56 protein-coding genes (2 of these 56 running past the window's edge) are annotated in these 57671 nt (G+C 64.1%); 41 read left to right on the top strand and 15 right to left on the bottom strand.

The genetic code is table 11. From position 1 onward, the window contains the following. The 3 genes in view from CXY72_RS14940 to csrA are tightly spaced (at most 9 nt apart) and all read left to right on the top strand, a layout consistent with a single transcriptional unit that may run on beyond the window. Positions 1 to 302, top strand: partial view of a flagellar biosynthesis protein FlhA gene (locus CXY72_RS14940; RefSeq protein WP_104128452.1) — the end only. It extends 1750 nt beyond the left edge of the window; 302 of the gene's 2052 nt are visible here — the last part of the coding sequence; the start codon falls outside the window, past its left edge; it ends in the stop codon at positions 300 to 302. Then, positions 277 to 1308 (top strand): hypothetical protein, encoded by a 1032-nt coding sequence (locus CXY72_RS14935; RefSeq protein WP_158252595.1) that lies wholly within the window; start codon positions 277 to 279, stop codon positions 1306 to 1308. The genes CXY72_RS14940 and CXY72_RS14935 overlap by 26 nt, the downstream gene beginning before the upstream one ends. Before the next feature lie 9 nt (positions 1309 to 1317). Continuing rightward, complete coding sequence (gene csrA / locus CXY72_RS14930; RefSeq protein WP_104128450.1) at positions 1318 to 1629, top strand: carbon storage regulator CsrA; 312 nt, start codon at positions 1318 to 1320, stop codon at positions 1627 to 1629. A 32-nt stretch (positions 1630 to 1661) separates the two neighbouring features. On the opposite strand, the gene CXY72_RS14925 is transcribed toward csrA, so the two are convergent. The 8 genes from CXY72_RS14925 to idi are packed head-to-tail and all read right to left on the bottom strand — an operon-like array spanning position 1662 to position 7707. Then, the gene (locus CXY72_RS14925) at positions 1662 to 2039 is read right to left on the bottom strand and encodes an RNA-binding S4 domain-containing protein (RefSeq protein WP_104128449.1); all 378 of its coding nucleotides are present in this window, start codon (positions 2037 to 2039) and stop codon (positions 1662 to 1664) included. A 36-nt stretch (positions 2040 to 2075) separates the two neighbouring features. Beyond that, positions 2076 to 2975 (bottom strand): prenyltransferase, encoded by a 900-nt coding sequence (locus tag CXY72_RS14920; RefSeq protein ID WP_233197864.1) that lies wholly within the window; start codon positions 2973 to 2975, stop codon positions 2076 to 2078. Then, positions 2968 to 3288, bottom strand: a complete 321-nt coding sequence (locus CXY72_RS14915; RefSeq protein WP_104128448.1) for a lycopene cyclase domain-containing protein — start codon at positions 3286 to 3288, stop codon at positions 2968 to 2970. Before CXY72_RS14915 ends, CXY72_RS14920 begins: the two co-directional genes overlap by 8 nt. Further along, positions 3285 to 3608, bottom strand: a complete 324-nt coding sequence (locus tag CXY72_RS14910) for a lycopene cyclase domain-containing protein (protein ID WP_104128447.1) — start codon at positions 3606 to 3608, stop codon at positions 3285 to 3287. Before CXY72_RS14910 ends, CXY72_RS14915 begins: the two co-directional genes overlap by 4 nt. Continuing rightward, positions 3605 to 5212 (bottom strand): phytoene desaturase family protein, encoded by a 1608-nt coding sequence (crtI, locus tag CXY72_RS14905; protein WP_104128446.1) that lies wholly within the window; start codon positions 5210 to 5212, stop codon positions 3605 to 3607. Before crtI ends, CXY72_RS14910 begins: the two co-directional genes overlap by 4 nt. Beyond that, positions 5209 to 6117, bottom strand: a complete 909-nt coding sequence (locus CXY72_RS14900; RefSeq protein WP_104128602.1) for a phytoene/squalene synthase family protein — start codon at positions 6115 to 6117, stop codon at positions 5209 to 5211. Before CXY72_RS14900 ends, crtI begins: the two co-directional genes overlap by 4 nt. Positions 6118 to 6128: 11 nt before the next feature. Beyond that, complete coding sequence (locus tag CXY72_RS14895; RefSeq protein ID WP_158252594.1) at positions 6129 to 7175, bottom strand: polyprenyl synthetase family protein; 1047 nt, start codon at positions 7173 to 7175, stop codon at positions 6129 to 6131. Then, positions 7168 to 7707, bottom strand: a complete 540-nt coding sequence (idi, locus tag CXY72_RS14890; RefSeq protein ID WP_233197863.1) for an isopentenyl-diphosphate Delta-isomerase — start codon at positions 7705 to 7707, stop codon at positions 7168 to 7170. Before idi ends, CXY72_RS14895 begins: the two co-directional genes overlap by 8 nt. Positions 7708 to 7944: 237 nt before the next feature. Here idi and CXY72_RS14885 point away from each other — a divergent pair, with 237 nt between their 5' ends. From CXY72_RS14885 to CXY72_RS14855, 7 genes are all read left to right on the top strand, one after another. Beyond that, on the top strand, positions 7945 to 8331 hold the full coding sequence (locus tag CXY72_RS14885; protein WP_158252593.1) for a MarR family winged helix-turn-helix transcriptional regulator: 387 nt from the start codon (positions 7945 to 7947) through the stop codon (positions 8329 to 8331). 42 nt (positions 8332 to 8373) lie between these two features. Beyond that, positions 8374 to 8928, top strand: coding sequence for an adenine phosphoribosyltransferase (locus CXY72_RS14880; RefSeq protein WP_233197862.1), 555 nt, complete (start codon positions 8374 to 8376; stop codon positions 8926 to 8928). 55 nt (positions 8929 to 8983) lie between these two features. Further along, positions 8984 to 9499, top strand: a complete 516-nt coding sequence (locus tag CXY72_RS14875; RefSeq protein ID WP_104128443.1) for an NUDIX domain-containing protein — start codon at positions 8984 to 8986, stop codon at positions 9497 to 9499. Between the two features lie 45 nt (positions 9500 to 9544). Continuing rightward, a complete protein-coding gene (locus CXY72_RS14870) occupies positions 9545 to 10144 on the top strand; it encodes a CDP-alcohol phosphatidyltransferase family protein (RefSeq protein WP_104128442.1) in 600 nt (199 codons plus the stop codon). 191 nt (positions 10145 to 10335) lie between these two features. Beyond that, positions 10336 to 10770 carry an FHA domain-containing protein gene (locus CXY72_RS14865; RefSeq protein ID WP_104128599.1) on the top strand — a complete coding sequence of 145 codons (435 nt, stop codon included), beginning with the start codon at positions 10336 to 10338 and terminating at the stop codon, positions 10768 to 10770. Positions 10771 to 10799: 29 nt separating this feature from the next. Beyond that, complete coding sequence (locus CXY72_RS14860; RefSeq protein ID WP_104128598.1) at positions 10800 to 11504, top strand: MerR family transcriptional regulator; 705 nt, start codon at positions 10800 to 10802, stop codon at positions 11502 to 11504. Between the two features lie 292 nt (positions 11505 to 11796). Continuing rightward, entirely contained in the window at positions 11797 to 12348 is a 552-nt protein-coding gene (locus tag CXY72_RS14855) for a MerR family transcriptional regulator (RefSeq protein WP_104128441.1), read from the top strand. A gap of 306 nt (positions 12349 to 12654) precedes the next feature. Here CXY72_RS14855 and CXY72_RS14850 read toward each other — a convergent pair whose 3' ends face one another. After that, positions 12655 to 13467 carry a ParA family protein gene (locus CXY72_RS14850; RefSeq protein WP_104128440.1) on the bottom strand — a complete coding sequence of 271 codons (813 nt, stop codon included), beginning with the start codon at positions 13465 to 13467 and terminating at the stop codon, positions 12655 to 12657. Positions 13468 to 13545: 78 nt separating this feature from the next. On the opposite strand from CXY72_RS14850, the gene CXY72_RS14845 reads away from it, so the two are divergent. The 3 genes from CXY72_RS14845 to CXY72_RS14835 are packed head-to-tail and all read left to right on the top strand — an operon-like array spanning position 13546 to position 18895. Further along, positions 13546 to 16950 (top strand): pyruvate carboxylase, encoded by a 3405-nt coding sequence (locus tag CXY72_RS14845; protein WP_104128439.1) that lies wholly within the window; start codon positions 13546 to 13548, stop codon positions 16948 to 16950. Between the two features lie 35 nt (positions 16951 to 16985). Continuing rightward, complete coding sequence (locus CXY72_RS14840; RefSeq protein ID WP_233197861.1) at positions 16986 to 18350, top strand: MinD/ParA family protein; 1365 nt, start codon at positions 16986 to 16988, stop codon at positions 18348 to 18350. A gap of 53 nt (positions 18351 to 18403) precedes the next feature. Next, a complete protein-coding gene (locus tag CXY72_RS14835) occupies positions 18404 to 18895 on the top strand; it encodes a peptide deformylase (RefSeq protein WP_104128438.1) in 492 nt (163 codons plus the stop codon). A 76-nt stretch (positions 18896 to 18971) separates the two neighbouring features. On the opposite strand, the gene CXY72_RS14830 is transcribed toward CXY72_RS14835, so the two are convergent. After that, positions 18972 to 20804, bottom strand: a complete 1833-nt coding sequence (locus tag CXY72_RS14830; RefSeq protein ID WP_104128437.1) for a long-chain fatty acid--CoA ligase — start codon at positions 20802 to 20804, stop codon at positions 18972 to 18974. A 174-nt stretch (positions 20805 to 20978) separates the two neighbouring features. Between CXY72_RS14830 and CXY72_RS14825 the strand changes: the two genes are divergently transcribed. The 3 genes from CXY72_RS14825 to CXY72_RS14815 all read left to right on the top strand — a co-directional run bounded on the left by CXY72_RS14825 (position 20979) and on the right by CXY72_RS14815 (position 24170). Beyond that, the gene (locus CXY72_RS14825) at positions 20979 to 21923 is read left to right on the top strand and encodes an ROK family glucokinase (RefSeq protein ID WP_104128436.1); all 945 of its coding nucleotides are present in this window, start codon (positions 20979 to 20981) and stop codon (positions 21921 to 21923) included. Between the two features lie 86 nt (positions 21924 to 22009). Beyond that, positions 22010 to 22699 carry a 1-acyl-sn-glycerol-3-phosphate acyltransferase gene (locus CXY72_RS14820; RefSeq protein ID WP_104128435.1) on the top strand — a complete coding sequence of 230 codons (690 nt, stop codon included), beginning with the start codon at positions 22010 to 22012 and terminating at the stop codon, positions 22697 to 22699. Between the two features lie 100 nt (positions 22700 to 22799). Next, positions 22800 to 24170 (top strand): class II 3-deoxy-7-phosphoheptulonate synthase, encoded by a 1371-nt coding sequence (locus CXY72_RS14815; protein WP_104128434.1) that lies wholly within the window; start codon positions 22800 to 22802, stop codon positions 24168 to 24170. A 108-nt stretch (positions 24171 to 24278) separates the two neighbouring features. Here CXY72_RS14815 and pknB read toward each other — a convergent pair whose 3' ends face one another. Both pknB and CXY72_RS14805 read right to left on the bottom strand, forming a co-directional pair. Then, positions 24279 to 26261, bottom strand: coding sequence for a Stk1 family PASTA domain-containing Ser/Thr kinase (gene pknB, locus CXY72_RS14810; RefSeq protein ID WP_104128433.1), 1983 nt, complete (start codon positions 26259 to 26261; stop codon positions 24279 to 24281). A gap of 91 nt (positions 26262 to 26352) precedes the next feature. Further along, positions 26353 to 27690 (bottom strand): LysM peptidoglycan-binding domain-containing protein, encoded by a 1338-nt coding sequence (locus CXY72_RS14805; protein ID WP_104128432.1) that lies wholly within the window; start codon positions 27688 to 27690, stop codon positions 26353 to 26355. 195 nt (positions 27691 to 27885) lie between these two features. Between CXY72_RS14805 and CXY72_RS14800 the strand changes: the two genes are divergently transcribed. Beyond that, positions 27886 to 28227: an Rv2175c family DNA-binding protein gene (locus tag CXY72_RS14800; protein ID WP_104128431.1), complete on the top strand. Its 342-nt coding sequence runs from the start codon at positions 27886 to 27888 to the stop codon at positions 28225 to 28227. Positions 28228 to 28263: 36 nt separating this feature from the next. Here the strand turns inward: CXY72_RS14800 and CXY72_RS14795 are convergent, their stop codons facing one another. After that, entirely contained in the window at positions 28264 to 29394 is a 1131-nt protein-coding gene (locus CXY72_RS14795; RefSeq protein ID WP_104128430.1) for a polyprenyl synthetase family protein, read from the bottom strand. A 105-nt stretch (positions 29395 to 29499) separates the two neighbouring features. Here CXY72_RS14795 and CXY72_RS14790 point away from each other — a divergent pair, with 105 nt between their 5' ends. The 22 genes from CXY72_RS14790 to CXY72_RS14685 all read left to right on the top strand — a co-directional run bounded on the left by CXY72_RS14790 (position 29500) and on the right by CXY72_RS14685 (position 54561). Next, the gene (locus CXY72_RS14790) at positions 29500 to 29877 is read left to right on the top strand and encodes a DUF3040 domain-containing protein (protein ID WP_104128429.1); all 378 of its coding nucleotides are present in this window, start codon (positions 29500 to 29502) and stop codon (positions 29875 to 29877) included. A gap of 278 nt (positions 29878 to 30155) precedes the next feature. Beyond that, positions 30156 to 30587: a division/cell wall cluster transcriptional repressor MraZ gene (gene mraZ / locus CXY72_RS14785; RefSeq protein ID WP_092110083.1), complete on the top strand. Its 432-nt coding sequence runs from the start codon at positions 30156 to 30158 to the stop codon at positions 30585 to 30587. A gap of 99 nt (positions 30588 to 30686) precedes the next feature. Beyond that, positions 30687 to 31643, top strand: a complete 957-nt coding sequence (rsmH, locus tag CXY72_RS14780; protein ID WP_104128428.1) for a 16S rRNA (cytosine(1402)-N(4))-methyltransferase RsmH — start codon at positions 30687 to 30689, stop codon at positions 31641 to 31643. Then, on the top strand, positions 31640 to 32203 hold the full coding sequence (locus tag CXY72_RS14775) for a hypothetical protein (RefSeq protein ID WP_104128427.1): 564 nt from the start codon (positions 31640 to 31642) through the stop codon (positions 32201 to 32203). Before rsmH ends, CXY72_RS14775 begins: the two co-directional genes overlap by 4 nt. Before the next feature lie 27 nt (positions 32204 to 32230). Next, on the top strand, positions 32231 to 34054 hold the full coding sequence (locus CXY72_RS14770) for a penicillin-binding protein 2 (RefSeq protein ID WP_104128426.1): 1824 nt from the start codon (positions 32231 to 32233) through the stop codon (positions 34052 to 34054). Between the two features lie 15 nt (positions 34055 to 34069). Beyond that, entirely contained in the window at positions 34070 to 35614 is a 1545-nt protein-coding gene (locus CXY72_RS14765) for a Mur ligase family protein (RefSeq protein WP_104128425.1), read from the top strand. Next, the gene (gene murF / locus CXY72_RS14760) at positions 35615 to 37024 is read left to right on the top strand and encodes a UDP-N-acetylmuramoyl-tripeptide--D-alanyl-D-alanine ligase (RefSeq protein WP_104128424.1); all 1410 of its coding nucleotides are present in this window, start codon (positions 35615 to 35617) and stop codon (positions 37022 to 37024) included. After that, positions 37021 to 38112: a phospho-N-acetylmuramoyl-pentapeptide-transferase gene (mraY, locus tag CXY72_RS14755; RefSeq protein WP_104128423.1), complete on the top strand. Its 1092-nt coding sequence runs from the start codon at positions 37021 to 37023 to the stop codon at positions 38110 to 38112. Before murF ends, mraY begins: the two co-directional genes overlap by 4 nt. Continuing rightward, on the top strand, positions 38112 to 39626 hold the full coding sequence (gene murD, locus CXY72_RS14750) for a UDP-N-acetylmuramoyl-L-alanine--D-glutamate ligase (RefSeq protein WP_104128422.1): 1515 nt from the start codon (positions 38112 to 38114) through the stop codon (positions 39624 to 39626). The genes mraY and murD overlap by 1 nt, the downstream gene beginning before the upstream one ends. A gap of 5 nt (positions 39627 to 39631) precedes the next feature. Next, on the top strand, positions 39632 to 40954 hold the full coding sequence (gene ftsW, locus CXY72_RS14745; RefSeq protein WP_104128421.1) for a putative lipid II flippase FtsW: 1323 nt from the start codon (positions 39632 to 39634) through the stop codon (positions 40952 to 40954). Beyond that, the gene (locus CXY72_RS14740; RefSeq protein ID WP_104128420.1) at positions 40951 to 42024 is read left to right on the top strand and encodes a glycosyltransferase; all 1074 of its coding nucleotides are present in this window, start codon (positions 40951 to 40953) and stop codon (positions 42022 to 42024) included. Before ftsW ends, CXY72_RS14740 begins: the two co-directional genes overlap by 4 nt. A gap of 74 nt (positions 42025 to 42098) precedes the next feature. Further along, positions 42099 to 43520: a UDP-N-acetylmuramate--L-alanine ligase gene (murC, locus tag CXY72_RS14735; RefSeq protein ID WP_104128419.1), complete on the top strand. Its 1422-nt coding sequence runs from the start codon at positions 42099 to 42101 to the stop codon at positions 43518 to 43520. Between the two features lie 331 nt (positions 43521 to 43851). Beyond that, a complete protein-coding gene (locus CXY72_RS14730) occupies positions 43852 to 44697 on the top strand; it encodes an FtsQ-type POTRA domain-containing protein (RefSeq protein WP_104128418.1) in 846 nt (281 codons plus the stop codon). 150 nt (positions 44698 to 44847) lie between these two features. Next, the gene (gene ftsZ, locus CXY72_RS14725; protein WP_104128417.1) at positions 44848 to 46059 is read left to right on the top strand and encodes a cell division protein FtsZ; all 1212 of its coding nucleotides are present in this window, start codon (positions 44848 to 44850) and stop codon (positions 46057 to 46059) included. Positions 46060 to 46169: 110 nt separating this feature from the next. Then, a complete protein-coding gene (locus tag CXY72_RS14720; protein WP_104128416.1) occupies positions 46170 to 46898 on the top strand; it encodes a YggS family pyridoxal phosphate-dependent enzyme in 729 nt (242 codons plus the stop codon). Between the two features lie 32 nt (positions 46899 to 46930). Next, complete coding sequence (locus CXY72_RS14715; protein ID WP_104128415.1) at positions 46931 to 47464, top strand: cell division protein SepF; 534 nt, start codon at positions 46931 to 46933, stop codon at positions 47462 to 47464. A 9-nt stretch (positions 47465 to 47473) separates the two neighbouring features. After that, positions 47474 to 47776, top strand: a complete 303-nt coding sequence (locus CXY72_RS14710) for a YggT family protein (protein ID WP_233197860.1) — start codon at positions 47474 to 47476, stop codon at positions 47774 to 47776. A gap of 148 nt (positions 47777 to 47924) precedes the next feature. Further along, complete coding sequence (locus tag CXY72_RS14705; protein WP_104128414.1) at positions 47925 to 48563, top strand: DivIVA domain-containing protein; 639 nt, start codon at positions 47925 to 47927, stop codon at positions 48561 to 48563. Next, positions 48553 to 49200, top strand: coding sequence for a signal peptidase II (gene lspA, locus CXY72_RS14700; protein ID WP_104128413.1), 648 nt, complete (start codon positions 48553 to 48555; stop codon positions 49198 to 49200). The genes CXY72_RS14705 and lspA overlap by 11 nt, the downstream gene beginning before the upstream one ends. After that, positions 49197 to 50147 (top strand): RluA family pseudouridine synthase, encoded by a 951-nt coding sequence (locus tag CXY72_RS14695; protein ID WP_104128412.1) that lies wholly within the window; start codon positions 49197 to 49199, stop codon positions 50145 to 50147. Before lspA ends, CXY72_RS14695 begins: the two co-directional genes overlap by 4 nt. Before the next feature lie 109 nt (positions 50148 to 50256). After that, positions 50257 to 53724, top strand: a complete 3468-nt coding sequence (gene dnaE / locus CXY72_RS14690) for a DNA polymerase III subunit alpha (RefSeq protein ID WP_104128595.1) — start codon at positions 50257 to 50259, stop codon at positions 53722 to 53724. Between the two features lie 54 nt (positions 53725 to 53778). After that, positions 53779 to 54561, top strand: a complete 783-nt coding sequence (locus tag CXY72_RS14685; RefSeq protein ID WP_104128411.1) for a 1-acyl-sn-glycerol-3-phosphate acyltransferase — start codon at positions 53779 to 53781, stop codon at positions 54559 to 54561. A 133-nt stretch (positions 54562 to 54694) separates the two neighbouring features. Here the strand turns inward: CXY72_RS14685 and CXY72_RS14680 are convergent, their stop codons facing one another. Further along, on the bottom strand, positions 54695 to 55543 hold the full coding sequence (locus CXY72_RS14680) for an alpha/beta fold hydrolase (RefSeq protein WP_104128410.1): 849 nt from the start codon (positions 55541 to 55543) through the stop codon (positions 54695 to 54697). Positions 55544 to 55688: 145 nt separating this feature from the next. Continuing rightward, on the bottom strand, positions 55689 to 56240 hold the full coding sequence (locus tag CXY72_RS14675) for a flavin reductase family protein (protein ID WP_104128409.1): 552 nt from the start codon (positions 56238 to 56240) through the stop codon (positions 55689 to 55691). Between the two features lie 81 nt (positions 56241 to 56321). Between CXY72_RS14675 and hisD the strand changes: the two genes are divergently transcribed. Together hisD and nrdR are read left to right on the top strand one after the other, a co-directional pair. After that, the gene (hisD, locus tag CXY72_RS14670; protein WP_104128408.1) at positions 56322 to 57635 is read left to right on the top strand and encodes a histidinol dehydrogenase; all 1314 of its coding nucleotides are present in this window, start codon (positions 56322 to 56324) and stop codon (positions 57633 to 57635) included. 12 nt (positions 57636 to 57647) lie between these two features. Next, positions 57648 to 57671: the start of a transcriptional regulator NrdR gene (nrdR, locus tag CXY72_RS14665; RefSeq protein WP_104128407.1), read on the top strand. 498 nt of this gene lie beyond the right edge of the window; 24 of the gene's 522 nt are visible here — the first part of the coding sequence; its start codon is at positions 57648 to 57650; the stop codon falls past the right edge of the window.

Below are 57671 nucleotides of genomic sequence, written 5' to 3'. Positions count from 1 at the left end.
CCACGCTCGAGCAATCCATGCTCGAGGGCCTGCGCCCCTCGGATCAGGGAACGCAGATTCTGATGGATCCGGCGCGACTGGAAAACGTACTCGCCTCGGTACGCACCTCGGTAGCCAGGGTCGAGGCGAGCGGTCAGACCGCGGTACTGGTGTGTGCACCGGCGCTTCGACCGGCTATCCGTCGCCTCATTTCGACGCAAACCGGTGGCCTGCCGGTATTGTCATACCAGGAAGTAACATCGGCGAACGTGACCATTGAGACTGTGGGTGTGGTGCGTGGAGCCGAAACGATTTCTGCTTGAGGGTCCGACTTTGCGGCAGTTGAAGGAACGCGCCGTCGCCGAGCACGGTGCCAATGTCACCATCATCGCCGCGGAGCGGGTCACCGTCGGCGGCATCCACGGATTCTTCGCGCGTCAGCACTATGAGATCACGGTCGAGGTGATGGAACCGGCAGAGCGCAAGAGATCGGCGCACAGCGGCCTCGATATTTCAGCCCGGCTGGGTATAGCGGCGCTGCTCGACGACGCCGACGAGGCTGAATCAAGGCTGCACCCCACGCAGGCGTCACCGCAGCTATCGACGGCGTCCGAGGGTTTCGCCAGGCTCATGGACGAACTCACCTTCGCCACCGGCCGCAGCGCCGGTGCGGGTTCGAAACCTGAGCCGGTCACGGGAGCACCAGCAGCTCCGAATCCGGCACTCGCTGCGGCATTCGATTCGGCACCCGTTATCACCCCAATTTTTGTATCAGCGCCGACACTCGCTCGCCCGCCGGCACCGGCCCCGCTAACGAAGCCGGGGGATCTGGTCTTGATCGTCGGGCTCGAGGACGACCCCCTCACGATTGCGCGCCTGATGCTGCGCGTGGCCGGTGCGGGCGACCTTCGCACCTCAGGTACGCTGCGGCAAGACGGCACTGAGCGGGTGGACGACCGGCGCGGCGCCATGTTGGCCAGAGCCCAGGGCGTAGAAATGGGCCACAGCACGTTTATCGCGTACGGGCTCGAACCCGCCTCGGACGCGCTTGCGCGCGCGGCAGCGCTGACTGAGATTGGTGCGGACCAGGTCTGGGTGGTCGTTGACGCGAGTCGAAAGACAGAGGACACCATCCGCTGGGTCAACATGGTGATCAGCAGCATTCAGGTGCACGCAGTCGCTGCGCTCGGCCGGCAGTTCACAACCTCGCCGGCCACTGTCGACGACCTGGGCCTGCCGGTGGAGTGGATGGACGGACGGGTGGCAGCAGCGCCGACGGGACGTCGCGTGGCCGCGCCGTTATCCCAACCGGGTGAGCGCGAACGGTAGGCTGGAAAGATGCTCGTTCTGACACGCAAACCGGGGGAAAAGATCCTCATCGGTGACGATATCGTCATCACCGTGCTCGACGCCCGCGGCGACAGCGTGCGCATCGGAATCGACGCACCACGGGGAGTGAAAATTCAGCGCGACGAGGTCGTGCGCGCGGTCAGTGAGGCCAACCTCGCGGCGACCCAGATCGACACTGCAGCGGAAGATCGAATCAAGAAGTCGCTTGACGTTCTCTCCGCGTTGCAGTCAGCCTCGTCAAGCCAGCCCCAGCCGGAAACCGCGACACCTTCGCTGCCGAACCCGTCTGCTGAGGCCTGAAACCCGATCAGCGACCGCTGTTACAGCATCCGTCATTCGTTGACGTGCCCGCGCAGCTCATCAATCTCTCGGCGTTCACGTTTGGTCGGCCGCCCGGCGCCGCGGTCGCGCATGGGCACCAGAGCTACCTCCTCGCGTGGCGGCGGCGGGGGAGTCTTATCCACGTAGCATTCGGCGGCCACAACGGCTCCCACCCGTTTCACCACGAGGCGTGACACGATCAGCACCCGGTCGAAGCCATCGAAGCGCACACGCACCTCATCGCCGATATGCAGGGCCTGGGCGGCCTTGGCCTTGTCGCCGTTCACCCGCACATGTCCGGCACGACAGGCGGTCGTGGCCATCGAGCGGGTTTTGTACAGGCGCACTCCCCAGCTCCAACTGTCGACGCGGGCAGACGTTAGCTCCATCTGTTCACTGTAATAGCAAGAGGTCGAATCAAACGCTCAGGCACCCTGCCGCGTCCAAATGATCAGCAGCAGCGTTGCGAGAAAACCGGTGAAGAAATTGAGCCACAGAAAACGTTTCCAGCCCCGGTTCGCACGCTCCGACGCTTCGTCGCTGACCGACCAAAACGGCAGCACTGCCAGAATGTAGGGAGCGGACAGCACCGCCGCGAGCGGCCCCGGCCAGGGTGTAGCGAGCATGAGAAGGCCGGCCAGGGCCCAGAACGTGATCGCGAGCCGCACGGTCGGCGAGGCGCCGAGCGCGGTGGCGATCGACGCAATCCCGGCCTGGCGGTCGGGCTCAATGTCCTGCACCGCGCCGAAGGCATGGCTGGCCATTCCCCAGAGAAAGAACGCCGCGAGCAGGGCGATCAGGCCGAAGTCGACGGTGGCTCCGGCTACCGCGAGCCCGTACACGGCGGGGCTGACGAAGTGGGTGCTGGAGGTAATCGAGTCCAGAACGGGCCGTTCCTTGAACCGCAGCCCGGAAACCGAGTAGGCCACGACGGCGAACAGGCTCACGGCGATCACGACCCAGGAGACTGGATGCGCCGCCCCCGCCAACACGACCATCGCCCCGCCCACAATCACCGACGAAACGACCCCCGCAGCAATGACCGTTCGGTGCAGCGTGGGGTGCAGCAGTGCGCCCTCAGCCCCACCCTTTCGCGGATTGCGCAAATCCGACTCGTAGTCGAAGACATCGTTGATGCCGTACATGAGCAGGTTGTAGGGAATGAGAAAGAACAGCGTGCCCACAATCAGCATCGCGTCGATGCGCCCGGTGGCCACCACGTACGCGGCGGCAAACGGGAACGCCGTGTTGACCCAGCTGAGTGGCCGCGACGACAGCACGACCTGCCGGGTCTTCCCTCGTGCCATGCCGACCTGATCAGTCATCCGTTCGTCCTAACCTGGTACCGCCCGAAATCACCCACAAAGCCGGAAGTAGAATCGCCGCGGCCAGTGGGTAAGCAAAATCTTCGATCGGGGCGAGACCGATCAACACACCCGAAATATGCTCCGGGTCGTAGCTGAACAGCCCAGCCCCAATCATCAGGTTATCGAACATGGCCGTCAGTAGCAGGGTGAGCGTGAGCGCACCAGCCACGGCTGAGAGGAAACGGACCGAGACGAGCCGGCGCTTCACTGCCACGACGGCCACCAGAGCCGCAACGACGAGAAAAACCGCATTCAACAACAGGTACGTCATTGCGCTGCCCGCCGCGCCAGTACGAGTCGGGCAGCCTGCACGAGATTCATGGTGAGGTAGCAGAGAAAGGTCAGGAAGAAGAATTCCTCGAGTGGCAGTTCCGGCGCCAGCTGCACGCCGGTCATCAGCGTGGTCTCACCTCGGTAGAAGATGCCGAGGCCAATACCGGCGAGGTCCCAGAGGAGAAAGAACAGCACTCCGATGCCGAGCACGAAGCTGGCCCGAAGGGGCGAGTACCAGAAGAAGAGGCGGAAGCGCCAATCCAGCACTGTCATGCCTCCGAGCGCAACGAACAGTACCAGCAGGTACAGAACGCTCACGACCGCCGGTGCGCGGACTCCGCTGGGGCCGCACCGGGGCCGAAGCGGCGTGCCGGCAGCGGTTCAGCGAGCGGTTCCGTCGTTGTGTCATGTCGAATCCGTTTGAGTAAGATCTCCGCGCTGATCAGGCACATCGGCAGGCCGATACCGGGGATGGTGGTGCCGCCGGCGTAGTACAGACCGGCAATCTTCTTGGACATGTTCGTGCCGCGCAAGAAAGCACTTTGCCGCAGGGTGTGTGCTGGGCCCAGGGCGCCGCCCTTCCAGCTGTTCAGGTCGTCGGCGAAGTCGGCCGGGCCGACCGTGCGTCGCACCGTGACGCGTTCGGCAAGGTCGGGTACGCCGGCCCACTGGGCAACCTGCGCGATGGCGGCGTCCGCTATGCGCTCGATCGTGGCTGAACCGGCGCCGTTGATGCCTCCAGCACCGAGCGTCACATCGGCCGGTACGGGCACCAGCATGAACAGGTTGCTGTCACCGGCAGGCGCGACCGAGGGGTCGGTCGCGCTCGGCATGCACACGTACAGCGATGCCGGGGACGGTACGGAGGTATTCTTACCGAAGATCTGCCCGAAGTTCGTGCCCCAGTCGGTCGTGAAAAACAGGGAATGGTGCTGCAGCTGGGGGAGTGGGCCGCTCACGCCGAGCATGACCAGCACGGCACCGGGACCCGACATGCGCTTGGTCCACCAACGCTCCGGATAGGTCTGCAACTCGGCGGGAACCAGTTCGGTCTCGGTATGGTGCAGGTCAGCGGACGACACCACGATGTCGGCGTCGAGGTCGTGCGGTTGTCCGGAGCTGTCGATGTAGCTGACCCCGTGCACCATCTTGTCGGCACTGACCCGAATGGCGCTCACTCGCGCTTCGGCGATGATGCGAACGCCTTCGGCGCGGGCGATCGCGGCGATGCTCTCGATCAGCGTGCTGAAGCCGCCCTGCGGGTAGAGCACCCCGTCGGCGAGGTCCAGATGGCTCATCAAGTGGTACATCGACGGTGTCAGGTTCGGTGCTGACCCCAGGAAAACGGCCGGGTACCCGAGAATCTGACGCAGTCGTGGGTCGCTCACATACCCGGCAATGAACTTGTCAAGTGGCTGTAGCAGCAGTCGAGCCAATCGCGCCAGGCGCCGCAGCACGTCGGGTACCAGAAACGGTCGGAACGACTCGAAGCTCGAATACAAAAACCGTTTCACGGCCATGTCGTAGGTTTCGGCGGCTGAGTCGAGGTAGCGATCGAGCGCCTGGCCGGCCCCTGGTTGCACCGACTCGAACAAACGGATGTTCGCGGCACGGTCGCTGCGAATGTCAACCGGCCGGGCATCGTCCTCAAAGAGCACCCGGTAGCCGGGATCCAGTTTCACGAGATCGAGCTGCTGCGCCGCGCTCGTGCCGAACAGGCGGTAGAAGTGCTCGAAAACCTCGGGCATCAGGTACCACGACGGGCCGGTGTCGAAGCGGAATCCTTCGGACTCCCAGAGTCCGGCCCGTCCACCGAGCTCTGCCCGGGATTCCAACAGCGTGACGTCGTGGCCGTCGCGGGCCAACAGGGCGGCGCTGGCCAGACCGGCGATACCGCCACCGATCACAATGGTGCGTGTCATCGCTTCCACGCTCCGGGGCCGATGCTCGAAGTCAGTGCGATCATGAGTTTCTCTCCATCTGGCACCCGCACGCGGGAGCGCAATAACTGATCGGCCTGGGTCGACCGCAACCGTCTGGACAATCGAGTGAACAGCCCCTGTGCTGCGGTCACGGCCCGCCGGCAACCGGGCGGCAGCAACGGCAAAACGGCGCTGGCAATGGCCAAATCGGCGTCAATGTCGTCGAGGATCACGGTCTTCTGCTCGTCGTTGAGGTTCAGGGGATCAATCCCCGGAAAATAGTTGCGGCCGAGCGTCTCTCGGTCACATGATAAGTCGCGCAGAAAGTTGATCTTCTGAAAGGCAGCGCCGAGGTGACGGGCGCCATCTTCAAGCACGGCAAGTTCGGTGGCGCTACGCGGGGACCAGTGCACGAAACAGCGCAGGCACATAAGCCCGATCACTTCCGCGGAGCCGTAAATGTATTCGGCGACGCCTTCAGCGCTAAACGGGGTCGGATCGAGATCGCGGCGCATCGATGCGAAGAAGGGCGCGATCAGGGTGAAGTCGATGCCACACTGGCGGGCCGTCGCTGCGAAAGCGTGCACCACGAGATTGGTGCTGTAGCCGCGCACGATCGCGCGCTCGGTCTCGCGTTCGAGATCGTCGAGCAGCTGCCGCTGTTCAGCAACCGAGACGCCGGCCTCGGCGGCAGCTCCGTCGACGATCTCGTCGGCAATGCGTACCAGGGCATAGATCGTGCGGACCGGCGTGCGCACCTGGGCTGTCAGCAGCCGAGCGGCGAGTCCGAACGACGTGGAGTAATGTCCGATCACCATCGTCGAGCTGGCCTGCGCCGTCTGCGCGTACTTGAACAGATTCGTGTCCGAGCGCGTTTGCGTGGGCACGGCTGGCTGGTGGCTCATGCGCTGGCTCACTAGTGGGCTCGATTCACGGCGGCCTCGGCCAGCTCGATCAGGGTCGCGCGCAGGTTTGCCGGAATGATCGCCGGGCTGAGCGTTTCGACCGCCAGGCGGGAATGGTCATAGGCCAGCCCCTCAGCGGCGGCTTTCGCACCGCACGCACGCAGGTGCTCCCGCGCCCGTTCGGCCTCCTCCTCGCTGAGATCGACTTTGCCGAGATAGGGCGCAATCAACGACCAGCTTTCGGTACCGCCGGCGTGGGCGATCAGGGCGGTCTGTTTGCCTTCGCGCAGGTCAGCGGTGACACTCTTGCCGGTCTTGACGGGATCGCCGAACACTCCGAGCAGATCGTCGGTGAGCTGAAACGCCACCCCGACGAGGCGTCCGTAGCGCCCGAGCAGACGAATCGCCTCGGCCGATGCGCCGGCCAGCACGGCCCCGGCCTGGAGTGGTGCTTCAAAGGAGTACACCGCGGTCTTGTTCTCCAGCGTGGCGATGACCTCGGCCATGGTGAGTGGATGCCCCGCCGAGCTGTTGGTGACGTCGGCCAGCTCCCCGGCGGCCGAGACGAAGACCGCTCGGTCGAGCAGGTCAACCAGCCGCAGCCTGGTGGGCACGTCGAGCGGCAGTTTGGCCAGCGCACGATGCGCTTCACTCAGCGCGAGGTCGCCGGCGAGAATGGCCGCAGCGGCCGCCCAGACACCGGCCTGATCAGCGGAGGCTCCGTGCGCCAGAGCGCGGTCAGTGAACCGTCCGGCGATGTTGGCTACTCCGCGCCGGGCCAGGTCATGGTCGATCACGTCGTCATGAATCAGGAACGCCGTGTGCAGCAGTTCAAAACTCACCGCGACCGGTGACACGAGGGCCTGATCACGCCCACCGAAACCGGCATAGGCCGCGAGCACCAGAGCGGGCCGTACTCGTTTACCGCCGCTGCTGGCCTGCTCCAGAGAATCCCACAGGGCAACATAGTGTTCGCCGTAGTCACTCGCACGCAGTCGTGCTGCGGCGAAAAAACGGGCTAGTTCGGTCTCGACGCCCGCCGCAACGGTGTCAAGCACGAAAATCGTCCAGTTGCTGCATTTGGAGCACCATCCACGGACTGAACGCCCACGGGGCATCCGTAACCGCACGGTACAGGTCCGCTGGTCGGGTCCAAGCGTATTCGGCGACTTCGTCAGGGTTCGGCGTTGGCTCTTGCAGGGTTGTCGCGACGTAGACCGGGCAGATTTCGTTTTCGACAATGCCGCTACTGTCGGTGGCACGGTACCGGAACAGGGGGAGGGCGAGGTGGACATTGTCGAGCTTGAGCCCGAGTTCATAATCAGCCCGGCGGGTGACAGCGTGCGTCGGTGGCTCAGCGGGCAGCGGATGCCCACAGACCGAGTTGGTCCACACCCCCGGCCACGCCTTTTTCGTCAGCGCCCGGCGGGTGACCAGCACCTCACCGAGCGGGTTGAGGACGTAGCAGGAGAAGGCCAGGTGGAGCGCCGTGTCTAAACCGTGCACACTGTACTTCGGCGCGGTGCCGATGTGGTGCCCCTCCTGATCGAGAAGGATTACCTGTTCATCAAGAGCGTTTGTGGTCTGCACGTGGGCTCCCCTCCTCAGTTCAACCTGGCCATGATTCAAATAACTAACCAGGTTAGCGACGTTCCACGTTACCATGGTTGTATGTCCCACCATGAGAGTAGCCCGCCAGAAGCCGGGACGTACTGGTACGACCCTAAAAATGCTGGAGTTTCTTCGGCAATGGAGGTCCTACGCGCCGTACGCCGGTTTCGAGTTGCTGACGCCGTGATGCGTCGTCGCGCCCAGGCTGACATGCGCGTGAACGAAACCGACCTGATGGCCATCCGTCACCTCATCGCCTGCGAACGCCAGAGCCGGGTCGCCAGCCCCAAGAATTTGAGCGAATTCCTGAATATCTCCTCTGCCGCCACGGCGAAACTCCTCTCCAGGCTCACTGCCTCCGGCCATATTCGCCGGGAGGTGAATCCCGACGATGGTCGTGCTCAGCGGCTGTTCGCCACGCAGGCATCGCACGTCCAGATGCGTCGCGCGCTGGCGGGCACCCATGATCAGCTGATGAAGGTCGCACTCGATCTCACTGCTGACCAGCAGGCGGCCGTGGTGCATTTTCTCGAGGCAATGAGCGCCATCGCCATCAGGCCAGGTTCCGAAGCGACCACCCTCGAACAATCGATCGAGTCCTGACGGCCGTTCTACCGCTGCCACAGTGCCGCTTAAGATAAATCAGTGACTCAAATCTCTGCACCCGACGCTTCGCCGTCATTGGCCGCCGCCCACGTCGAGGCTCTGCTGGCCTCCTATCCTGACTTTCCCCAGCCGAACATTCTGTTCCGCGACCTCAACCCGGTCTTTGCCGATGCCGTCGCTTTTCGTGCGATCATCGATGACCTCGCCGATCAGCACCGCGGGCAGTTCGACGCTGTGGCCGGCATCGAAGCCCGCGGCTTCCTCCTGGCCGCCGCCGTCGGCTACGCGGCCAATGCGGCCGTGCTGGCCGTGCGCAAAGGCGGCAAATTGCCCGGCACCGTCTTGATCGAAGAATACGACCTGGAATACGGCTCGGCTCGGCTCGAACTCGAAGTCGGACAGCTTCCGGCCGGTACCCGCGTACTCATCCTGGACGATGTGCTCGCTACCGGCGGCACCATTGCCGCCACAAGCCGCCTCATCGAGCGGGCCGGCTATACCCTCACGGGAGTCGGTGTCGTGCTCGAGCTGACCGACCTGCACGGCCGTGAACGGCTCGGTACCGCGCCGGTGCACGCGATCATGTCGATCTAAGAAAACGGACAATGTTTCGCATGCATCTCGGGCGTGGGTGAGGCATGCTTGGAGCATGACTGACAGTTCGGGTGTCGATGCAAGCAGCGCGCACGGGGCTGCGATCCCCTCAGCCAGCCCCAACCGGGACAGCGGTGATGCGTGGGTGCATGCTCCTGACGGCCGCAAATTCTGGGGCCGATTCGGAGCGGCCGGACTGCTCGTGCACCACCCCCGCTTGGGTGTACTGCTGCAGCACCGCGCGCTGTGGAGCCATTTTGGCGATACCTGGGGGCTGCCCGGTGGTGCCCGCCACGAAAACGAAACCGCGATCAACGCCGCCCTGCGCGAAGCCAGGGAGGAAGCCGGCGTGCCAGCCCACTTGGTGGAGGTGAAATTCACATCTCTGCTCGACCTGGGATTCTGGTCCTACACCACCGTTGTCGTGGAGGCGACGGAGGAATTTGTACCTGTCATCAGCGATCAGGAGAGCATCGCCCTGCGCTGGGTTTCGGCCGATACCGTTGACCTCCTCGCCCTCCATCCCGGTTTTGCCGTCAGCTGGCCCGCACTGCGGGGGCGGCTCGGCTGAATTTAGCCCATTCGATAGACTCGAACCGTGACTTGGGCAGCGAACATGGTGGTGAGCGACCGGGTGCTGACCTTGCCCAACATGCTGAGCTTTCTGCGGCTGGTGCTGGTGCCGGTTTTTCTCGTGCTCCTCGCCCAGGGAGAAGATGCCTGGGCTCTGGTCGTGCTCAGCATTTCCAGTGTCACCGACTGGCTCGACGGTTTTCTCGCGCGGCGCTGGAACCAGATCACTCGTCTCGGGCAACTGCTGGATCCGGCCGCCGATCGCCTCTACATCTTTGCGGCTCTGATCGGGCTCGCCTGGCGTGACCTTTTTCCGTGGTGGATTGTGCTGGTCGTCGTCGGGCGCGACATCTTTCTGCTGGCTTTGGGGATCATCCTCGCCAATTTCGGGTTTGGCCCGCTACCCGTGCACCTCTTGGGCAAGGTTGCTACCTTCTGCTTGTTCTACGCTCTGCCGATGATCATGCTCGGGCAGGCCTTTCCGCAACTGGAATGGTGGTCGCAGCCGGTGGGGTGGGCCTTTGGCCTGTGGGGCGCTTTTCTGTACTGGTGGGCTGGCATCGTCTACGCTCGCGAAACGATGCGAGTGATTCGATTGCCGAGGGTCGCCCCGGGTGTATCTTCCGATACGCTGGATCGATAGGGGGTGCATAGATGGTCGATCTATCCGGAAAAAAAAATTACAAGGAGCAGAACGAGCCCGTGCCCGCAGATCAGCCCGAAAACCCGACGACAGGCGAAGCAATGCCCAGCAAGGCGCAGTCCACCCCAGCATCCTCCACTTCTGGCGCGACCCGGGACGAGGCGACCGGCGAATCGACGACGGTTCACGACATGCTCGGCACCGACACAACCATGAACTTCAGCCAAGAGTTCGCCACCCAGATCGCGTTCATCGATTCCAATGTGACCGCGGAAGAGCAGGAGTCCATCGCGGCCTTGCCCTCGGGGTCGGCTCTCATGGTCGTGCGCCGCGGGCCCAATGCCGGTGCCCGTTTTCTGCTCGACGCTGACCTCACGAGCGTGGGGCGCCACCCCAATGCTGATATTTTTCTCGACGACGTCACGGTATCGCGTCGACACGCGGAGTTTCTGCGCAACGGCACATCATTCACGGTAAAAGACCTCGGCTCGCTCAACGGCACCTACTTCGACGGGGAACGAATCGAAACGGCTCCGCTGATCGACGGCGCCGAGGTGCAGGTTGGTAAGTTCCGCCTCACCTTCTACGCTTCGCGCCTCGACCTCGCCCGCGCGACGAGCGAGTAGTGGCGGCAAACTCCGCCCAGGCTCGTTCCGTGTCTGCGTCTTCGTCAGCAGCTCACGGGCAAGCTGGTGGATCAGCGGCGCTGCTGAGTATCGGCCAGGTGCTCGCCCGACTCACCCCGGAATTTACCGATCTGACCCCGTCGAAACTGCGTTTCCTCGAGGAACAGGGCCTCGTCGCGCCGGCTCGCACGGAATCGGGTTATCGTAAATTTTGCGCCAGCGACGTCGATCGCCTGAGACTGATCCTGTCGATGCAGCGCGATCATTACCTGCCGTTGAAAGTCATCCGCTCCTATCTTGCTGACCTGGATGCCGGACTGGCGCCAGTGCTGCCCGGCGGAACCACTCCCGGGCCGTCAATGCTGGGCACGCTGCGACGTTTGACCCGCGACGACTTGCTACGCGAGGCCGGAGCCTCCGCCACCTTGCTGCATGACGCCGTATCCGCATCAATCATCCTGCCCGCCGAACACTACGGCGACGGCGTGCTGCACGTGTTGCGCGCCCTCGTGGAACTGCAACGCAGCGGGATCGAGCCACGGCATCTGCGGGGCTTTCGTGGGGCTGCTGAACGCGAACTCGGCCTCATCGAGAGCGCGCTCGTACCGCTCTCCCGCCGCAAAGACGCCTCCAGCCGGGCGAAGGCGGCTGAAATGGCCGTCGAGATTGCCGGGCAGCTCGAGATTATTCGCGGCAGCCTGATTCGGTCAGCACTGGGCCGACTGACCCAGTAGGTCGTAGACTGGCGCAGGCGCACAGCTGGACTGCCGCCGTAAGGTGAACTCGCTCGTCTGCGCGTCTGCCTGCACTCGATCGACACGCCAAAACCATTACGCGAATGTCAGCGCGCCAGGTCTTGGCCTCGGTACCGTAGAGGAAGCGAAGCACAGCAGATTTTTTCGCATCACCAGCTGTACCGCATGAGTTCAATTGAGCACCACAGTCAATTCAGCACCACAGTGATCCAGGCTTGCTTCACTGCAGCTACCAGTCACCGCACCACGTAACCCCCGAAAGGCAACCCCTATGAGTGAGCTCAAGCCTGACGCTGACGCTTCGCGTTATTCGTTAGGACTGCTGTTCACCGATGGCATGCCCGAGCTTGATGAGAACTCCGGCTACCGCGGCGCTGTCGCCGCGCGCGCGGCCGGCATCAGCTACCGTCAACTCGATTACTGGGCCCGCACGGGCCTGGTGGAGCCCACAGTGCGCGGAGCGGCTGGTTCCGGCTCACAACGCCTCTACGGCTTCCGGGACATCCTCGTACTCAAGCTCGTCAAGCGGCTGCTCGACACGGGCATCTCCCTTCAGCAGATTCGCACAGCGGTCAACCAACTGCGCGAATCGGGCGTCAGCGACCTCGCGCAGACCACGCTGATGAGCGACGGCGCGAGTGTCTACCTGTGCACCTCGAACGACGAGGTCATCGACCTCGTCAGCCGCGGCCAGGGCGTCTTCGGCATAGCCGTTGGCAAGGTGCTCCGCGAGGTAGAAACAAGCCTGGTCGAACTCGACGTGCAGGCCATTGACTCCGCCGACGAGCTCGCCGCCCGCCGGAGCACCCGCAAAATCTCCTAGCGCCACCGGCCTCGCTTGGGCGCAGCACAACGCGCGGCTGCAACCCGTCATTCGCTCCGCAGCTCAGCAGGTCAGCAGCTCAGCGCTCCCCAGCTCAGCGCCCGGCACCCCGCGTTCATCACGGCGCATCCGCTCCTTCAGGTAACGGTTCCAATACTCTGTTGAGAAACGCGGTTAACCAGGCCGCGAGGCGGCTGTGCAATCGTGATCGGACACGAAGAAAACATGCCCATGTCGAATCGCCCCGAAAACCCGCATAGGCCGAAGCTCGAGTCACCGACCCCGCAGAGCCGAAGAAGAACTCTCTCAGACCGCTGGAACCTCGGCGTATTCGCCGATCCGCGCCGTGCGCAGCACACGGTCAAGGATCTGATCAAAGAATCCGGCCATTTCGAGTGCACTGTCACCCGGCCAGATGTGCAGGGGCTTCGCGGCGCCCTGCGCCTGCTGGAGGGAGGTGCGCTCCGGCAGCTGCGGGCTCAGCACGAGCGGCCCGAACATGTCGCGCAATTCTTTGATGCGGAACTGATGCTCAAGTGAAGCCGACCGGGCCCGGTTCACGATGATACCGAGCGGCTGAAGACGGGGGCTCAGGCCACGACGAATCTCTTCGATCGCACGCAGCGCACGGTCGGCAGCAGCGACCGAGAACAGGCCGGGTTCGGTGACGACGGCGACTCGGTCGCTCGCGGCCCAGGCGGTGCGCGTGAGGGCGTTCAGGGAGGGAGCACAGTCGATGAGCACGAGCTCATAGTCCTTCTCGATCGTTGAAAGCGCTTCTTCGAGTTTCCAGATATCGCGAATGCTCGGGTGTGGCCCGTCAAAATTGATTGCCGACGGGCTGCCGATCATAACGTCGATGGTGCCTGGGCGGTTGCGGGTCCATCCACTCGGGGCGATCGCCGCGCGAACCGTCTTTTCTTTGGGTGAACCGAGGACATCGGCGACGTTGAGGTGACCGGCGACCTGGATATCCATGCCGGTGGACACATCGGACTGCGGATCGAGATCCACGACGAGTGTTCGCACGCCACGGGCGAAGGCAGCGGAAGCCAGACCCAGGGTCACAGTGGTCTTGCCGACACCACCCTTGAGGGAACTTACGCTGAGTACGTGCATGAGTAACAACGTTACCTTCACTAGTGTTAGAGAACCTAACCGTTAGCTGTGCGCGACGTACGCCCTCGAAAGGCTTGCATGTTTGAAAAAATCCTTGTTGCCAACCGCGGTGAGATCGCGATCCGTGCCATGCGCGCGGCGTACGAGCTCGGAGCAAAGACCGTGGCGGTGTTTCCGTTCGAGGATCGCAATTCATTGCACCGCCTGAAGGCGGACGAGGCTTACCAGATTGGTGAGGTGGGGCATCCGGTTCGGGCCTATCTCGACGTGAGTGAAATCATCCGCGTTGCCAAGGAATGTGGCGCTGACGCCATCTACCCCGGCTACGGTTTTCTGTCGGAGAACCCGGAACTAGCTGACGCAGCCGCCGCTGCCGGCATCACGTTCATCGGCCCGGGCGCTGACGTACTCGAAATGGCCGGCAACAAGGTCACCGCAAAGGAACATGCCATTGCGGCCGGCGTACCGGTATTGAAGTCGACGCAGCCGTCGACCGATGTCGAACTCTTGATCAGCCAGGCTGATGAGATCGGCTTTCCCATTTTTGCCAAGGCCGTCGCCGGCGGTGGCGGGCGTGGCATGCGCCGGGTGGCGAAGAAGAGCGAGTTGCGGGGAGCGCTTGAAGAGGCCATGCGTGAGGCCACCAGTGCCTTTGGCGACCCGACGATGTTTCTTGAGGCTGCGGTGCTGCGGCCCCGGCACATCGAGGTGCAGATTCTGGCGGACGCCTCCGGCGAGACCGTGCACCTGTTCGAGCGCGACTGTTCGGTGCAGCGTCGGCATCAGAAAGTGATTGAAATCGCTCCGGCGCCGAACCTGAGTGATGAAATTCGAGTCCAGCTCTACGCTGACGCCATTAAGTTCGCCCGGTCGATCGGCTACGTCAATGCCGGAACCGTCGAGTTTCTGCTCGACACCGTTGGGGAACGCGCCGGGCAGCACGTGTTCATCGAGATGAACCCGCGCATCCAGGTGGAACACACCGTGACCGAGGAGGTCACCGATGTCGACCTCGTGCAGGCGCAGATGCGCATCGCTGCGGGGGAGACCCTCGAACAGATCGGCCTGACCCAGGGCGAGATCCGGCTGCGCGGCGCAGCCCTGCAGTGCCGCATCACAACCGAAGACCCCGCGGCCGGGTTCCGCCCCGACACCGGCAAGATCACCACCTATCGCTCACCCGGCGGCGCCGGCATCCGCCTGGATGGTGGAACCATCAACACGGGCGCGCAGATCAGTCCGCACTTCGACTCGATGCTCGCCAAACTCACCTGCCGAGGCCGCGACTATGCGGCCGCCGTCGTGCGGTCCAAGCGCGCGCTGGCCGAGTTCCGAATCCGCGGCGTGTCCACCAACATCTCGTTCCTGCAGGCCGTACTCGACGATGCAGACTTCGCAGCCGGCGACCTCAGTACCTCGTTCATCGATGAGCGCCCGGAGCTGCTGCGCGGTCGGGAGTCCAAGGACCGCGGCACCAAGATTCTCAACTGGCTGGCCGAGGTTACCGTCAACCAGCCCAACGGCGCGTCGCCGACCACGGTGCACCCGCGTGACAAGCTGCCACAGCTTGACATCACCCAGCCAGCCCCCGACGGTTCCCGACAGAAGCTGCAACTGCTCGGCCCGACCCGGTTCGCCGCGGATCTGCGCGCGCAGACCGCGCTGGCTGTGACCGACACCACCTTCCGAGATGCCCACCAGTCGCTGCTGGCGACACGGGTACGCACCAAGGACCTCGTGGCCGTGGCGCCCTATGTCGCCCGGCTGACGCCGCAACTGCTCTCGGTCGAAGCGTGGGGCGGCGCAACCTACGACGTAGCGCTGCGTTTTCTGGGCGAAGACCCCTGGGAACGCCTGGCGAGCCTGCGCGAGGCCCTGCCGAACATCAACCTGCAGATGCTGCTGCGCGGCCGCAACACTGTGGGCTACACCCCGTACCCGACCGAGGTCACCGACGCGTTCGTGCGCGAGGCGACCGCCACCGGTGTGGACATCTTCCGCATCTTCGATGCCCTGAACGACGTGTCTCAGATGCGACCGGCTATCGATGCCGTGCTTGCTACCGGCACCGCGCTGGCCGAGGTGGCTGTGTGCTACACCGGCGATTTGCTCGACCCGGCCGAAAGTCTCTACACCCTTGACTACTACCTGCGCCTGGCCGATCAGATCGTCGAAAGCGGCGCCCACGTGATCGGCATCAAGGACATGGCCGGGTTGCTCCGGCCGAGCGCCGCCGAGAAGCTCGTGGCGGCGTTCCGGGAACGTTTCGACCTGCCCGTGCACGTGCACACCCACGACACTCCGGGTGGCCAGCTCGCGACGCTGCTGGCCGCAGCCCGGGCCGGCGCCGACGCTGTCGACGTGGCATCCGCTCCCATGGCCGGCACGACCAGCCAGCCGTCTGCATCCTCCCTCGTAGCCGCTCTCGCCCACACCGAACGCGACACGGGTATTTCGCTCCGGGCCACGACCGACCTCGAGCCCTACTGGGAAGCCGTGCGCACCCTCTACGCTCCGTTCGAATCGGGCCTGTCTGCACCGACCGGCCGGGTGTACTCGCACGAAATTCCCGGCGGCCAGCTGTCGAACCTGCGCACCCAGGCCGTCGCGCTCGGGCTCACCGACCACTTCGAACTCATCGAAGACATGTATACCGCCGCGAACGGCATCCTCGGCCGGGTGCCCAAGGTCACTCCCTCGTCGAAGGTGGTCGGTGACCTCGCCCTGTACCTGGCCGCGGTGAAGGCCGATCCGGCCGATTTCGAGCAAAACCCGGGCAACTACGATGTCCCCGACTCGGTCATCGGCTTCATGGCGGGCGAGCTCGGTGACCTGCCCGGCGGCTGGCCCGAGCCGTTTCGCACCAAAGTGCTCGCGGGTCGTGAGGTGCGCGTCGGCGTCACCGAGATCACCGCGGGAGAGCGCGCCGCGCTCGGCGCCTCGAGCCTCGAACGTCGCGCGATGCTCAACCAGTTGTTGTTCCCGGCTCCGACTCGCCAGTTCAAACAAGTCAGGGAGAGCTACGGCGACCTTTCGGTTGTCGATACCGTCGACTACCTCTACGGCCTGCAGCAAGGCCAGGAGCACGCCGTCGAAATCGCCAAGGGTGTGCGGCTCTACGTGGGTCTTGAAGCGATCGGTGAAGCCGACGACAAGGGCATGCGCACCGTTATGACCATTCTCAACGGCCAGCTGCGCCCGGTGTTCGTGCGTGACACCAGCATCACCGTACAGACCAAGGCCGCCGAGAAAGCTGATGCCAACCAGCCCGGCCAGATCGCTGCACCCTTCTCCGGCGTGGTCACCCTGCAGGTCGAGGAGGGCACGCACGTTGAAGCTGGCCAGAGCGTCGCTTCGATCGAAGCCATGAAGATGGAAGCGGCGATCACCTCGCCCATCGCCGGGACCATCGAACGCGTCGCCATCCCGCTCACCCAGCAGGTCGATGCGGGCGATCTGCTCGTGACGGTGCGTCCACGCTAAGATTAGGGCCGATATCGACCAGTTGAGGATGTACCGTGCCAGACAAACGTACTGACGACCAGAGCGCGCCCGCCCGCCCGGTGTCTGCCGCAAAGCGAACCCGCGACGAGCGCGATAATTTCGACACGCAGGGTGACGATTACCACAGTGAGCTACCGCCGCACACGATTGACAACCTCGCGGCGTCATTGCCCGAGAGCCTGAGTGTTCCGATCGAGGTGACGCTCGGACCCCGCCGCTCGGTGGCGGCAGCCGTTCGGCCGTCTTTGGTAGCGGGCAACGGAATCGAGCCAACGCGCGTCGTGTCGGCACCGTCCACGCACACCGTCGAAATCTCAACGCCAGCGCCGACCCGAGCAGCCGGCACCAGTTTTGCCATCGAATCACTGTCACGAGCGGATGCTGTCTCCTCTGTTCGGCGCGACCGTAGTATCCGCACCGAAAACAGCACAGCTCCCGAGTCCGCGTCTATGCTCACGTCTGATCGCCTGCTCACGGTCAACCGCAAGACCCGCAAAGCGCCGCAGGGCGTCTGGCCTGAATTTGTCTATGCGCTCACGCTGCACCTGGTCAACCTCGGTGACTCCGCCAAGGTGCGGGCCTACAAAGAAATGGATGAGCGCATTCGTCGCCAGTTTGACGGCGGTACGCGGTTCGTGCCGATCCTCACCCGCAAGGGTGGCGTGGGCAAGACCACTGTCACGACCTTGCTCGGCATGGCCTTGGCCGATGCCCGCGACGATCGCATTATTGCCATCGACGCCAACCCCGACCGCGGCACGCTGTCCGAACGCGTCAGCAAGCAGACACGCTCGACTGTTCGCGACGTCGTTTCGAAGGCCGCGTCGATCGGCAACTTCACCGACTTCTCCTCTCTGGTCTCCCGCGACGAGACTCGCCTCGACATTCTCGCCTCCGACACCGACCCGTTGCTCTCGGAAGCATTCGATGAGAACGACTACAACGTCGTCGCCGATCTGGCCGCCCGGTACTACTCGATCGCGCTCACCGACTGCGGCACCGGTATCGTGCATTCGGTGATGCGGGCTACGCTGCAGCGCGCCGACGCCATCGTGATCGTCTCCGGCGGCAGCGTCGACGAGGCACGTTTAGCCTCTGAGACGCTCACCTGGCTGGAAGCGAACGGATATGGTGAGCTGGTGCGTAACGCGATCGTCGCGATCAACACGGCCACCCAGGGCACCAATCTGGTTCGGCTTGAAGAAATCGAGGCGCACTTTCGTTCCCGCGTGCGCGAAATCGTGCGGATTCCCTACGACCCGCAACTTGCCGCCGGCAGCGTCGTGTCGTACAAGGACCTGAAGCCGATCACTCGGCTGGCCGCACGCACCCTCGCCGAGCTCGTCGTTGAGGGCCTCCCCACCGACCGCAACCTCTAGCCGGCCATCGACTCACTCGCCGTTCACCAGCCGCCCTACCGAGGAGTTTCCCCGTGCCCGAACGCCAGATCCGTCTCTTCGGAGATCCGGTGCTGAAGACCGTCTCCGACCCCGTCAACGGGATAGACGACCGGGTACGCGGTCTCGTACAGGACCTGATCGACAGTGTACGACTGCCCGGTCGGGCCGGCGTGGCAGCGTCGCAGATCGGAACCAACCTGCGCGCCTTCAGCTACAACGTCGACGGTGTCATCGGCTACATTCTCAACCCCATAGTCGTCGAACTCTCCGGCGAGCCCGAACTCGTCGACGAGGGTTGCCTTTCTGTTCCCGGCCTCTGGTACCCCACCAAGCGCTACCCGTTCGCCCGAGTCACCGGCATCGACCTCGACAACAATCCGGTCGAACTCTCCGGCACCGGCATCATGGCGCAGGCTCTGCAACACGAAACCGATCACCTCGATGGCTTTTTATACATCGATCGCCTCGACAAAATCAACCGCAAGGCAGCGATGAAGGAAATTCGGGAGTCGACCTGGTTTTAGCCCCGCACCAACAGGTTGACCGAGCGAGTCTCGAGCGCCGGTGAAATGGGTGCGCGGACGGAGCCCAGCGGCCACGTTACTCGCGCAGCGAGATGCCCTCGGTCACCGGCGCCCCTGAATACATGGCGTCGATCTCACCGGCGAAATCACGCAGAATAATGTTGCGCTTGATGCTCATTTTCGGCGTCAGATGTCCGCTGTCCTCGGTGAGCTCAAGAGCGAGCACCGTGAATTTGCGAATCGACTCCGCCCGCGAAACCCCCTCGTTGGCATGGTCGACCGCGCGCTGGACTTCGGCAAGCACGGCTGTGTTGACGCATGCCTGCGCGAGCGACATACCGGCATCCTCATGGTTGTTGTTGAGCCAGACCGGCAGCATGTCGGGGTCGAGGGTGATGAGCGCGCCGATGAACGGCTTCTGGTCGCCCACAACGATGACCTGGCTGATGAGCGGATTCGCGCGAATGGGGTCTTCCAGGGCGGCCGGTGCCACGTTCTTGCCACCGGCTGTGACGATGATCTCTTTTTTACGCCCGGTGATGGTGAGATAGCCGTCGGAATCGAAGTCGCCGATGTCGCCGGTCTTCAACCAGCCGTCGTGGAAGGTGTCTGCGGTGGCCTGTGGGTTATTCCAGTACTCCTTGAAAACGTTGACGCCCTTGATCTCGATCTCGCCGTCGTCCATGACGCGCACCGAGACGCCGGGCAGTGGGGGGCCGACGGTGCCGATCTTGGCCCGTGTAGCCAGGCCCACATTGGCGGGGGCAGTTGTTTCGGTCAGGCCGTAGCCCTCCAGAATAACAATGCCCAGGCTTTTGAAGAAGTGACCGAGGTGCGCGCCGAGCGGGGCGGAACCGGAGACCGCCCAGACGACTTTGCCGCCCATGGCGGCACGTAGTTTGCTGTAGACCAGCTTGTCAAACAGCGCGAATTTGATCTTCATCCCGAGCGGAATCGACGTTCCCGCCTGCACTAACTGGGAATGCCCGACCGCCACCTGCGCGGCAGCATCGAATATTTTGCCCTTGCCGCCGGCGATGGCCTTCTGCTGAGCCGAGTTGTAGACCTTTTCAAAGACCCGAGGTACCGCGAGCAGAAAGGTGGGTTGAAAGCTGCCCAGTGCGGCCAGGAGCGTCTTGGTGTCACCCTGGTGGCCGACCCGCACCCCCGCGTGCACGCACAGGATCGAGATGAATCGCGCGAACACATGGGCGGTGGTGATGAATAAGAGGGTCGAGGCGCCCTCGGGGTGAACCAGTACCTCCTTGAGCGCGACCGCAGCATTGCGGCTGGTCTCAAGAAAGTTCGCGTGAGTGAGTACGCAGCCCTTGGGCTTGCCGGTCGAACCGGAGGTGTAGATGAGGGTAGCCACATCATCGCCTACGGCGAGATTGCGGCGACGTTCGATTTCCGCATCCGTCACAACGACGCCCCCGGCGACGAGCTTGTCGAGGTCGCCCAGGTCGATCTGCCAGGCGGAGCGGATGTCGGGCAGCTCCGGATGCACTTCATCGAAGCGGGCGAAGTGATCTGCGGTTTCGACGATGACCGCCATGGCGCCGGAGTCGCTCAGGTTCCACTGCACCTGTTTGGGTGAACTGGTCTCGTAGACGGGCACCAGAATTGCTCCGGCGAACCAGACCGCGAAGTCGATCAGGGTCCACTCGTAGCGGGTCTTGCAGATGAGCCCGATCTTGTCCCCGGGCTCAATGCCGGCGGCAACGAACCCCTTGGCCAGCGCCACGACCTGCGCATGAAACTCCCGAGTGGTGACGGGGTGCCATTGACCGCCCCGTGGCAGCGAAAACAGTGCCAGATCGGGAGTCGCGGTGAGACGATCCATCAGAAGATCGGTGATGTTGGCGCCAGGATCGGCGGGAACGACGGCGGGCATATCAAACTGTTTCACGGCAACTCCTTTGGTACCGGCTGAACGAGTCCACTGCGCAGTCGCGAGAGAATCCTTCGGTGAGCGGGTGTTTCGTCCAGCGGCAAACTGGTTGAGTACACTCTAGACGGTGTCCTGCGTGGCGGTCCGGCACACGGACGCAGCTCTTCTCAGGCCGAGAAAGAAAGGTGGCCCGTGCACGCCATAGGTATCGATATCGGGGGCACCAAAATTGCCGGAGCGCTGGTCGACGAGGCGGGCACCATCATCCGGTCTGACCGGCAGCCGACCACACCGGGCAACCCGGATGAGATCGAAGATGCCGTCGTGGCGATGGTGCTGTCGCTGTCCGAGGGTGAAGACGTTGTTGCTGCCGGGGTCGCTGCCGCCGGTTTCATCGACTCCGCCCAGTCGACCGTGTACTACGCACCGAATATCAGCTGGCGCAATGAGCCGTTCCGCGACAAGCTCGAGGCTCGACTCGACCTGCCCATCATTATCGAAAACGATGCCAACGCGGCCGGCTGGGCGGAGTTTCGCTTCGGTGCCGGTCGCGCGTACACCGACATGGTCACTCTGACCGTCGGTACAGGTGTGGGCGGCGCGATCGTGACCGGCAACGCCTTGTTCCGCGGCGGCTTCGGCGCAGGCGCTGAACTGGGTCACCTCCGGGTCGTTCCGGACGGGCTTCCCTGCGGCTGCGGAGCCCATGGCTGCCTGGAGCAGTACGGCTCAGGTCGGGCGCTGCTGCGTATCGCCAACGAATTCGCCGATGCCGGCGGTATCGGTCTGGGCCTGGCCGGTGCCCGGGAGCGACGCGGCAAACTCACCGGCAAAGAGGTGGGGCGGCTGATTGAGAACGGCGACGGCGGCGCTCTCGCGGCCCTGCGTCAGTTGGGCGGTGCCCTCGGGCAAGCCTGCGCCAGCCTGGGCGCCGTGCTCGATCCGCAGGTGTTCGTGTTCGGCGGGGGAGTAGCCGCGGCCGGCGACCTCTTGCTTGAGCCGATTCGCGCGGCCTACCTCGAATATCTTCCCGCCCGCGGCTACCATCCGGAAGCGGAGTTCGCCATTGCGCAACTCGTCAATGACGCCGGTGTGGTCGGCGCGGCCGACCTCGCCCGAATACACGCGGTGCGCTGAACGGATGCCGTGAGCGGGGCCGGGCGCGGCATCCACTTTGCTGTGGCAGGCGGACTAAGCTTTCGAGGTCGGATGAAGGAGTGCGAATGTTCTATTGGGTCATGAAGAACATCATCATCGGCCCATTGTTGCTCTCGCTGTTTCGCCCGTGGATCATCGGCCTGGAAAACATTCCACGGACCGGCCCGGTGATTTTAGCCAGCAACCATCTGTCGTTCATCGACTCGGTGTTTCTGCCGCTCGTCGTGCCGCGCCGGGTCGCGTTTCTCGCCAAGAGCGACTATTTCACCGGCACGGGTCTCAAGGGCTGGGCCACACGGCAGTTTCTCACCGCGGCGGGGCAGCTCCCCATCGATCGCTCCGGCGGTAAGGCCTCGGAGGATTCGCTGAACACCGGCCTGCGAGTGCTCGGCGAGGGCCGCATTCTCGGTATCTATCCCGAGGGCACCCGCAGCCCCGACGCTCGCCTCTATCGCGGACGTACCGGTGTGGCCCGCATGGTGTTGGAATCGGGCGTGACGGTCATTCCGGTGGCCATGATCGATACCGAGAAGGCGATGCCGACCGGCACGCGTGTTCCCCGGGTGCGTCGCATCGGCATCGTGATCGGCAAACCGCTCGACTTCACCCGGTTCGCGGGCATGGCGGGGGACCGGTTCGTACTGCGCAGCGTCACCGACGAGCTCATGTATGAGTTGCAGCGACTGAGCACGCAGGAGTATGTCGACGTCTACGCTTCCTCGGTCAAGGAGAAGCGGGCCAGCCTTTCGCGATAAGCTGCCTGAAGTGCTGTCCGCGCTTGTGGCGGTGCAGCACCTCATCCATTTCGGGTCGGTACACGTTATACGGCCCAGCAGAGAAAACAGGAACTATCCCGTGGTAGACCCCACCGAGCCCATCGTTGCCGCAGAAGCCTCTGTCATCACTGGACTCGACCACTGGCGCACGCTGCCGATCAAGCAGCAGCCGACCTGGCCCGACGCGGCCAAGGTGGCGGCGGCATCCGCCGAGCTGGCGACCCAACCGCCGCTGGTTTTCGCCGGCGAGGTCGACATCCTGCGCGACCGGCTCGCTCAGGCCGCCGGTGGGCAGGGTTTTCTGCTGCAGGGCGGCGACTGCGCCGAGACCTTCACCGGCGCCACGGCCGATCAGATTCGCAATCGGGTGAAAACCGTGCTGCAGATGGCCGTTGTGCTCACCTATGGTGCCTCGATGCCGGTGATCAAGATGGGGCGCATGGCCGGACAGTTTGCCAAGCCTCGCTCGAGCGACTTTGAAACCCGCGGCGACGTGACGCTTCCGGCGTACCGCGGCGACATCGTCAACGGGTACCCGTTCACGCCTGAGTCGCGCGAGGCCGACCCCGACCGGTTGGTCAAGGCGTACCACACGTCGGCGTCGACCCTCAATCTCATTCGCGCGTTCACGCAGGGCGGCTTTGCTGACCTGCGCCAGGTGCACAGCTGGAATCAGGGTTTTGCCGCGAACCCAGCCAACCAGCAGTACGAAAAAGTTGCCAAGGAGATCGACCGCGCGATCAAGTTCATGATCGCCTGTGGCGCTGATTTCGAGGCCATGCGTCGCACCGAGTTCTACACCAGCCACGAAGGCCTGCTGATGGACTACGAGCGGCCGATGACCCGCATCGACTCGCGCACCGGAACGCCGTACAACACCTCGGCCCACTTCATCTGGATCGGCGAGCGTACCCGCGACCTCGACGGCGCACACGTGGACTTTTTGTCGCGCGTTCGCAACCCGATCGGCGTCAAGCTCGGCCCGACCACCTCGACGGACGACATGTTGCGACTCGTTGACAAGCTCGACCCGAACCGCGAACCCGGCCGCCTGACCTTCATCACCCGCATGGGCGCCGGCAAGGTGCGCGACGCCCTGCCGCCGCTGCTCGAGGCCATCAAGGCCAGCGAAGCGACGCCGCTCTGGGTCAGCGACCCGATGCACGGCAATGGCGTCACCACGCCCACCGGTTACAAGACGCGTCGTTTCGACGACGTCGTCGACGAGGTCAAGGGCTTCTTCGAGGCGCACCGTGCCGTTGGAACTCACCCCGGTGGAATCCATGTCGAGCTCACCGGCGACGACGTCACCGAGTGCCTCGGTGGTTCCGAGCACATCGACGAGGCAGCCCTGGCGACCCGGTACGAGTCGCTCTGCGACCCGCGCCTCAACCACATGCAGTCCCTCGAGCTCGCCTTCCTGGTGGCCGAGGAGCTCGCCGCCCGCTAGCCCCTTCATGGACGGGGCCCGGGCCCCGTCCACGGGCCCAGTTTATAAACTGGGCCCCGGGTCGCAAGGTGGGCCCGGGATCAGCCGAGCGGGATCAGCCGAGCGGGATCAGCCGAACGGGTTCGTCGGCTTGAGCGCTATCGTGCTGCCCTTCGGCAATGACGTACCGGCTGCTGGATCCGTCGATGCTACTTGAATGAGCGAGGAGTAGATCGGTGCATCCGCGCCCGGGTTGTAGGTGAGTTTGAAGCCGAGCGCGGTCAGGGCGTTCTTGCCGTCGGTCCAGGACATGCCGATGACATTGGGCACTGTAACCGGCTCTGGACCGCGGGAGATGACCAGGGTGAGGGTGGCGCCGGCGCGAATGGTGCCATCGGGCACCTGCGCTGCGATGACGTCGCCCTCCGCGATCGTGTCGCTGTACGTCTGTTCACCCGAGACCACGAGCAGGTTCTTGCCGACCAGAATGTCGGTGGCCTCGGCCACGGTCTTGCCGTCGACGTTGGGAATGGAGCCCAGCGACACGACGAGGTTCACGGTCAGGCCTTCGAAGTATTCGCCGCCGGCCGATAGGTCGGCGCCATCCGATTCCTTGCTCGCCGAAATGAGCGATCCCTCGGCCACATCATTGCTGAAGACCGGATCGACACTGCCCACCACGGCTTTCAGATCGGTGATAGCAGCGGATGCCGCGTCCTGCGTCAAACCGGCCATGGTGGGCAGCGTGATGGGCTGCAGGCCCTGGGAGACGATGATCGTGACCGTGCTGTCTTGCGGAACCCGGCTGCCGGTATCCGGATCGGTGCCGATGACGAGCCCCTCGGCGATCGTGGCGCTGAATGCGCCGCCGAGCTTGGGGATCAGACCGAGTTCGGTCAACTTTGTCGACGCGGCGTCGGGGGAGGCCGCCGCGAAGTTCGGGACGGACACGTCTGACCCGGGGCCCGAGCCGAAATACCAACCGGTACCGCCGAGGGCAGCGGCGAGGAGAATAACGAGGGCGAAAAGCCAGAACCCGCGGCGCTTGCGCTTGTATGCCTTCTGGGTCAGCAGGTCGCCGCTGTCGGGCGGGCCGACCGGACCGGTGCCGACCGGGTGAATACCGAGCAAGGTCGCGGCGGGAGGTCTGGTGGAAGCGAGCTTGGCGCCGAGAACCTGCGTTTCGGCATCCGCGACCGTGTTCGCGCCGGTGCGCAGGTTGGCGGGCAGCACCATCGTCGATTGCAACGCCAATTCCTGGGTACCGTCGCGCACCAGCGCGCTCACGTCATGCAGTTGATCGAGCATGACTCTGGCGTCTCGGGGACGATCTTCTGGGTCGCGCGCAGTAGCCCACAGCACGAGTTCGTCGAGTTCGCGGGGAACGGAGGCGACCTTGCTGCTCGGCATCGGCACGGTGTCGTTGGCGTGCTGGTACGCAATCTGCATCGGTGCCTCGCCCACATAGGGTTGCTCACCGGTGAGCATTTCGAAGGTCATGATGCCGAGGGCATAGATATCGCTGCGTGCATCCGCGATACCGCGGGTGACGAGCTCGGGAGACAGATAGGCGATGGTTCCAAGCAGGGCCTGGCCGGTCGCGGTGTTGTTGTTGACCGCGCGCGCCAGGCCGAAATCACTGATCTTGATGCGGCCGTCATCGGCGAGCAGCACGTTCTCGGGCTTGACATCGCGGTGCACGATGCCCGCCTTGTGGGCGGCGGCCAGCCCGCTGAGCACGGCTTCGAGAATATCGAGCGTCTGCTCGGGGGTGAGGCGACCGTAATCTTTCAGCAGGTCCCGAAGGGTGATTCCGGGAAGATACTCCATCACGAGATAGGCCATGTCCGCGTCCTGACCCTGGTCGAAGACGTTCACGACGTTGGGGTGGGCGAGGCGGGCGGCCGACCTGGCCTCCTGAATGAAGCGGACCTTGAACGCGCTGTCGTCGGCGAGATGGCCGTGCATGATCTTGATCGCGACCCGACGTTCGAGGCGCAGATCGGTGGCCAGGTAGACCGTAGCCATGCCGCCGCGCGCGATACGCGAGCGCACTTGATACCGACCGTCAATAAGACGGCCTATCATCGGGTCGGTCGCAGGAACGCTCACTCCTAGATTCTACGGAAATCGGCGGCGGCTAAGACGCGCGGCGCGCAGAAGGGCGCCGGCCAAGTCGGGGGCCACCGGGTCAACTGCCAACCTAGCCGATGTGGGACAGCCATGCCTGCGCTGACGTTTCCCACTTGGCGTAAAAGTCCGGGTAGGCCGATATTTGCACGGCTTGGGCAGCCTGAGTCACAGTCATCGACTCCCAACCTGCGATATCGAGCAGACCGCGGGTCACGTCCGGGTTCGGGTTGCTGGCGCCGCCGAAAAAGGCGAGGCTGGCCCGCACGGGATCCATCACCTGCTCCGGAGTGCCCCAGCCGGCACTTGGGCGCTGTTGGAACAGGCCGAGGGAATCCCGATCGCCGTAGTCCACATTCCGCAGCCCGGATTCCTGGGCGGCCGCGGCCAGCGCGACGACGAGACCGGCATCGCTCACACCGGCTCCCCGTCCAACCGCCACGATCGTCTGGGCGTTCTGCCGCATTTCCTCTGACATCGGAGTCACCAGACCCGCCGTCGCCACGGGAATCAGTGCAGCCGCTGAAACGGATGCCGGTGCCGGAGTGACCGGCAGAGTCAAGACCTGGCCCGGATAAATGATGCTCGACCAGCCCAGGCTATTAGCGTCGAGCACCGCCTGCACGCTCACCCCGGCCGCGTCAGCCACTGCGGTGATGGTTTCGCCCATGGCGATGGTATGAGTGGCTACTGCGGCGATCTCGGTGACCGGCACGACATACGCCGCCGACTCCAGCGCTACAAACGCCGCGAGCAGGATGACCTGTCCGGGGAAGATGACGCTGCGTTCGTTCAATCCGTTGGCACTGAGAATGTCCGCGGTCTTCAGCGAGTGGGCGGCAGCGATGCCGCTGATGGTGTCGCCGCTCTGCACCGAGTACGAAGCGGATGCTGCCGGCGCGGCCACGATGGTGGCTGGCGAAGGCGTTGCTGGGGTCAGGGATAAAACCTGCCCCGGAAAGATCAGGGCCTGGGAATCGAGACCGTTCAGTGCCAGCACGACCGCCGTCGACAGGCCGAACCGGGCGGCGATGCCACTCACGGTGTCGCCATCCACGACCGAGTACCGGGCAGGGGCAACCTGGATGGCGGCGGCCACCGCGGCCACCATCCCTACCGGGCTGGTCTCGGCGAGCTTGGACTTGAGCGGCTTCTTCGCCAAGGCCTGTGCGTGGGCTGGAGCGGCCAGGTTGAGGCTGATCGCGAGGGTGCTGACCAGCACGATTGGCACGGTCAGCGCTGCCGAGAGGGAACGCAGGTCACTGGGCTTCTTTGCACGCCGCTTCACCGCGGCGTCGATACCGACGAAGCTGCGACCGGAGACGGCGACGCTGCCTGCGTCGTCAACGGTCGCATTTCGAGCGGCGGATGCCGCGGCATCCGCCGTATTCGTGTTCACCTTGGTCGACATGGTGCTCCGTTCATTGTGCGCACGCGCGTGATCCAGACAGCAAGTACAGCATTGGGTCGAATGCAGCATTCCCCACAGCGAGGTTTTCACAATTATGAGAGGGAGTCAATTGATCAGGCGACCGGAGATGGCGGTTCACGACTGAATAGTGCCGCGAAGTTTTGCCGCGGCCCCAAATCATGGGAAGCTACACGAGTGAGTGATGTGCCTTCAGAGCCCGAGTGGCTTACTATTCCTGCCCTAGTCAACCTGCTCGGAATGAGCCAGAGCCGCGTGCGGCACCTGATCGACGACAAATACCTCCTGGCTATCCGGCGCGACAACGTCGTGTCGGTTCCGTCCTTGTTCCTGCGAGATGGCGCTCCCGTACCCGAACTTCGCGGCACGCTGTTCGTTCTGGCCGACGACGGATTCACGGACATGCAGGCCATGACTTGGTTACTCGAGGTCGATGACAGCCTGGGGGTGCCGCCGATCGAAGCCCTCCGGGCCGGCCGCAAGGCCGAAGTGCGTCGGGTCGCCCAAGCCCTGGCTTAGACAGGGGTTCGACTCAACGGGCCGGCGTACTGCCGATCAAAAAGCTCGGCGTGTCACCCGATCGGTCAGTTCCAGCAACTTCTGCCGGGCACGGGCGCCGATGGGTGCGCTGTGCAGAGCAGCCAGGGCCTCGGTTACCTGGGATTCGATGAGCGCCTCGACCCGGTCGACCGCGCCACTGGCTGTGATGAGCTGCTGCAGGGAACGAATCTGTGTGGCATCGAGCGTTGGGTCACCGAGCTGGGAATCGAGCGATGCTCGGTCGGTGGTAGTCAGGCGTTCCCGTGCCAGTGCGATCAACACCGTGCGCTTACCCTCTGTCAGGTCGTCGCCGCTTGGCTTGCCGGTCACGGCGGCGTCGCCGAACACACCGAGCAGGTCGTCGCGCAGCTGGTACGCCATGCCCAGCGGAAGGCCGAATGCACGCAGCGAGTTCAACTGGGCGGTCGAGGCGCCCGCTAGCGCTGCACCGATCACGAGCGGGGCTTGAACGCTGTACTTCGCCGACTTGTAGACGATCACACGCAGGGCTCGATCGAGGAGTTCCGCCTCCGGCTGGGCCAGCCAGGCGCGTTCCTCGAGAATGTCGAGGTATTGGCCGGCCGTGACCTCGGTGCGCATGAAGTTGAATTCGAGCCTGGCACGCCGGGCGGAGGCCCGATCGGCGAGCTCCTCGAGCCCCTCGTCGAGCAGCTCATCGCTCCAGCCCAGCAGTAGGTCGCCGAGCAGAATGGCCGACGCCCGGCCATACGAGGCGGGGTCACCGGCCCAGCCCTCACGTTCGTGCAAGCGTTCGAATAATTTGTGGGCGCTCAGCGCACCTCGACGGGTATCGGAATTGTCGATGATGTCGTCATGCACGAGCGCCGCCGCGTGAAAAATTTCGAGGGCGCTGGCGGCTGACACGATTGCGCCCAACCCGGCCGGGGCTGTCAAGCCCGCTGTTGGCCTGACCTGTTCCGGGCCGGAATCAGGCGGTAAAACGCTCTGCGCTCCCCAATAACAAAACTGCGCTCGGAACCGTTTTCCACCGCTGAGAAACTGCCGTGAGTAGTCAACGAGTGCAGTCAAATCGGAGCTGATCAGAGTCACAATTGGTTCGCGGGACATGAGGTACGCGTCGATGCGAGATTGAACCAAGTCGACCAGGCGTTTGCTTTCAGGCACACGTGTAGCCTAGCCATCCCGGCGGGGCTAGAATTAGGCTAGTCGAGCTTGCCCGGTGCGAATTTGTCAAATCACCCGCTCGATCCCGTAACTGGAGGGAATGAGATGCCGCTTTCGGAACAGGAGCAGCGACTCCTTGAAGAGATGGAGCGCAGCCTTTATCACAACGATGCCGACTTTGTCGCCAGCGTCGGAGTGTCTAGGCTTCGCCCGAACTATCGTTCTATCGCGCTCGGTGTGCTGCTCGCCGTAGCCGGCATCGTCGCCCTCATCGCCGGCGTCGCCATTGCGCAGCTGTGGCTGGGCATCCTTGGCTTCGTCATCATGTTCGGCGGCGTTCTCATCGCTGTGACTCCCGGCCGGGCCATTCGTTCGGTGCCCGGACCGTCGTCACCCGGTCGTCGCCCGGCCCAAGCCAAGTCCAACCAGGGCTTCATGGATCGGTTGAATGATCGTTGGGACCGACGGCAAGACGGGCAGTAATCTCAACCGACTCCAACCCTCCACCGCGTTTCGACAGTTCAAGAACTCGCAGTTCGAAAGGGCCGATCATCTGATCGGCCCTTTTTTTGTGCCCAAAAACGCGCTGTCAGCATGCATTTCTAACAAAACCGCTCCATTTTCCTCCACCTCTAATCCGCAATGATTTGCGGTGTGTATGGCGCTTTTTTGAGAAAAAACCCTAAAAAAACTTAGGTTGGTGGTTGAAGGTGGAGTAAAGTGGAGCCACACCTGAATCTGGCCGGAAGAAAGGGGTGCGCGTGTTCCTTGGCACCTACGCCCCCCGGCTCGACGAAAAAGGTCGCATCATTCTTCCCGCGAAGTTTCGGGATGAGCTCTCCACCGGTGTGGTGATGACGCGGGGACAGGAACACTGCATCTACGTGTTCAGCACCCGCGAATTCGAAACGCTGCACGACAAAATCCGCCAGGCACCCGTCACGAGCAAGCAAGCTCGGGACTACCTCCGGGTATTTTTGTCGGGCGCGAGCTCGGAAACACCGGATAAACAAAACCGCGTCACCATCCCCGGCAACCTCCGCAGTTATGCGGGGCTCGACCGGGAATTGACCGTCATCGGTGCTGGCAGCCGAGTCGAGATTTGGGACAGCGAAGCGTGGGCCACGTACCTCGCCGAGCAGGAAACCTCGTACGCCAACACGACGGAGGAGGTGATTCCGGGACTTTTCTAGCCCCTGGCGCCTGACTCCCCGCCGTTTTTGCCCTGACACACTTCCCCCGTGCCAGGTCGAAATGGAGGGGAATCAGGCCTCACGGACTGGCCCGGTATTATGACCAGCAACGAAATTCACACCCCGGTACTGCTCGAACGCTGTATCGCACTGCTCGCCCCGGCGCTCACAAAACCCGGCGCCGTTCTCGTCGACGCGACACTGGGAATGGGGGGGCACGCCGAGGCGATCCTGGCGCGTTTCCCTGAACTGACCCTGGTTGGACTAGACCGCGACACGGAGGCCCTCGCTATCGCCGAGGAACGCCTCAAGGCCTTCGCGGGTCGGGTGCATCTGGTGCACACCGTCTATGACGGCATCGGCGAAGCCCTCGATGGCCTCGGCATCAGCGAGGTTGCAGGCGTGCTCTTCGACCTTGGTGTATCCAGTTTGCAGCTCGATCGCGTCGAACGTGGTTTTTCCTATTCAAAAGATGCGCCGCTCGACATGCGCATGGACGGCACCGCTGGCCTGACCGCTGAGAGCATCCTCGCCGACTACAGCGAACGCGACCTCAAACGGATCTTTCAGGATTACGGCGAAGAGAAACTGTCCGCCCGCTACGCCAAGGCCATCGTCGAAGCCCGCGAAACGACTCCATTCGTTCGGTCAGCACAACTGGTCGACGTCATCACCAAAGCCACCCCGGTCGCCGTCCAGCGCCTCGGTCACCCCGCCAAGCGCGTGTTCCAAGCGCTGCGCATCGAGGTCAACTCGGAACTGGCTGTATTGGAACGGGCCATTCCGGCCGCGCTCGACCGCGTGCAAGTCGACGGCCGCATCGTTGTCATGGCCTACCAATCTCTCGAGGACCGCATTGTCAAGCGCGCCTTCGCTGCGGCATCCGGCTCGACAGCGCCCGCCGGCCTTCCCGTGGAACTGCCCGAACACAAACCATTGTTTTCCCTTCTGCTGCGTGGCGCTGAACTGGCCTCCGATGAAGAAAAAGCATTCAACCCTCGCGCGACGCCGGTTCGACTGCGCGCCGCTGTTCGATTGAGAAGGGCCGCCGTATGAGCGACAACCTGGCACGCGTGTCATTTTCCATCGAACGCGAACCCGACGAGGTGCCGGCACGGCGTGGGTTCCGTCTGGTCTCAACGGCTCCGAAGCGCCGCACACGCCCGCGCATCTTCTACGCTCTCACCGCGGTGGCCGGTATGGCAGCCATCATCGTCGCCCAGCTGTTGCTCAGCGTCGGCATCTCCCAGGGTGCCTATGAAATCTCCAGCCTGCAGTCGAGCCGGTCCGAGCTCGGCCGCACGGCCGCCAGTGTGAGCGAGGACCTCGTACGGGTATCCTCCCCGCAGAGCCTCGCCGCCAATGCCGAGGGCCTGGGTATGGTCGGCAATTCCAACCCCGTCTACCTCCGCCTGTCCGACGGCGCCGTTTTGGGCGCTCCAGCCTCAGCGTCGGGCTCGCAGGCCGGAGCAGCCAGTCTCGTTCCGAACGCTCTGTTGGCCGGGAGCACCCCGCTCTCGGCGCTTCCGGACGCAGCGACGGGGACTGGCGGAACCGTTGCGATCACGAGCGCACCGGTAGTTCCGGCGGGACTCGCGGCGCCCACTACCCGATAGTTTCCCCGAGTCGACAATGATGGGTACATGAGCGTGCGCAACAGCAGTGCCCGACAGACCGGAACCCGAACCAACCCGGCCAATTCCCGGTCCAGCCGTCTCCGCACTTTTTTCACCATCGTCGTGCTGTTTGCCGTGATCGGTGTGTTCCTGGTGCGGCTCGTTGATATCCAGGTGGTGCAGGCTGATTCGCTCACCGCCGACTCCGTGGGAAACCGCTCGGTGGGCCAGGTCGTCTATGGCTCCCGGGGTGAGATCGTCGACGCCAACGGCGTCGTGCTGGCGGCAACGGTCATGCGCTACAACATCACCATGTCCCCGGCGAACGCAACGCCTTTCAAACGCACCGTCGACGGCAAGAAGGTCGTAGTCTCGGTGGCTGAGGCCGCCGCCGAAATCGGCGCGGCAACCGGTCAAACCGGTGACGCCATCCTGCTGACCATTGGGGCCGCCCTCGAAGCTAACGCCAAGGCGAATTTCGCCTATATCGCTCAGAAAGTCGATGTCGACGTGCTGCGCGCCGTGCAGAAATTGCACATTCCCTGGACCTATTCGGAGAACAGCCCAAGCCGCGTGTATCCGAACGGGGCCGTCGCTGGCAACATGCTCGGTTACCTGTCGGGGGAGGGCGTGCCGCAGGCCGGCCTCGAATCCGGACAGGACACCTGTCTGGCCTCGACCAACGGCTCAGAAACCTACGAGAAGGGTGCCGACGGCGTGCGCATCCCCGGCAGCAGCGTCACGAGTACCAAGGCCGTCGATGGCGGCGACGTCATCACCACCATCGACTCCGACCTGCAATGGTTCGTGCAGCAGACCCTCGCCGCGCGGGCGCAGGAGACCGGGGCAGCGTGGGCGACCGCGGTCGTGCAGGACGCCAGGACCGGCAAGCTCCTTGCCGTGGCCGACTATCCCTCGGTTGACCCGAACAACGTCGGCGGCACCAAGAACCCGGAAGATCGCGGCTCCCGCGCCTTCACCCAGTCCTTCGAACCGGGCTCGACCTTCAAGGCGCTCACCATGGCATCCGTTCTCGACGCCGGAGCGGCCACCCTCACGACCGGGATCGTCGCGCCGTACCGATACCTACCGGCCAACGGTGCCAACATCAACGACAGCCACGCGCACCCGGATCAAAACATGACCCTCACCGGCGTGCTGATTGACTCAAGCAACACCGGCATGGCCAAGTTCGGTGAGAAACTCACCGATCAGCAACGGTATGACTATATGAAAGCGTTCGGCGTCGGCACGCCCACCGAGACCGGGTTTCCCCGAGAAGATGGCGGCATCCTGCATCCGGTCGATGAGTGGGACAACCAGACCAGCTATGCAACGATGTTCGGGCAGGGCCTCACGACGACCGCGCTGCAGGTCGCGAGCATCTATCAGACCATCGCCAATGACGGCGTGCGTATGCCGGTGCAGCTGGTCGAGGGCTGTCGGCAGGCCGACGGCACCATGGCCAACGTGCCAGACCAGGTCGGAACGCGGGTGCTGTCGGAGAAGGCAGCCCACGACGCCAGCGACGTGCTCGAAATGGTCTACCAGAAAAGTTGGGTGCAGAGTAAATGGAACATTCCCGGCTATCGGGTCGCCGCCAAGACCGGAACCGCGCAGATGCCGGACGGCCAGGGTGGGTACTCCAACGGGTATCTGGTATCGGTGTCGGGCTACGCACCGGCCGACGATCCGCAGTATGTCGTCTCGGTCAGCATCGCCGATCCTGTTAAACTGAACACATCTGCCGCACCGGCTCCGGTCTTTCAGGAGATCATGAGTCAGGTGTTGAAAAAGTACCGGGCGGTTCCCTCAGGCGCGACTGCGCCTGACCTCCCTTCCACCTGGTAAGAAAGCGAGCCCTGCGTGTCTGAATTGGCGCCGTCGGCTCTCCGTCCCGAGCATCCCGTTCCGCGGTCGTTGTCGGGATTGGTTGCCGAATTTGATCTAGAACTGCGTGGAGACATCGACGGTCTCGAAGTCACCGGAGTGAGCTTGAGCTCGAGCTCGGTGCAACCAGGCGACCTCTATGTCGGCGTTCCCGGCGCGCACCTGCACGGCGCGACCTTCGCTGCTGCGGCCGCCGAGGCCGGGGCGGTGGCCATTTTGACCGACGAAGCCGGCGGGGTGCTCGCTGCGGCCAGCGGTTTGCCGGTTTTGGTCACGCCGGATGCCCGCGCCGCGCTGGGCGCCGTCGCGGCCTGGATTTATCGCACCGATGACAATCCGGCGACCCTGTTCGCGGTCACCGGCACCAACGGCAAGACCAGCGTCGTCTACCTGTTGTTCGGCATTCTGAACCAACTCGGCGTCGTCTCCGGGCTCACCTCGACTGCCGAACGCCGCATCGGCGATCTAGCCGTGACGAGTTCACTGACCACGCCCGAGGCCAGCGAACTGCACGCCTTGTTGGCTCGGATGAACGAGGCCGAGGTACGCGCCGTCGGCATCGAGGTATCGGCGCAAGCCCTCAGTCGCTACCGGGTCGACGGCCTCGTCTTCGATATCGCTGCGTTCACCAATCTCAGCCACGACCACCTCGACGACTACCCGGCGATGGATGACTACTTCCAGGCGAAGCTGGAGTTGTTCCAGCCCGACCGGTCGCACCGAGGTGTCGTCACCGTCGACACCGAGTGGGGGCGGCGCCTCGCCGACGAATGCCGCATCCCGGTGACGACCATCAGCAACCTGGCCCACGTCGATGCCGACTGGCATATGAGCGTTGTGGGGGAGTCTGCCACGCACACCGACTTCGTGCTCGAGGGCCGGGGCGGCCGTCGCCTGCATACCCGGGTACCGTTGCTCGGCTGGTACATGGCCGCCAACGCCGCGCTGGCCATTGTCATGCTCGTGGAAAGCGGATTCGACCTCGGCGCCATCCAGCACACACTGAACCGCGACGGTGGCATTGTCGCGTTCATCCCCGGCCGCGCGGAGCGCATCTCCGGTGATCGCGGGCCGCTGGTCTACATCGATTATGGGCACAGCCCCGATGCCTTCCTCAATACGCTCGCGGCCCTGCGTAAATTCACGCCGGGTAAGCTCATTATGCTGTTCGGCGCCGACGGCGACCGCGACACCACCAAACGCGCCGATATGGGCCGGATCGCCGCCGAGGGCAGCGATATCGTGGTGGTGACCGACTTTCATCCGCGGTTTGAAGATGCCGCCAGCATCCGTGCTGTTTTACTGAAAGCGGCGCGCGCAGCCGTGCCAGACGGCGAGTTCTATGAGGTGGCCAACCCCCGTGCGGCATTTCGCACGGCGTTGTCACTCGCACACGAAGGAGACACCATTCTGTACGCCGGCCCAGGCCACGAGGACTACCACGAGGTACAAGGCGTGAAACTGCCGTATTCGGCCAGGGATGACTCCCGCCAGGCGCTGCGCGACGCGGGGTGGTTGTAAATGATCGCCCTCTCCCTGGCCGAGATCAGCCAGGTCGTCGATGGTGCGCTGCACCTCGCCGGCGCGTCCGCGCAAGCGGATCGGGTACACGGATCGGTGCAGACCGATTCTCGCCTGGTCGAACCCGGCTCCATCTTCATCGCCAAGCCCGGGGCGGTCACCGATGGGCACCTGTTCGCGCCTGCCGCCGCAGCCTCGGGGGCCGCGCTTCTCATCGTGGAACGACTGCTCGACCTGCCGGTCACTCAGATCGTCGTGGCCGACGCCGTTGCAGCGCTCGGCGCCCTGGCCTCCTTCGTTGTCGCCAGGGTGCGTTCCGCCGGGACTCTCAAGGTCGTTGCCGTCACCGGTTCCAATGGCAAAACCACGACCAAGAACCTGCTGCGCAGCATGTTCGAGCGGGTCGGCCCCACCGTCGCCGCGCGCGGCTCTTTCAACAACCAGGTCGGGGCGCCGATGACGATGCTCGAGGTCACCGACGATACCCGTTTTCTGGTGATCGAGATGGGCGCCAGTAGCGAGGGCGCCATCGCGAACCTCGTGCGCCTGGTCCGACCCGACGTGGGCATCGTGCTCACCATCGGCCTCGCCCATGCCGGTGAATTCGGTGATCTTGACGCCACCGTGCGGGCGAAGTCCGCGATGGTCACCGATCTGCTTCCCACGGATGTCGCGGTGCTGAACGCCGACGACCCGCGCGTAGCGCAGATGGCCGCGATCACCCCGGCGCGCATTGTGCGGTTCGGCGAGTATGGCCAGGTCGACGTGCGCGCAAGCGACCTGCACTCCGGTCGCACGGGAACAACGTTCACCCTGCACCTCGCCGACGGGCAGAGCGCCCCGGTCGTGTTCCCGGTGCTCGGTGAGCACCATGTCATGAATGCCCTCGCTGCGGCGGCCGCCGCGGAGGTGCTCGGGGTGTCGCTTGGCGATATCGTCGCCGCACTGCAAGCCACCACACGGGCCGAACGCTGGCGCATGGAGGTGCTCGGCGGTAAAGACAACGTCACGATCATCAATGACGCCTACAACGCGAGCCCCGACTCGATGAGCGCAGCGCTCAAGACGCTTGCTCAGATCGGTACTCCCGGCTGCCGAACCATCGCGGTTCTCGGCGAGATGGCCGAACTCGGCGAACTGGCCGGTGAAGAGCACGATCGCATCGGGCTACTCGCTGTGCGGCTGAACATCTCCCAGATGATAGTGGTGGGCCAGCGAGCCCGCCGTATGCACATCAGCACGATCAACGAGGGTTCGTGGGACGGTGAATCGGTCTATGTCGACACGCCGGACGATGCCTTCGAACTGGTGCGCAGCAGCGTGAATCCGGGGGACACCGTGCTGGTGAAGTCATCCAACTCTGCGGGTCTGCGATTTCTCGGTGATCGACTGGGAGACTTGTTCTCGTGAGAGTACTGCTGTTGTCCGGAGCGTTTTCGCTAGCGTTCACGCTGTTTCTGACGCCGCTGTTCATTCGATTGTTCAAGAAGCTCGGCTGGGGCCAATTCATTCGAGACGACGGCCCCAAGAGTCACCACGCCAAGCGCGGTACCGCCACCATGGGTGGAATCATCATCATTCTGGGTGTGCTGATCAGCTACTTCACGGCCATGCTGATCGAGCAACGACCGTTCACCCCGTCACCGTTGCTCGTCTTGTTCATGATGGTGGGCCTCGGGCTGGTTGGTTTTCTCGACGACTTTTTGAAGACCCGCCACCAGCGCAGCCTGGGGCTCGGTGGTTGGTCCAAGGTTCTCGGGCAGGTCATCGTCGCTGGGGCTTTCGGTGTTCTGTCGCTGCAGTTCGTCGACCGCAACGGCCAGACACCCGCTTCGACGAGTATTTCGTTCATTCGTGACCTACCCCTCGACTTCATGCAACTGGGCACGTTCATCGGCATCGCCGTGTTCCTGCTCTGGATCTGCCTGATCGTGGCCGCGACCTCGAACGGCGTCAACGTCGCTGACGGCCTCGATGGCCTCGCTACGGGGGCATCCACTTTTGCCATTGGGTCTTTTGTGGTGATCGGCTTCTGGCAGTCCAACCAGAGCTGCTTCGGGGGATCGGATGCCGCCGACCAATACAAGTGCTATCTCGGTCCCGATTCCTTTGACCTGGCCATCATCGCGGCGACTATCGTCGGTGGCCTGATCGGTTTTCTCTGGTGGAATACCTCGCCGGCCAAGATCTTTCTGGGCGATACCGGTTCGCTCGCCCTCGGCGGCGCGCTGGCTGCCCTTGCGATTCTCAGCCGTACCGAATTGCTGCTCGTCCTCATCGGCGGCCTGTTCGTGATGGAAGCCGGATCGGTGATCGTGCAACGTGTCTACTTTAAAATCACCCACGGTAAACGCATCTTCCTGATGAGTCCGATCCATCACCACTTCGAGCTCAAGGGTTGGGCCGAAGTCACGGTCGTCGTGCGATTCTGGATCATCGGCGGCCTACTCGTCGCGGCCGGTGTCGGCTCGTTCTACCTCGAGTGGTTGTCGCGCTGATGGACGATGTCAATCTGTTGAGAAACAACCGACTCGACGAACTCACCAGCTGGCACGCTGACTGGAACGGGCTGCGCGTGGCGGTACTCGGACTCGGCATGACCGGCTTTGCCGCCGCCGACACCCTCGCCGAACTCGGCGCGGACGTGCTCGTACTGGCGTCAACCGGGCCCGACGAACGATTCGACCTACTCACGATACTTGGAGTGCCGTTCGTGCAGGCTGACCTGCGGGAGGTGCCTGCGCAGCTGGTGGCACAGATGCCGGAAGTGATCATCGTGTCGCCCGGCTTCCCTCCCGATCACCCGCTGCTCACGTGGGCGGCGGAGAACCAGGTTCCAGTCTGGGGTGACATCGAACTCGCCTGGCGGCTGCGCGACAAGGTCGGCGTTCCCGCCGAGTGGATGCTCGTCACCGGCACCAACGGCAAAACCACCACCGTCCAGCTCACCGCCACCATGCTCGCCGCCCACGGCAGTCGCGTCGCCCCCTGCGGCAACATCGGCGTGCCCGTGCTCGACGCCATTCGCGATCCCGCCGGCTGGGACGTGCTCGTAGTCGAATTGTCGAGCTACCAGCTGCACCACTTGCCGCAGAGCGGTCCGGGCGCCCTGGCGCCTTGGGCAAGCCTTTGCCTCAATGTCGCTGACGACCACCTGGACTGGCATGGTTCGGCCGCCGCATACCGCGCGGCAAAAGCCAAGGTGTACCTGAACACCGCGGTTGCCTGCGTCTACAACACCGCGGATGCCGCCACCCGCGAAATGGTTCAGGAAGCCGACGTGCAAGAGGGTGCCCGGGCGATCGGTTTCGGCCTGGGCGTGCCGGGGCCGAGCGAATTGGGCATCGTCGACGGCATCGTCTGCGACCGGGCGTTCCTTCCGGACCGGTTCGAACGCGCCCTCGAACTGACCACCGTTCCCCACCTCGTCTCGGCCGGTCTCGGCGCCGCGCACGTGATCATGGACGTGCTCGCCGCGAGCGCGCTCGCCCGGTCGTACGGCGTGCTGCCGGCCACTATCCACACGGCACTGGAGACCTTCCATCTCGACGCGCACCGCATCGAGACCGTGGCCATCGGGGACGGCGTGGAATGGGTCGACGATTCCAAGGCGACTAATCCGCACGCCGCCGATGCGTCCCTGGCCGCCTATGAGTCGGTGGTCTGGCTCGTCGGCGGGCTACTTAAGGGGGTCGACATCGATCAGCTCGTGCACAAGCACGTGGGTCGCCTACGCGGCGCGATCATCATCGGCGTCGATCGCCTGGCATTACGCCAGGCATTCGCGCGACACGCCCCCGACCTGACCGTGTTCGAGATCGACCCGGACGACACTGTATCGAACGGGAACGACCAGGTGATGACGGTGGCGGTGCGGCTTGCTGCCGGAATCGCCAGGGCCGGGGATACGGTGCTGCTCGCACCGGCTGCCGCGTCGATGGACCAGTTCGAGAGTTATGTCGAACGCGGCCGGCTCTTCAATCAGGCAGTACACGATCTTCTAGGCAGGTGACGCGGATGGTTCAGGTGCCGCGTAACCCCGCATCCCGCACCACGTCACGCCCCGCCACCCGCACCGCGCCTGCTTCCGGGCGCCCGACGCTGGCATCCGCCCAGCCGACAGATCCGGAAGCGCCGGGCGGACCCCAGGTTCGCATCAACCTCGGTCGGGTGTTCAAAGCTGAGGGTGGCAACTACTTCCTCCTGCTGGGCACCACCCTGTTTCTGGTCATCTTCGGCCTCGTCATGGTGCTGTCGTCGTCGTCGGTCGACTCCTTCCTGGCTGACATGGGTTTCTTCGGCGGGCTGCTGCGTCAGGGGATGTTCGCGCTGATCGGCATTCCCCTCATGCTCGTCGTCAGCCGGCTGCCGCTCGCGTTCTGGCGGCGTGTGGCCTGGCCGTCGCTGTTGATCACCTGTTTCTTTCAATTTCTGGTGGTGGCCACCGGACTCGGCCGTGGCACCGGAGGCAACACCAACTGGCTGAATATCTTCGGCATTCAGTTTCAGCCGTCCGAGGGCATCAAGGTGGCACTGGTCATCTGGCTCGGCATGATCCTGTCGAAAAAACAACACCAGCTCGACGACTGGAAGCACGTGTTCATTCCCGTGTTCGGGGTCGGCGGCGGGGCGGTGCTGCTCGTCATGATGGGCGGTGACCTCGGAACCGCCATGATCATGGCCGGCATACTCTTCGGCGCACTGTTTTTCGCTGGCGTGAAACTGCGGCTGCTCGCCGTTCCGCTTATGTTCGGTGTCGGTGGCGCTATCGTGCTGGCCATTGTGAGCCCCAACCGCATGACTCGCATCACGAGCTTTCTCAACGAGAGCTGTACGCAGCTAAGCGGCGAGATCTCCAGCAGCTGCTGGCAGCCGCTGCACGGCACCTGGGCGCTGGCCAACGGTGGAATCCTCGGCGTGGGCCTTGGCAACTCCAAGGCGAAATGGTCGTGGCTGCCGGCGGCTGACAACGACTACATCTTCGCCATCATCGGCGAGGAGCTCGGCCTGATCGGCTGCATCGTCGTGCTGGGCATGTTCATTCTGTTGGCCTTCGCCTTCCTCCGCATCATGCGTTCGGTCACCACCGTTCAGGCCAAGGTCTCCGTCGCTGCCGCCATGGTCTGGATCATCGGCCAGGCCTTCGTCAATATCGGCGTGGTGCTCGGAGTGTTTCCCGTGTTGGGCGTACCGCTGCCGCTCATATCGGCCGGTGGCACAGCTCTACTCACGACCCTGGTGGCGATCGGCATCGTGCTCTCTTTCGCACGTGGCGACCGCTCGAGCGAAGCACAGAACGATTTCCACGACACCGACTCCATCGAGGCTCACCGGGCATGACCACGTACCTTCTGGCGGGCGGCGGAACCGCCGGCCACGTCAACCCCCTGCTCGCCGTCGCCGACCACATCCGCGCCACTGAAACGGATGCCACGGTGCTGGTTCTCGGCACCGCTGAGGGCCTCGAGTCCCGCCTGGTTCCGGCCCGCGGCTACGAACTCATCGTCGTTGCCCGGGTGCCGTTTCCACGCCGCCCGAATCGGACCGCCCTGCGTTTTCTGCCGCGGTTCACTGCGGCCGTGCGAACGGTGACCGACGTGATCCGTTCGCGCCGGGTCGACGTGGTCGTCGGCTTCGGGGGTTACGTTTCGACACCGGCATACCTCGCGGCGCGTCGTGCCGGCGTGCCGATCGTTATTCACGAGGCCAACGCCAGGCCGGGACTGGCCAACAAGCTGGGGGCGCGCCTGACCCGGCACGTCGGCGTCGCGTTCGCCGGCACCCCGATTCGGCATGCCCGGTTCGTGGGCATGCCACTGAGACCGGAGATTGAACGACTCGACCAGGCGGCAGTCCGGCCCGACGCTCGTGCATTCTTCGGTCTTGTCCCAGAACGCCCCGTGCTGCTCGTCACCGGCGGGTCACTCGGTGCCCGCAAGCTCAACTCCACCATGGTCGCTGCTGCGAGGGACCTGGTCGCGGCGGGCTGGCAAGTACTGCACATTACCGGGTCGAAGGCCGAGGTCACCGACCCGCAGCTGCCGCACTACTACTTGGTCGAGTACTGCGACCGCATGGATCTGGCCCTTGCGGCGGCTGATTTCGCCGTAACCCGGGCGGGAGCTGCCACCGTGAGCGAATTGTGTGCGCTCGGGATTCCGGCCGTATACGTGCCATACCCGGTCGGCAATGGCGAACAGCGTTTCAACGCTGCACCGGTGCTGGCGGCCGGTGGGGGCATTCTGGTCGATGATAAGGACTTCGTACCGGCTTTTGTTCAGGCTGATCTGGTGACACTGCTGGGCGACCGGGCGCGGCTGGCGGCAATGGCGCGGGGGGCAGCATCTGTAGGCGCGCTCGACGGAACGATTCGAATGGTCGACCTGATTCACGAGGTGCTCACGACCTGAACGTCGGTGGGCACGCGTAACGTAGTGCCCGCACAAACTGTTTTTTCAGCTTCAATCGAGAAGAGCGCACCACGGTGATCAAACCAGACCTCAACCTGACTATTCCCGACAACCTCGGAAGTGTGCACTTCGTGGGCATCGGCGGATCCGGCATGAGTGGCATCGCACGGCTGTTTCTGGATCGGGGCTATACGGTCACCGGGTCGGACGCGAAGGATTCATCGAACATACAGGCCCTGCGTGAACTCGGTGCGACCGTACACATCGGGCATCATGCCGCCAACGTCGGAACCGCCGATTCCCTCGTCGTCACCGGCGCCCTCTGGCAGGACAACCCCGAGTACGTGCTCGCAAATGAACGCGGCCTGCCGGTGCTGCACCGCGCCCAGGCCCTGGCTTGGCTTATCCGCCACCACCGCCTGGTTTCGGTCGCCGGCGCACACGGCAAGACCACCTCCACCGGCATGATCGTCACCGGCCTGCTCGGCCTCGGCCAAGACCCCAGCTTCGTCAACGGGGGCGTGATCGAATCGCTCGGGGTGAGCTCCGCGAGCGGCGCCGACGACCTGTTCGTGGTGGAAGCCGACGAATCCGACGGTTCTTTTCTGCTGTACCACACGGCGGTCGCCCTGATTACGAACGTCGACCCCGATCACCTCGACCATTACGGCTCGCTCGAAGCTTTCGAGGCCGCTTTCGTCGAATTCAGCCGCGCTGCCAGCGAACTGGTCGTCATCTCCTCCGATGACGTCGGCGCAGTGAGGGTCACCACGGCCATCACGGCCGGCCTGAATAAAGCGGATGCCGCCGCCCGCGTCGTCACGTTCGGCGAGCACCGCGATTCCACGGTGCGCGTGCATTCCATCACCACTGCCGGACCGGTCAGTTTCAGCGTCTCCTGGGAGGGAAAGGATTACAGCGCCACCCTGCGCATCCCGGGCAAACACAACGCCATCAATGCCGCCGGCGCCTTCGCCGTGTTGGTCGGCCTCGGTTTCGACCCGGCCGCCAGCCTCGACGCGATCGCCGGCTTCGGCGGCACCCAGCGCCGGTTCGAACTGCACGGCACGATCGGCGGCGTCAGCGTCTATGACGACTATGCCCACCACCCGACCGAGGTTGCCGCCGCTCTCGCCGCGGCCCGTACCGTGGTCGGTGAGGGCCGCATCATTGCCGTGCACCAGCCGCACCTGTACAGCCGCACCCGCCTGTTCGCTCAGGAATTCGCCGAGACTCTCGAGACCTTCGCCGACCAGACCATCGTGCTCGGCGTCTATGGCGCCCGCGAAGACCCAGAGCCCGGCGTCACCGGCGCGCTCGTCTCCGACCGGTTTCGCGACCCGTCCCACGTCGCGTACGTGCCCGACTGGCAGGATGCGGCCGACTACCTCGCCGAGATCGCCCGCGACGGTGACTTCGTCGTCACCCTCGGCTGCGGAGACGTCAACCGCATCGTGCCCCAGCTGCTCGCCGCGCTCGAAAAAGTACGCGGGTGAGGCGGCGGTGAGGCGACCCGCCAGCTTCGATCGGTCGGGCGAGCAGACTCCCGAGCCGGTTCGTCCGACCGCTCCTGCCCCGAAACGGCGTGCGGACTCGCCCCGGGCGAAACCGACGCCCACGCCACCCGTGGATACTCACGTAGCTTCAGCGTCTTCGCGGGTGCCCAGGAAGCAACCGTCCTCGTCGATAACGCACAAGGCTGCGCCTGCCGGGGGTGGCGCTGCGCAAAAAAGTGCGCCACAACCGTTCAGTGCATCCGATACGACGACGGAACCGATCGTTGTTGCCGGGGGACAGGCATCCGCTTCGCTGGTCACAGCCGCGCCCGTGTCTGTTCTCGCGCCGGCTGCGCCGACGGCTTCGGTGCAGGCAGACGGAGTCCAGGAGCTCTCCGGCGACACTGCAGGTGCCCGTGCGGCCCGGTCGCTGCTGCGGGCGGCCCAGCGCGCCCGCAAACGGTTCGAACGGGCCGAAGTACGACGCTTCACCGGGCGCACGCGTCGTCGGCGCACCGCGTGGATTCTCGGTGTCGGTTCGATTCTTCTGGCCTTCACGCTCATCATCGGCGCCGCCTACTCACCACTGATGGCTCTGCGCACGATCGAGGTCGTCGGGACGAGCCGCATTCCGGCCGGGGAGGTGTCGGCAGCGCTGTCCGAGGAGCTCGGAACCCCGCTGCCCCTGATCGACAGCAACCTGATCAAGCGTGAGTTGTCGCAGTTCGCCTTGATTCAGAGCTACGCCACCGAGAGTCGCCCGCCGGGCACACTCGTGGTGCGCATCGTCGAACGGGTACCGGTGGGTGTGCTCGCCGGTCCGACCGGATTCAACCTGGTCGACGCCGCCGGGGTGGTCATTGAAACGACGCCGGAGCGCACGGCAGGATACCCGCTCATTGACGCGCCGGAGGGAATCACCAGCGCCGGATTCAAGGCCGCCGCCGCGGTTCTCGCAGCCCTGCCCGAAAGCATCCGTACCCAGTTGGACGCGGTGGCTGCCGTGAGCACCGACGATGTCACACTGAGCCTGCTCGGTGGTGAACGAGTGGTCTGGGGCAGCCCGGAAAAATCCGAGTACAAAGCCATCGTGCTCGCCGCCCTGCTGATCGGCCACCCCGCCGGCACGGTGAATGAGTACGACGTGTCGTCGCCCGACAGTGCGGTGCTGCGCTAGATCGCAACGGATTCTGCCCGTTCTTTGCGACACGCGGGCGAGCCTCCCCAGTGACGCGTCGCGCCCGCATACTTTCGTAAACAGGAATTGCATACTCAGCATAACTTTAAACTTCGACTAGAGGTTTAGGGTTCCACCCGGAGGCCGGACGTGTCAAACAATCAAAATTATCTAGCCGTCATCAAGGTTGTCGGTATCGGCGGTGGCGGTGTCAACGCGGTCAACCGCATGATCGAATTGGGCCTCCGCGGTGTCGAGTTCATCGCCATCAATACGGATGCCCAGGCTCTGCTCATGAGCGATGCCGACGTCAAGCTCGACGTCGGCCGCGACCTCACCCGCGGGCTCGGTGCCGGCGCGGACCCTGAGGTGGGTCGCCGCGCCGCCGAGGACCACGCCGAGGAGATCGAGGAAGCCCTCGCCGGGGCCGACATGGTCTTCGTCACCGCTGGAGAGGGTGGTGGCACCGGAACCGGTGGCGCCCCCGTCGTCGCCCGTATCGCCAAGTCCATCGGCGCGCTCACCATCGGTGTCGTCACCAAGCCATTCGGCTTCGAGGGCAAGCGCCGCCAGGCCCAGGCCGAGACCGGGGTCGCCTCGCTCAAGAACGAGGTCGACACTCTCATCGTCGTGCCCAACGATCGCCTGCTTGAAATCAGCGACCGCGGCATCAGCATGCTCGAGGCCTTCGCGACCGCTGACCAGGTGCTCCTGGCTGGTGTGCAGGGAATCACCGACCTGATCACCACCCCCGGGCTGATCAACCTCGACTTCGCCGACGTCAAGTCGGTCATGCAGGGTGCCGGCTCGGCCCTCATGGGCATCGGCTCGGCTCGCGGAGCCGACCGTGCGATCAAGGCGGCCGAACTGGCCGTCGCGTCGCCTCTGCTCGAAGCCTCAATCGACGGCGCTCACGGCGTGCTCCTGTCGATCCAGGGCGGATCCAACCTGGGAATCTTCGAGATCAACGATGCGGCCCGCCTTGTGCAGGAAGCCGTGCACCCCGAAGCCAACATCATCTTCGGTGCCGTCATCGATGACACGCTGGGCGACGAGGTACGGGTCACCGTGATCGCTGCCGGCTTCGACGGTGGCGAGCCCGGCGCCAAAGCGGTCGAGGTTCGGCGTGCCGACCTGGTGGCCGCTGGAATTGCGGCTGGTGCCGGGTCAGTAACGGCCGGTGCGGCAGCATCCGCCGGCAGCGCTGCGAAAGTCCCGGCGACCGACTCCGGCAGCTACAGCGATGGCGAGCTCGCGGCCTCCGTCTGGGGCGGCTCTGACGCTGGTAACGGCGTGACCGTTGCCGACCCGGCCTTTGAAGAAGAGGCCGACGACCTGGACATCCCCGACTTCCTCAAATAGGTCGATGACAGGCAATCCCGGGGCGATCAGGTCGCATCGGCTTCGGGATGCACCCTGATCACCACACGAATCGGCCACACGAACCGGCCACACGCAACGGACAGAGCACTATGAGCTTGGAATTCCCTCACGGGGCATCCTCTAAACCGGCAGTTAACACGCCGGCACCGAGCGATCTGGCAACCCGTCTGCAAACCGTGCGCGTCGGTGTCGCCGATGCGGCCCGCACAGCGGGCCGCGATCCGGCCGACATCACCACGATCGTCGTGACCAAATTCCACCCCATTTCACTGATCGAAGAGCTCTACGCCCTCGGTGTGCGCAACATGGGGGAGAACCGGCACCAGGAGGCACAGTCCAAGGCCGCGTCGCTGGCCGATCTCGACCTCGTCTGGCATTTTGTCGGGCAGGTGCAGGGGAAAAAGGCGCGCCAAGTGCGGGCCTATGCCAACGTCATCCACTCGGTTGATCGGGAGTCTCTCGTGACCGCACTGGCCTCAAAAGAATCGACGATCGACTGCTTCATCCAGGTAAATTTGACGGATGACGCGGCGCGCGGAGGCGTGGATCCCGAAAATCTGTCGGCCCTGGTAGACAGCGCTCTCATCGTTCCCGGCGTGCGCCTGCTCGGGCTCATGGCCGTCGCTCCCTTGGGGCAGGAGCCGCGCCGTGCTTTCGCCTACGTTCGCGAGCTCAGCGAACAGATCCGTCAGCAGGTGCCCACGGCCACCGCGTTGTCCATGGGCATGAGCCAGGACTACGCGGCTGCCGTGCTCGAAGGGGCGACACACCTAAGAATTGGCACGGCAATCACCGGCAATCGCCCGGTGCTCAGTTAATCTCGAAGTAGCAAACCAACACGGAGGTCGACATGTCCAACCCGCTCAAGAAAACCATGGTCTACCTGGGTCTGGCAGACGAAGAGCTGGAGTACCAGGCGCCCGCCAGCGCCCCGAGTGCTGCCGCCACCAACCACGTGAGTGCGGTGCCTGCACGCGGGCACGACAACGCGCCGCACGGTAACGCCGCACCCTCCAACACGGCCCAGAACTCTGCCGGTCGTGCACCGGTCACCCCGCTGCGCAAGACTTCGACCCCCCAGAATGTGGCTGCGTCTGACATGAATGAAATTCTCACGGTTCACCCGCGCGCCTACAAAGACGCCCAGGTCATCGCCGAATCCTTCCGCGAAGGCATTCCCGTCATCATCAATCTGTCGCAGATGAGCGACGGTGACGCTCGTCGCCTGATCGACTTCGCCAGTGGCTTGTCGCAGGGCCTCTACGGCAAGATCGAGCGCGTCACAGCCAAGGTCTTTTTGCTCTCGCCGTCCCACGTCGTCGTCTCCGGCGACAGCACCACCGAAGAGGGCGCAGAGGATAGCTCCTTCTTCGCGCAAGGCTAGACTTAAAGTGTGACTGGTCTATCGATTCTGGGGAATCTTCTCTACTTCCTGTTCTTCATGTACTTCCTCGTTCTCTGGGGTCGGTTCATCATTGATCTCGTGCGCGGTGTCAACCGGTCCTGGCGTCCCCAAGGCTTCCTGCTCGTGCTCGTCGAATTCGTCTACACGTTGACGGACCCGCCGGTACGCTTCTTCCGTCGTCTGGTCCCGCCGCTTCGCATCGGGCCGATCGCGCTGGATTTCGGCTTCACGCTGACGATGCTTTGCTGCATCGTCGGCATGACCGTGGCAGGAATAATACAACGCGCCTAGTGGGGCATGTATCCTTATCGGATGACTGGTTCGCCCCGAGCCTGCACTCGCTCGTCGGTAGCCCGTAGTCAATCCAACACTTGAGGCACTCATCGCCGCAAGTCAGTCAAATGTTCACAATTAACACAAGTTTTGAGGGTGGAAAGCCATGGCGCTAACTCCGGAAGATGTAGTCAACAAAAGGTTCCAGTCGACCAAGTTCCGCGAGGGATACGACCAGGATGAGGTCGATGACTTTCTCGACGAGGTCGTTGTCGAACTGCGTCGCTTGACCAAGGAGAACGAGGAACTGCGCGCTCAGGTCGGAGGAGACGCTGCCCCCGTGGCCGAGTCCGCTTCGCTCGCTGCGGTGTCGTCCGAACCCGTCGTTGTCACACCCGTTGTCGTCGAACCCGTCGCCGCTCCGGTTGCCGCTGTCGCCGCGACGCCGATCGACGAGACGGCTGGCACGACCAACCTGCTGCAACTGGCTCGCCGCCTGCACGAGGAGCACGTCAAGGAGGGCGCTGAAAAGCGCGACGCCCTGATAGCTGAGGGCCACGCCACTGCGGCACGTGTCATCGCCGAGGCCGAGACCCAGCAGCGCGTTCAGCTGCAGAAGCTCGACCAGGAGCGTTCGACGCTCGAAGGCAAAATCGACGAGCTGCGCACGTTCGAGCGCGAGTACCGTCTGAAGCTCAAGAATTACATCGAGGGTCAGCTGCACGACCTCGACGCGAGCTCGGTCGGCTCTGCGGTCGACTCTGGAACCGCGCCGAAGCCCAGCTTCCAGGGCTTTGGAGCCTAGCGCCAGAACGAAGAAGCGTTCGCGAGCGCTCATCGTTCTAGCTCTCGTCGCGCTCGGCGTTTACGCGCTCGATCAATCCAGTAAGTATCTCGTCGTCGCTTCGATGACCGAGGGTTCCGTGATCCGGGTTCTGGACGATGTGCTGCAAATGCACTTTGTTCGGAACCCGGGGGCGGCATTCTCCCTCGCGAGCGGGTCCACCTGGATCTTCTCCATCATCGCTGCCGCCGTCGTGGTGTTCATCGTGTGGTTCGCCCGGCGCATCCGCTCGTTCGCCTGGGGTCTGGTATTCGGGCTGCTCCTCGGTGGAGTGCTCGGCAACCTGACCGACCGGTTGCTGCGCGAACCCGGCTTCGGGGTCGGGCACGTCGTCGATTTCATCTCGACACCGTGGTTGTTGCCGGCGATCTACAACGTCGCCGACATGGCCATCGTGAGCAGCATGGTCATCTTCATGATTTTGACCATTCGCGGGATCGGTCTCGACGGCAATAAGGTCGTGGCTGTCAGCAAGACCGCCACCCCAACACTGAAACAAACGGATGCTGTGACCCCCGATTCCATGACCAGCGACTCCGTTGATCCTGATTCAACGCCCAGTGACCGGCCAAACCCCGGGGCCGAGGCCCGGCCATGACCGGTTCCCACGAGCTGTCCAGCGCGCCGGAACAGCGATCGCTGCCCCTGCCGGACGGGCTGGAGGGCGTACGCGTTGACGCCGGCCTAGCCAAGCTGTTCGGGTTCTCCCGCAGCTTCGCCGCCGAGGTGTCCGAGGCGGGCGGCGTCGTGCTCGACGGCGCCGTCGTCGGCAAATCGGATCGCCTCCGGGCGGGCAGCTGGATCGAAGTCACCTGGCAGCCCAAGCAACCGGTGCGCATCATCCCCATCGCCGTTCCCGACCTCACGGTCGTGCACGATGATGAGAGCATCATCGTCATCAACAAGCCGGCCGGCGTCGCCGCCCATCCGAGCGTCGGATGGACCGGCCCAACCGTTCCGGGTGCCCTGGCGGCGGCGGGGTATCGCATCGCGACGTCCGGCGCTGCCGAACGGGCAGGCATCGTGCACCGCCTCGACGTCGGTACCAGCGGGCTCATGGTCGTTGCCAAGTCGGAGACGGCCTATGTCACCCTCAAAAAGGCGTTCCACGATCGCGAGGTGGACAAGATCTACCATGCAGTCGTCCAGGGCCACCCCGACCCGCTCGCCGGCACCATCGACGCGCCCATCGGCCGCCACCCGCGATCGGACTGGAAGTTCGCGGTCATGGCTGACGGTAAGTCCTCGATCACCCACTACGAGACCCTCGAAGCCTTCCCTTCGGCTTCCCTGCTCGAGGTGCACCTGGAGACCGGGCGCACCCACCAGATCCGCGTACACATGACGGCCCAGCGGCATCCGTGTGTCGGCGACGCCATGTACGGTGCCGATCCGTCGATCACCGCCCGACTCGGACTCAAGCGCCAGTGGCTGCACGCGAAACAGCTGGCTTTCACCCATCCGGACAGTCACGAGTGGGTCACCTACAACGCCGATTACCCGGCTGACCTCTCGCACGCCCTCGCGGTGCTGCGCGGAGACTGACCGGCCGACTCGCCCCTAACCGTTTCATCAACTAGTCGGAGTCTTTGTGAGTAACCCGGTCAGTGCCACCGAAAATTTTGTACACCTGCACGTGCACAGCGAGTACTCAATGCTCGACGGTGCAGCCCGGGTAAAACCCTTGATCAAGGCCGCTGTCGAGCAGGGGATGCCGGCGGTGGCGATCACAGACCACGGTAACGTGTTCGGCGCGTTCGACTTCTGGAAGAGCGCGACCGACGCCGGTATCAAACCGATCATCGGTACCGAGGCGTACATCACCCCCGGCACCGACCGCCGCGACAAGACCCGGGTGCGCTGGGGAACGAGTGGCCAAAACCGGGATGACGTCGGTGGCACCGGCTCGTACACCCACATGACGCTGCTCTCCGAGAACACGGCGGGAATGCACAACCTGTTCCGGCTCTCGTCGAAAGCGAGCCTCGAGGGGTACTACTTCAAACCGCGCATGGACCGCGAGCTGCTCAGCCAGTACTCCACGGGTCTGATTGGAACGACCGGCTGCGTCGGTGGGGAAGTACAGACCCGCTTGCGGCTCGGCCAGTACGCCGAGGCCAAGAAGGCAGCCGGAGATTTCCAGGACATCTTCGGCAAGGAGAACTTCTTCTGCGAAATCATGGATCACGGCATCGACATCGAGCGCCGAACCATGACCGACCTCTTCAAGCTCGCCAAGGAGCTGGACCTGCCCCTTCTGGCCAGCAACGACCTGCACTACACGCACGCCCACGACGCTACCGCCCACGCCGCGCTGCTCTGCGTGCAGTCGGCCTCCACCCTCGACGACCCGAACCGGTTCAAGTTCGACTCCAGCGAGTTCTACCTCAAAACCGCCGCGCAAATGCGGCACCTGTTTCGTGACCACCCCGAAGCCTGCGACAACACGTTGCTCATCGCCGAGCGCTGTGAGGTGGAATTCAACACCAAAGCCAACTACATGCCCCGCTTTCCCTGCCCGGAGGGTGAAAACGAGGAAAGCTGGTTTATTAAAGAAAACGAGATCGGGCTGGCCAAACGCTACCCGAAGGGCATCCCGGCAGACGTGCGGAAGCGCGCCGACTACGAAGTCGGCATCATCGTGCAAATGGGATTCCCCGGCTACTTCCTCGTCGTCGCCGACTTCATCATGTGGTCCAAACAGCAGGGCATCCGCGTCGGCCCCGGTCGTGGCTCCGGTGCCGGCTCGATGGTCGCGTACGCGATGGGCATCACCGACCTCGACCCGCTCGTGCACGGGCTCATCTTTGAACGGTTTTTGAACCCCGACCGCGTCTCCATGCCCGACTTCGACGTCGACTTCGACGAGCGTCGTCGCGGTGAAGTCATCAAGTACGTCACCGAGAAATACGGCGAGGAACGCGTTGCCCAGATTGTCACCTACGGCACGATCAAGGCCAAACAGGCCCTGAAAGACGCCTCCCGCGTACTCGGCTTTCCGTTCGGCATGGGCGACAAACTCACTAAAGCCATGCCGCCGGCCATCATGGGCAAGGACGTGCCCCTCACCGGCATGTTCGACAAGGACCACCCGCGCTACCGGGAAGCGGCCGACTTTCGTGCGGTGATCGAAAGCGACCCCGAAGCGCGCACCGTCTTCGACACCGCCCTGGGCCTGGAGAACCTGAAGCGCCAGTGGGGCGTGCATGCCGCCGGCGTGATCATGTCGAGTGACCCCCTGATCGACATTATTCCGATCATGAAACGGGAAGCGGACGGTCAGATCGTCACGCAGTTCGACTACCCGGCTTCCGAAGCCCTCGGACTGATCAAGATGGACTTCCTGGGGCTGCGCAACCTCACCATCATCGATGACACCCTCGACAACATCGCGGTGAACCGCGGCCACCGGCCCGTGCTCGAAGACCTCGGGCTTGAAGACCCCGCCGCCTACGAACTGCTCGCCCGCGGAGACACCCTCGGTGTCTTCCAACTCGACGGCGGCCCCATGCGAGCGCTGCTGCGGCTCATGAAGCCCGACAACTTCGAAGACATCTCGGCGGTCATCGCCCTGTACCGCCCGGGGCCCATGGGCGCCAACTCACACACCAACTACGCGCTGCGCAAGACCGGTGTGCAGGAGATCATTCCCATCCACAAGGAGCTCGAAGAGCCCCTCAAAGAGGTCATCGGCACCACCTACGGCCTGATCGTGTACCAGGAGCAGGTCATGTCCATCGCGCAGGTGCTCGCCGGCTTCACACTCGGTGAAGCCGATCTGCTGCGCCGCGCCATGGGTAAGAAGAAGAAGTCTGAGCTGGACAAGCAGTTCGAGGGCTTCTCCAAGGGCATGCAGGACCGCGGCTACTCCATGGATGCTGTGACCACGGTCTGGAACATCCTGCTGCCCTTTTCCGACTATGCCTTCAACAAGGCGCACTCCGCTGCGTACGGGGTGCTATCCTACTGGACCGCGTACCTCAAAGCCGTCTACCCGGCCGAGTACATGGCGGCGCTGCTCACCAGCGTTGGCGACTCCCGCGACAAGCTCGCGCTCTATCTCAACGAGTGCCGCCGCATGGGAATCCAGGTGCTGGCGCCCGACGTGAACGAGTCGATCGGGTTCTTCGCGGCCGTGGGCACGGACATCCGTTTCGGCCTGGGTGCTGTGCGCAACGTCGGTTTCAACGTGGTTGAAGCTATTCGCAGCGCCCGCGAGGAAAAGGGCCGCTTCGAGTCGTTCCACGATTTTTTGCGCAAGGTGCCGCTGCCGGTTGCCAACAAGCGCACGATTGAATCGCTGGTCAAGGCCGGGGCATTCGATTCGCTCGGCGCGACCCGGCGCGGCATGGTCGAGATTCACGAATCGGCCGTGGAGTCCGCCGTCAAGATCAAGCGGGAGGAGAGCAACGGCAATATCGGGTTCGACTTCGACAGCCTCTTCGACGAACCGCAGGACACCGAGCAGGTGCCCGACCGGCCGGAGTGGAGTAAGAAAGAGAAGCTCGCCTACGAACGCGACATGCTCGGGCTGTACGTGTCCGACCATCCGCTCGCCGGGCTGGAAATTCTGCTCGCCAAACACGCCAGCACGACCATCGCCGACCTGATCGCGTCTGAATCGACCGAAGACGGCGACACCGTGACCGTGGCCGGCCTGATCACGAGCGTGCAGCACCGGATCGCGAAGAAATCGGGTAACCAGTACGGCATGATCCAGGTCGAAGACTTCGGCGGTGAAATCACCGCGATGTTCATGGGTAAGGCCTACCTCGAATTCGCACCCGAGCTGGTGAGCGACGCGGTCGTCGTGGTGCGCGGCCGCGTGAGCCTGCGCGACGACGGCATGAACCTGCACGCGTTCAGTGTTTTCCAGCCGGAGCTCGGCCAGGGTTCAGACCAGAGCCTGGTCTCGATCACGGTCGGGGAGGCCCGCGCGACCACCGACACTGTCGGTGCACTCGGCGAGATCCTCCAGCGGCACAGTGGAGATGCCGAGGTACGGTTGAAACTGGTCAAGGGCGACGTGGCTCGGGTGTTCGAACTGCCGCACCGCGTGAAGGTGAGCGCGGACCTGTTCGGCGAGCTCAAGAGCATCCTCGGCCCGAGCTGCCTGACCTGATCAGCGGCGCACGCGCTGCAGAAGACTGACAGCGTGCCAGCCTAGGCTGGATACATGCACAAGCGAGAGCCGATCTATTCGACCGCCATCGGTGCCGGACGCGCCCTGTTCGGCCTGCTCCGGGTGCGCCCGACCGTGACCGGCCTGGAACATCTGCCGGCCACCGGCGGCGCGGTACTCGCGATCACCCACTTCGGTTACCTCGACTTCGCCCTGGTCGAGTGGACCACCTGGCGGCACAATCGTCGTCACATTCGTTTCATGGCCAAGAAGGGCGCCTTCGACCAGCCGCTGGTAGGAGCGCTGTTGCGGGGGATGAAGCACATCTCGGTCGACATGGACAGCGGCGGGGAGGCCTACGCTCAGGCCGTCGACGCTCTCGACAACGGCGAACTGCTCGGTGTTTTTCCCGAGGGCGGAGTGAATGCCTCGTTCACGGTGCGAGAGCTCAAAACCGGCGCGGTGCGCATGGCGCAGGCCGCGAACGTGCCGATCATCCCGGTCGCCGTGTGGGGTGGGCATCGATTGATGACCAAGAACCACCGGTCGACACTGCGGGAACGGGTCGGCGTGCCGGTGGGCATCCGCTTCGGCCAGCCGATTCCACCGGATGCGGCAGGCTTGGCCGACCGCAACGTCGCGGCGCACACGCTGCAGCTGCACGTCACCCTGCAGTCTCTGGTCGACGCCGTGCAGGCGGACTACCCGGTGGCGGGCGCCGGAGCGTGGTGGCAGCCCGCACACCTGGGCGGGACCGCGCCGACACCGGCCGAAGCTGCGGTCGTCGAGGCGGAACGGCGCCGTCGCAAGGCGGCCAGGAAGAAGCTGAGAGCCTGACCCCTCAGCCAGGGCTTGACCATGTGCAGTATCCGCAATGCAGATCGAAATCGAAGGTGGAGCTGTTCAGGGGCCGGGAGGACGCAGACGGCGCTGACTCCGAAGTCGGCGTCGACGAGGTGGGCAGGCCGCCCTATCGGCGGCGCACGGCCGCACGGAGGTGGCGGATGAGGGGGGTCGTGAAATCCCCTTGATCGACGGTGAGTAACGTGTGCCCGGCACCGGGAAGCATCACGAATGCGGCATCGGGTATCAAACGTGCAACGGCCTCGCCGTGAGCGAGCGGAAAAATTGAATCCATTTCGCCGTGCATGACAAGGGACGGAACAGTCACGGTGCCGAGGTCACCGTGTCTGGGGCGTGTGAACTCCATGGCGGGAGGGTTGGAGATCGTGGCTTCGATATCGTCGGCGCGATCCACGTCGCCGGTGATGAACTGGCGAATTCGATCCTCGTCGAAAAGGGGCGATAAGCCATCGCAGGCGCGAGTGTCCGCGAGGAGGTAATCGATAGCGGCCACTCTCGATTCGAGATCATCAGGGAGATCCGGGAAGGTGCCGGTTCCGGAAGGAAGGTCTGGCGCCCCGGTGGTTGCGCCCAGCAATGTCACAGAGCGCAACCGGTCGGGATGGTCGATAGCCAGAATAGAGGCGATCCCTGATCCCAGGGAGTGGCCGACGACGTGCGCGGAACGCAGACCGAGCGAGTCGCAGATACGCAAGGCATCGGCTGCCAGATCGTGGGTCGAGTAGCCGGGGCGCCCGAGTGGAAAACTCGTCGAACGGCCGGTGTCCCGCTGGTCGTAACGGATCACGAAGAACCCAGAGGAGGCGATCTTCTCGCAGACCTCGCCCGGCCACCACAGCATAGAAGCCGACATCCCGGCGATCAGAAGCACGGGAGGGTCACGTTGCTCTCCGTACATCTCGACGCAGAGCTCGACTTCGTCGAAGGTCACAAAGGTCGTGCAAAGGGTCGTCATCGGACAACACTACGAACAGTTCGCTTTTTGGGGAAGCGATGATCAACCTCGTTGGTGGGCATCCCGCTCGGCCACGATCTCCGCCGGGCGCGCAGGTCTCCGAGACGTTCTGTGACGTGTAGAGCTGCCAATTCGGCGAGTCGGTCTAGACGGCGGCGCCCGGTACTCGGTAGGTACGCTCGTGGTAGAGCAGGGCCTCAGCGTCGGGCCCCATGCCACCGCCCTCGATCTGCACGACGACGACGGCGTTGTTGTGCACCGATACTCGTTCGACGATGCGGCCGATCATCCAGCTGGTCACGCCCTCCAGCACCGGAAGACCGTAGGGGCCGGGCTGCCAGTGCTCACCGACGAAGCGTTCGGCGTGCGGCCCGGCGAGTTTCTCGGCGACGCTCCGGTTATGCGCGCCGAGCATGTGGATGACCACGCGGTCGGCGGCGGCGATCGACGCCCACGAGCTCGCCGATCGGGCCATGTTGAACGTGGCGAGCGGCGGAACCGCAGAGAGCGACGCGAGGGAGGTGGCCGTGAAGCCGACCGGGCTGCCGTCTTGGGCCAGGGTCGTTATCGCGGCGACCCCGGCGGCGTGACGGCGAAACGCGTGCTTGAACGCGGCGAGGTCGTCGGGCGCATGGGGATCAGCGGTGAGCGGCGGGGCGACCGGCAGAGTGAGTGGGGGTTCAACATTACTTTTCATACACAACCAACAATCTGTTTCACCCTCAGCCTATTCCCGTGCGCTGCTTGTTTCGGCTCGCGCCGGATAGGCTGAGTCACGATGATTCAGACTATTGACCTTCGCGGGACCGAGCCGACCCCGGCCTCCCTCCTGGCTGCTGTACCGCGCGCCCTCACGAGCGTCGCCGTCGCTGCCGACATCGCCGCCGACCTCATCGCCGACGTGCGCGAGCGCGGCGAGGCGGCCCTGCTCGATCAGGCCGAACGCCTCGACCGGGTGCGCCCGGACCAGGTGCGGGTTCCCGCCAGCCACATCACTGACGCGATCGCCGGGCTCGACCCGGCCGTTCGCACGGCCATCACCGAGACAATCCGCCGCGTGCGCCTGGCCAGCGCCGCGCAGGTACCCCCGCATGTGACGACCACGATCGAGGCCGGGGCCACCGTCACCCAGCGCTGGCAGCCGGTGAACCGAGTCGGTCTCTACGTGCCGGGCGGCAAGGCCGTCTACCCCTCGAGCGTCGTGATGAACGTCGTGCCCGCGCAGGTATCCGGCGTGAGGTCCATCGCTTTGGCCTCGCCGGCGCAGAGCCACTTCGACGGCCGGGTACACCCGACCATCCTCGCCGTCGCCGGACTGCTCGGTGTCGACGAGATCTACGCCATGGGCGGCGCCGGCGCCATCGGTGCCCTCGCCTACGGGGTGGCTGAGATCGGCCTCGAGCCCGTGCAGATCGTCACCGGCCCCGGCAACGTCTACGTCGCCGCCGCCAAGCGGCTCATTCGTGGGCAGGTCGGCATCGACTCCGAGGCCGGCCCCACTGACATCCTCGTGATAGCGGATGCCGCCGCCGACCCGCTGCTCGTCGCCGCCGACCTGGTCAGCCAGGCCGAACATGATGAACTCGCAGCTGCCGTGCTCGTGACCGATTCGGCCGAACTCGCCGACGCGGTGGCGGCGCGCCTGACCGAACTGGCAGCATCCACAACCCACAGCGCACGGGTGAGCGCAGCGCTCGGTGGCCGCCAGTCGGCGATCGTGCTGGTGGACAACTTGCAGGTTGCCGCAGGGTTCAGCAACGCCTTCGGACCAGAACACCTCGAGATTCAGACGAGCGACCCCGATGCGGTGCTGGCCGATATTGAGAACGCCGGCGCGATTTTTCTCGGCCCGTATTCACCGGTGAGCCTCGGAGACTACGTCGCGGGTTCCAACCACGTGTTACCCACCGGGGGACAAGCCCGGTTCTCGTCGGGACTCGGCGCGTACACCTTTCTGCGGCCGCAGCAGGTCGTTCGGTACAGCCGCGAGGCTCTCGAAGCCGTCGCCGATCACATTGCGGCATTGTCTGGAGCCGAAGCCCTGCCCGCACACGGCGATGCAGTGGCTGCCCGTTTTCCGGCCGACCACTAGGCTGGCAGCACCATGTTCTGCCCGTTCTGTCGCCAC

It is taken from the genome of Cryobacterium sp. Y57 (genome assembly GCF_002929505.1).
GTDB lineage: Bacteria > Actinomycetota > Actinomycetes > Actinomycetales > Microbacteriaceae > Cryobacterium.
This window is presented reverse-complemented; position numbering and strand designations above follow the sequence as displayed.

Excerpts from the sequence above, each read along its gene's own strand:
- csrA (WP_104128450.1), top strand. The coding sequence starts at position 1,318 with ATGCTCGTTCTGACACGCAAACCGGGGGAAAAGATCCTCATCGGTGAC.
- CXY72_RS14925 (WP_104128449.1), bottom strand. The coding sequence starts at position 2,039 with ATGGAGCTAACGTCTGCCCGCGTCGACAGTTGGAGCTGGGGAGTGCGC.
- CXY72_RS14920 (WP_233197864.1), bottom strand. The coding sequence starts at position 2,975 with ATGACTGATCAGGTCGGCATGGCACGAGGGAAGACCCGGCAGGTCGTG.
- CXY72_RS14915 (WP_104128448.1), bottom strand. The coding sequence starts at position 3,288 with ATGACGTACCTGTTGTTGAATGCGGTTTTTCTCGTCGTTGCGGCTCTG.
- crtI (WP_104128446.1), bottom strand. The coding sequence starts at position 5,212 with ATGACACGCACCATTGTGATCGGTGGCGGTATCGCCGGTCTGGCCAGC.
- CXY72_RS14900 (WP_104128602.1), bottom strand. The coding sequence starts at position 6,117 with ATGAGCCACCAGCCAGCCGTGCCCACGCAAACGCGCTCGGACACGAAT.
- CXY72_RS14875 (WP_104128443.1), top strand. The coding sequence starts at position 8,984 with ATGACTGACAGTTCGGGTGTCGATGCAAGCAGCGCGCACGGGGCTGCG.
- CXY72_RS14870 (WP_104128442.1), top strand. The coding sequence starts at position 9,545 with ATGGTGGTGAGCGACCGGGTGCTGACCTTGCCCAACATGCTGAGCTTT.
- CXY72_RS14865 (WP_104128599.1), top strand. The coding sequence starts at position 10,336 with ATGCTCGGCACCGACACAACCATGAACTTCAGCCAAGAGTTCGCCACC.
- CXY72_RS14855 (WP_104128441.1), top strand. The coding sequence starts at position 11,797 with ATGAGTGAGCTCAAGCCTGACGCTGACGCTTCGCGTTATTCGTTAGGA.
- CXY72_RS14850 (WP_104128440.1), bottom strand. The coding sequence starts at position 13,467 with ATGCACGTACTCAGCGTAAGTTCCCTCAAGGGTGGTGTCGGCAAGACC.
- CXY72_RS14845 (WP_104128439.1), top strand. The coding sequence starts at position 13,546 with ATGTTTGAAAAAATCCTTGTTGCCAACCGCGGTGAGATCGCGATCCGT.
- CXY72_RS14820 (WP_104128435.1), top strand. The coding sequence starts at position 22,010 with ATGTTCTATTGGGTCATGAAGAACATCATCATCGGCCCATTGTTGCTC.
- CXY72_RS14805 (WP_104128432.1), bottom strand. The coding sequence starts at position 27,690 with ATGTCGACCAAGGTGAACACGAATACGGCGGATGCCGCGGCATCCGCC.
- CXY72_RS14790 (WP_104128429.1), top strand. The coding sequence starts at position 29,500 with ATGCCGCTTTCGGAACAGGAGCAGCGACTCCTTGAAGAGATGGAGCGC.
- rsmH (WP_104128428.1), top strand. The coding sequence starts at position 30,687 with ATGACCAGCAACGAAATTCACACCCCGGTACTGCTCGAACGCTGTATC.
- CXY72_RS14775 (WP_104128427.1), top strand. The coding sequence starts at position 31,640 with ATGAGCGACAACCTGGCACGCGTGTCATTTTCCATCGAACGCGAACCC.
- CXY72_RS14770 (WP_104128426.1), top strand. The coding sequence starts at position 32,231 with ATGAGCGTGCGCAACAGCAGTGCCCGACAGACCGGAACCCGAACCAAC.
- murF (WP_104128424.1), top strand. The coding sequence starts at position 35,615 with ATGATCGCCCTCTCCCTGGCCGAGATCAGCCAGGTCGTCGATGGTGCG.
- murD (WP_104128422.1), top strand. The coding sequence starts at position 38,112 with ATGGACGATGTCAATCTGTTGAGAAACAACCGACTCGACGAACTCACC.
- ftsW (WP_104128421.1), top strand. The coding sequence starts at position 39,632 with ATGGTTCAGGTGCCGCGTAACCCCGCATCCCGCACCACGTCACGCCCC.
- CXY72_RS14740 (WP_104128420.1), top strand. The coding sequence starts at position 40,951 with ATGACCACGTACCTTCTGGCGGGCGGCGGAACCGCCGGCCACGTCAAC.
- CXY72_RS14720 (WP_104128416.1), top strand. The coding sequence starts at position 46,170 with ATGAGCTTGGAATTCCCTCACGGGGCATCCTCTAAACCGGCAGTTAAC.
- CXY72_RS14715 (WP_104128415.1), top strand. The coding sequence starts at position 46,931 with ATGTCCAACCCGCTCAAGAAAACCATGGTCTACCTGGGTCTGGCAGAC.
- CXY72_RS14705 (WP_104128414.1), top strand. The coding sequence starts at position 47,925 with ATGGCGCTAACTCCGGAAGATGTAGTCAACAAAAGGTTCCAGTCGACC.
- CXY72_RS14695 (WP_104128412.1), top strand. The coding sequence starts at position 49,197 with ATGACCGGTTCCCACGAGCTGTCCAGCGCGCCGGAACAGCGATCGCTG.
- dnaE (WP_104128595.1), top strand. The coding sequence starts at position 50,257 with ATGCTCGACGGTGCAGCCCGGGTAAAACCCTTGATCAAGGCCGCTGTC.
- CXY72_RS14685 (WP_104128411.1), top strand. The coding sequence starts at position 53,779 with ATGCACAAGCGAGAGCCGATCTATTCGACCGCCATCGGTGCCGGACGC.
- CXY72_RS14680 (WP_104128410.1), bottom strand. The coding sequence starts at position 55,543 with ATGACGACCCTTTGCACGACCTTTGTGACCTTCGACGAAGTCGAGCTC.
- CXY72_RS14675 (WP_104128409.1), bottom strand. The coding sequence starts at position 56,240 with ATGAAAAGTAATGTTGAACCCCCACTCACTCTGCCGGTCGCCCCGCCG.
- hisD (WP_104128408.1), top strand. The coding sequence starts at position 56,322 with ATGATTCAGACTATTGACCTTCGCGGGACCGAGCCGACCCCGGCCTCC.